Annotated in this window: 43 protein-coding genes, 1 pseudogene and 2 riboswitches; of the genes and pseudogenes, 25 read left to right on the top strand and 19 right to left on the bottom strand. The window is 42.1% G+C overall.

What is annotated here, in order from left to right:
* Positions 1–160, top strand: a pseudogene (locus tag G561_RS15345) (IS982 family transposase); the annotation flags it as partial.
* 38 nt (positions 161–198) lie between these two features.
* On the opposite strand, the gene G561_RS0109355 reads toward G561_RS15345, so the two are convergent.
* Positions 199–1,161: a hypothetical protein gene (locus G561_RS0109355; RefSeq protein ID WP_028859323.1), complete on the bottom strand. Its 963-nt coding sequence runs from the start codon at positions 1,159–1,161 to the stop codon at positions 199–201.
* A gap of 485 nt (positions 1,162–1,646) precedes the next feature.
* On the opposite strand from G561_RS0109355, the gene G561_RS0109350 reads away from it, so the two are divergent.
* From G561_RS0109350 to G561_RS0109325, 6 genes are all read left to right on the top strand, one after another.
* Entirely contained in the window at positions 1,647–2,882 is a 1,236-nt protein-coding gene (locus tag G561_RS0109350) for a lipoprotein-releasing ABC transporter permease subunit (protein ID WP_028859322.1), read from the top strand.
* 85 nt (positions 2,883–2,967) lie between these two features.
* Positions 2,968–3,654, top strand: a complete 687-nt coding sequence (gene lolD, locus G561_RS0109345; protein WP_028859321.1) for a lipoprotein-releasing ABC transporter ATP-binding protein LolD — start codon at positions 2,968–2,970, stop codon at positions 3,652–3,654.
* Positions 3,655–3,843: 189 nt separating this feature from the next.
* Complete coding sequence (locus tag G561_RS0109340; protein WP_028859320.1) at positions 3,844–6,663, top strand: ComEC/Rec2 family competence protein; 2,820 nt, start codon at positions 3,844–3,846, stop codon at positions 6,661–6,663.
* A 308-nt stretch (positions 6,664–6,971) separates the two neighbouring features.
* Entirely contained in the window at positions 6,972–8,045 is a 1,074-nt protein-coding gene (sppA, locus tag G561_RS0109335) for a signal peptide peptidase SppA (RefSeq protein ID WP_028859319.1), read from the top strand.
* Between the two features lie 30 nt (positions 8,046–8,075).
* On the top strand, positions 8,076–8,930 hold the full coding sequence (locus G561_RS0109330; RefSeq protein WP_051584484.1) for an alpha/beta fold hydrolase: 855 nt from the start codon (positions 8,076–8,078) through the stop codon (positions 8,928–8,930).
* Positions 8,931–9,016: 86 nt separating this feature from the next.
* A complete protein-coding gene (locus tag G561_RS0109325) occupies positions 9,017–9,862 on the top strand; it encodes a CPBP family intramembrane glutamic endopeptidase (RefSeq protein WP_028859317.1) in 846 nt (281 codons plus the stop codon).
* 131 nt (positions 9,863–9,993) lie between these two features.
* On the opposite strand, the gene dusA is transcribed toward G561_RS0109325, so the two are convergent.
* From dusA to G561_RS0109305, 4 genes are all read right to left on the bottom strand, one after another.
* A complete protein-coding gene (gene dusA / locus G561_RS0109320) occupies positions 9,994–10,995 on the bottom strand; it encodes a tRNA dihydrouridine(20/20a) synthase DusA (RefSeq protein WP_028859316.1) in 1,002 nt (333 codons plus the stop codon).
* Positions 10,996–11,037: 42 nt separating this feature from the next.
* Positions 11,038–12,345 (bottom strand): MFS transporter, encoded by a 1,308-nt coding sequence (locus tag G561_RS0109315; protein WP_028859315.1) that lies wholly within the window; start codon positions 12,343–12,345, stop codon positions 11,038–11,040.
* A gap of 89 nt (positions 12,346–12,434) precedes the next feature.
* Positions 12,435–14,072 (bottom strand): phospholipase D family protein, encoded by a 1,638-nt coding sequence (locus G561_RS0109310; protein WP_028859314.1) that lies wholly within the window; start codon positions 14,070–14,072, stop codon positions 12,435–12,437.
* Positions 14,073–14,488: 416 nt separating this feature from the next.
* Positions 14,489–15,436 (bottom strand): NAD(P)-dependent oxidoreductase, encoded by a 948-nt coding sequence (locus tag G561_RS0109305; RefSeq protein WP_081794428.1) that lies wholly within the window; start codon positions 15,434–15,436, stop codon positions 14,489–14,491.
* A gap of 207 nt (positions 15,437–15,643) precedes the next feature.
* On the opposite strand from G561_RS0109305, the gene G561_RS0109300 reads away from it, so the two are divergent.
* The 4 genes from G561_RS0109300 (at position 15,644) to G561_RS0109285 (ending at position 19,556) form a co-directional block, all read left to right on the top strand.
* On the top strand, positions 15,644–16,951 hold the full coding sequence (locus G561_RS0109300) for an O-succinylhomoserine sulfhydrylase (protein ID WP_081794427.1): 1,308 nt from the start codon (positions 15,644–15,646) through the stop codon (positions 16,949–16,951).
* Positions 16,952–17,058: 107 nt separating this feature from the next.
* Positions 17,059–17,391, top strand: a complete 333-nt coding sequence (locus G561_RS0109295) for a YbaB/EbfC family nucleoid-associated protein (RefSeq protein WP_007395367.1) — start codon at positions 17,059–17,061, stop codon at positions 17,389–17,391.
* A gap of 163 nt (positions 17,392–17,554) precedes the next feature.
* Positions 17,555–18,142, top strand: a complete 588-nt coding sequence (gene recR / locus G561_RS0109290) for a recombination mediator RecR (protein ID WP_028859311.1) — start codon at positions 17,555–17,557, stop codon at positions 18,140–18,142.
* Between the two features lie 115 nt (positions 18,143–18,257).
* The gene (locus tag G561_RS0109285; protein WP_051584478.1) at positions 18,258–19,556 is read left to right on the top strand and encodes a ribonuclease D; all 1,299 of its coding nucleotides are present in this window, start codon (positions 18,258–18,260) and stop codon (positions 19,554–19,556) included.
* A gap of 10 nt (positions 19,557–19,566) precedes the next feature.
* On the opposite strand, the gene G561_RS14380 is transcribed toward G561_RS0109285, so the two are convergent.
* The 7 genes from G561_RS14380 to G561_RS0109245 form a co-directional block, all read right to left on the bottom strand.
* Positions 19,567–20,295 carry an esterase/lipase family protein gene (locus tag G561_RS14380; protein WP_227674059.1) on the bottom strand — a complete coding sequence of 243 codons (729 nt, stop codon included), beginning with the start codon at positions 20,293–20,295 and terminating at the stop codon, positions 19,567–19,569.
* 259 nt (positions 20,296–20,554) lie between these two features.
* Positions 20,555–23,449 carry an aminomethyl-transferring glycine dehydrogenase gene (gene gcvP, locus G561_RS0109275; RefSeq protein WP_028859309.1) on the bottom strand — a complete coding sequence of 965 codons (2,895 nt, stop codon included), beginning with the start codon at positions 23,447–23,449 and terminating at the stop codon, positions 20,555–20,557.
* A 113-nt stretch (positions 23,450–23,562) separates the two neighbouring features.
* A complete protein-coding gene (locus G561_RS0109270; RefSeq protein WP_028859308.1) occupies positions 23,563–24,363 on the bottom strand; it encodes a nitroreductase family protein in 801 nt (266 codons plus the stop codon).
* Between the two features lie 86 nt (positions 24,364–24,449).
* Positions 24,450–25,244, bottom strand: a complete 795-nt coding sequence (locus G561_RS0109265) for a nitroreductase family protein (RefSeq protein WP_028859307.1) — start codon at positions 25,242–25,244, stop codon at positions 24,450–24,452.
* 109 nt (positions 25,245–25,353) lie between these two features.
* On the bottom strand, positions 25,354–25,734 hold the full coding sequence (gene gcvH / locus G561_RS0109260) for a glycine cleavage system protein GcvH (protein ID WP_028859306.1): 381 nt from the start codon (positions 25,732–25,734) through the stop codon (positions 25,354–25,356).
* A gap of 241 nt (positions 25,735–25,975) precedes the next feature.
* Positions 25,976–27,121, bottom strand: coding sequence for a glycine cleavage system aminomethyltransferase GcvT (gene gcvT / locus G561_RS0109255; protein WP_028859305.1), 1,146 nt, complete (start codon positions 27,119–27,121; stop codon positions 25,976–25,978).
* 208 nt (positions 27,122–27,329) lie between these two features.
* A riboswitch (glycine riboswitch) is annotated at positions 27,330–27,440 on the bottom strand.
* Between the two features lie 103 nt (positions 27,441–27,543).
* A riboswitch (glycine riboswitch) is annotated at positions 27,544–27,645 on the bottom strand.
* Positions 27,646–28,118: 473 nt separating this feature from the next.
* Positions 28,119–28,997, bottom strand: a complete 879-nt coding sequence (locus tag G561_RS0109245) for an IS982 family transposase (protein ID WP_028859304.1) — start codon at positions 28,995–28,997, stop codon at positions 28,119–28,121.
* 140 nt (positions 28,998–29,137) lie between these two features.
* Here G561_RS0109245 and G561_RS0109240 point away from each other — a divergent pair, with 140 nt between their 5' ends.
* From G561_RS0109240 to G561_RS0109205, 7 genes are all read left to right on the top strand, one after another.
* Positions 29,138–29,458, top strand: coding sequence for a YcgL domain-containing protein (locus G561_RS0109240; protein WP_028859303.1), 321 nt, complete (start codon positions 29,138–29,140; stop codon positions 29,456–29,458).
* A gap of 254 nt (positions 29,459–29,712) precedes the next feature.
* Complete coding sequence (locus G561_RS14375; protein WP_227674058.1) at positions 29,713–30,471, top strand: hypothetical protein; 759 nt, start codon at positions 29,713–29,715, stop codon at positions 30,469–30,471.
* Between the two features lie 297 nt (positions 30,472–30,768).
* On the top strand, positions 30,769–31,644 hold the full coding sequence (locus tag G561_RS0109230) for an AAA family ATPase (protein ID WP_037032095.1): 876 nt from the start codon (positions 30,769–30,771) through the stop codon (positions 31,642–31,644).
* Between the two features lie 100 nt (positions 31,645–31,744).
* A complete protein-coding gene (locus tag G561_RS0109225; protein WP_028859301.1) occupies positions 31,745–32,977 on the top strand; it encodes a vWA domain-containing protein in 1,233 nt (410 codons plus the stop codon).
* 13 nt (positions 32,978–32,990) lie between these two features.
* Entirely contained in the window at positions 32,991–33,512 is a 522-nt protein-coding gene (locus G561_RS0109220) for a septum formation family protein (protein ID WP_051584477.1), read from the top strand.
* A gap of 303 nt (positions 33,513–33,815) precedes the next feature.
* On the top strand, positions 33,816–34,955 hold the full coding sequence (gene nspC / locus G561_RS0109215; RefSeq protein WP_028859299.1) for a carboxynorspermidine decarboxylase: 1,140 nt from the start codon (positions 33,816–33,818) through the stop codon (positions 34,953–34,955).
* Between the two features lie 485 nt (positions 34,956–35,440).
* Positions 35,441–36,709: a saccharopine dehydrogenase family protein gene (locus G561_RS0109205; protein ID WP_028859298.1), complete on the top strand. Its 1,269-nt coding sequence runs from the start codon at positions 35,441–35,443 to the stop codon at positions 36,707–36,709.
* Positions 36,710–36,793: 84 nt separating this feature from the next.
* Here the strand turns inward: G561_RS0109205 and G561_RS15200 are convergent, their stop codons facing one another.
* On the bottom strand, positions 36,794–37,147 hold the full coding sequence (locus G561_RS15200) for a YajG family lipoprotein (protein ID WP_037032094.1): 354 nt from the start codon (positions 37,145–37,147) through the stop codon (positions 36,794–36,796).
* 401 nt (positions 37,148–37,548) lie between these two features.
* Between G561_RS15200 and G561_RS0109195 the strand changes: the two genes are divergently transcribed.
* Positions 37,549–38,085 (top strand): DUF302 domain-containing protein, encoded by a 537-nt coding sequence (locus G561_RS0109195; RefSeq protein WP_028859296.1) that lies wholly within the window; start codon positions 37,549–37,551, stop codon positions 38,083–38,085.
* A 180-nt stretch (positions 38,086–38,265) separates the two neighbouring features.
* Here G561_RS0109195 and G561_RS0109190 read toward each other — a convergent pair whose 3' ends face one another.
* The 5 genes from G561_RS0109190 to metG form a co-directional block, all read right to left on the bottom strand.
* Complete coding sequence (locus tag G561_RS0109190; RefSeq protein WP_028859295.1) at positions 38,266–39,060, bottom strand: ABC transporter ATP-binding protein; 795 nt, start codon at positions 39,058–39,060, stop codon at positions 38,266–38,268.
* A gap of 53 nt (positions 39,061–39,113) precedes the next feature.
* Positions 39,114–40,010, bottom strand: a complete 897-nt coding sequence (locus tag G561_RS0109185; RefSeq protein WP_028859294.1) for an ABC transporter permease — start codon at positions 40,008–40,010, stop codon at positions 39,114–39,116.
* 296 nt (positions 40,011–40,306) lie between these two features.
* Positions 40,307–41,335: an ABC transporter substrate-binding protein gene (locus G561_RS0109180; RefSeq protein ID WP_028859293.1), complete on the bottom strand. Its 1,029-nt coding sequence runs from the start codon at positions 41,333–41,335 to the stop codon at positions 40,307–40,309.
* Between the two features lie 69 nt (positions 41,336–41,404).
* Positions 41,405–42,421 carry an ABC transporter substrate-binding protein gene (locus G561_RS0109175; protein ID WP_028859292.1) on the bottom strand — a complete coding sequence of 339 codons (1,017 nt, stop codon included), beginning with the start codon at positions 42,419–42,421 and terminating at the stop codon, positions 41,405–41,407.
* Between the two features lie 282 nt (positions 42,422–42,703).
* Positions 42,704–44,797 (bottom strand): methionine--tRNA ligase, encoded by a 2,094-nt coding sequence (metG, locus tag G561_RS0109170; RefSeq protein ID WP_028859291.1) that lies wholly within the window; start codon positions 44,795–44,797, stop codon positions 42,704–42,706.
* A 553-nt stretch (positions 44,798–45,350) separates the two neighbouring features.
* Here metG and G561_RS0109165 point away from each other — a divergent pair.
* The 6 genes from G561_RS0109165 to dcd all read left to right on the top strand — a co-directional run bounded on the left by G561_RS0109165 (position 45,351) and on the right by dcd (position 51,961).
* Positions 45,351–46,052 (top strand): CoA transferase subunit A, encoded by a 702-nt coding sequence (locus tag G561_RS0109165; protein WP_028859290.1) that lies wholly within the window; start codon positions 45,351–45,353, stop codon positions 46,050–46,052.
* A gap of 74 nt (positions 46,053–46,126) precedes the next feature.
* Positions 46,127–46,756, top strand: a complete 630-nt coding sequence (locus G561_RS0109160; RefSeq protein ID WP_028859289.1) for a CoA transferase subunit B — start codon at positions 46,127–46,129, stop codon at positions 46,754–46,756.
* Positions 46,757–47,143: 387 nt separating this feature from the next.
* On the top strand, positions 47,144–48,481 hold the full coding sequence (gene mgtE / locus G561_RS0109155; protein ID WP_028859288.1) for a magnesium transporter: 1,338 nt from the start codon (positions 47,144–47,146) through the stop codon (positions 48,479–48,481).
* A 285-nt stretch (positions 48,482–48,766) separates the two neighbouring features.
* Positions 48,767–50,017 carry an iron-sulfur cluster carrier protein ApbC gene (apbC, locus tag G561_RS0109150; protein WP_028859287.1) on the top strand — a complete coding sequence of 417 codons (1,251 nt, stop codon included), beginning with the start codon at positions 48,767–48,769 and terminating at the stop codon, positions 50,015–50,017.
* Positions 50,017–51,117, top strand: coding sequence for a DUF2804 domain-containing protein (locus G561_RS0109145; RefSeq protein WP_028859286.1), 1,101 nt, complete (start codon positions 50,017–50,019; stop codon positions 51,115–51,117). Before apbC ends, G561_RS0109145 begins: the two co-directional genes overlap by 1 nt.
* Before the next feature lie 268 nt (positions 51,118–51,385).
* Positions 51,386–51,961: a dCTP deaminase gene (gene dcd, locus G561_RS0109140; RefSeq protein WP_028859285.1), complete on the top strand. Its 576-nt coding sequence runs from the start codon at positions 51,386–51,388 to the stop codon at positions 51,959–51,961.
* 30 nt (positions 51,962–51,991) lie between these two features.
* Here dcd and G561_RS0109135 read toward each other — a convergent pair.
* Positions 51,992–52,319 (bottom strand): transposase (locus tag G561_RS0109135; RefSeq protein ID WP_028859284.1); only part of this gene is annotated, 328 nt, incomplete at its 5' end.

Raw genomic sequence — 52,319 nt, 5'->3', positions numbered from 1 at the left:
ATTGTCTGACTGCTTTAATATACAGAAAGTACGTGCTAGAGATTTATGGCATTTGTCTCATCGTTTAACGCGTAAGATTCTGGCGCATAATTTCTTTTTTCTTTTAAATAAAAAACTTGGTACCCCGCCTCTTCAGTTTGAATTGCTAATAAAGTGTTGAGAGTGGGGTTTATATCTATAATTATGCTTATTTTTTAATTAATCGGTTTGGTTTTCATGGTAGATTGCAGCTTGCAGCCAAATATTAGCTTGGATATAGTCATTGACTTCGATTTTTTGTACCTCATCAGTGGTTGGAGTAGCGACACGCACCACAAAAGGATCCGCATCTGGCTCACGCAAGATAGCCACATCAAACACAGTTAGCTGACGGTCATATAAAGTTTGTTGCTGCTTGCCTAATACCTGACCTTGACACCAGGCTTCATCTTCTTGACCTAAAGTTTCACCAAATAAGTAAGCGCACATATTGCCTAGATTGATTTCAATAGGGGCCAGCTCTTCATCAGTATCTGCTTGCCACTGATCTATCTGCTTGTCTAAGTCGCTAGGAATAACACCATTATTTTTGGCCACAATATCATTATAGGCACGGTGATAGCGAATGGCTTCGGGATCTTCGACTAAAATAACTTCATCTTGATTACTAGGCTCGATGGCATAAGCCCAAGCGCTAAAATTAACAAAATACTGCTGATTTTGGCGATAAAGGGACTGGTTGACAGTATACATTTGGTCGAAGGCATAGATAACACTGCCATCTTCACTGATTAGACGTAACACCGCATCCTTAGTTGAAGGATTAGCGATAATACGGTCAATCTTGCAAACCAAGCCATAAGGGCTGTTAACACAAGGGAAGGCGTTAATGAAGTTCTGAGGTTTGCCATCTTTCATGGCTAGTACTTGGTTGATATGACACATCTCATTGCAAGATAACAGCAAATGAGCCAAAGAGTCTTTGGTTAAAGCAGGGTTTAGGCCAGCGGCAATGGTTGCATCATCAATAGAGTTTTGTAGCCAATTAGGCACATCGTTTTCGATGTTATCAGTTAGGATACGCCAGTGGTCGCCATGACCTGCCGTTTGTTCATCAGTTAAAGTAATAGTGATGGGGCGTATATCTGGATGCTGGCTATATTTATAAACTTGAGTTGTCATAATAAACTTATACTTTTGATGGTTGGTTTTAAGAGTGGCTACATTTGTAATTTGTTATAACCTGAAGCTGTAATCGTAAGCTATCGTTTTGATGTCGAAAGCTAAATGGTAAAAGGTTCATCAACGTAGCTAGAAGTTTTGCAACCCTCTGCTCTATTAACTAAATAGGGGCAAGTTATTTTAATACAAGATCAAACCCTTATTATCGTTGGTAAATTGTGGTTAATGCTTGAAACGACTGATGCTATAGGCAATGATTAATGCTATAAGCGGCTATTATTATGAGTAAATTAAGAGTTTTTGGTCAATAAAACAAGCCACAGATAGATATAATAAAATAATTGCATCAATCAAACATAGCCAAGTTAGTTGTGTTTGTGTCAAACTATGGGCTTTGCTATTTAGCATGACCCTTTAATTATCGTTTTAGTTATTATCTTATAGTTACTTATTAGTTAACTTCTAACCGGTTAAGAGCCTAAATTATGTTTCGTCCATTAGCCTTATTTTTAGGATTACGTTATACGCGTGCTGAGCGCAGTAACCGCTTTATCTCTTTGATATCACTGATCTCAATGGTGGGATTGACCCTAGGGGTTGCCGTGTTAATTACGGTTTTATCCGTGATGAATGGTTTTGACCGGGAGCTTAAGACTCGTATTTTAGGGATGGTGCCGCAAGCCACTGTCAGCTCAGGTGAGATTATTTCTGATTGGAAAGGTCTGGCCAATGAAATTGAGGAAGATCCTGAGGTAGTTGCGGTCGCTCCTTTCATTGAGTTACAAGGGATGCTGACCTCAAATGGTCAGGTCGCAGGTATCATGGTCACTGGTGTTGAACCTCAATATGAAAAAAACGTCTCTATTATTAATGAGCATATGGTCGAAGGCAGTATTGATACCTTAAAAGATGGCGACTTTAGTATTGTCTTAGGCGAAAGCATGGTAGAAGCGTTAGGGCTGCAAGTGGGTGATAAGGTAACTTTGGTGTTGCCTGAAGCCTCACCGTCACCTGCCGGAGTTATTCCTAGATTTAAGCGTTTTACGTTAACTGGGGTATTTAATATTAGCCGTGAAGTGGATAACTTAGTGGCATTCATTCCTATGGGTGATGCGGCAACATTACTGCGTTTGCCTCCTGGTGCTCAAGGGGTGCGTATGAAGCTTGACAATATCTTCTTAGCTCCGCAAGTGGCGCAGCGAGCGGCCAATCTTGAGCCAGGCTATCTATATCCTAATGACTGGACAAAGACTCATGGTAATTTGTTTGGTGCCATTCAAATGGAAAAAGCGATGGTGGGTTTATTGCTTTTCTTAATTATTATTGTCGCCGCTTTTAATATTGTCTCAAGTCTGGTTATGTTGGTGACAGATAAAAAAGCAGACATTGCTATTTTAAAAACTTTTGGGGCTTCACCGAAGCTGATTACCCAAGTATTTATGGTGCAAGGCTTAGTTATTGGCGTAATCGGTACAGTGGCGGGAACTATCCTAGGAGTGATTCTCGCGTTGACGGTAGGCGACTTGTTAGGCTGGATTAATCAGGTATTTAACTTACACTTATTTGATGCCTACTTTATTAACTATCTGCCAACAGAGCTGCGCTGGACGGATGTGTTGATTATTACCACCACTTCATTCTTATTAAGTTTCTTGGCAACTATATATCCGGCTCGCCGTGCAGCTAGTATTCAACCTGCGCAAACCTTACGTTATGAATAAGGCTGTGGGCTTGAGAGATACAAGAGTTTTAAAATAGAAGAGCTTTAACACAGTCATTTAGAATAATAGCCATTGAGAAAATAGTATGTCAGAGATTTTAGTCGCAAAAAACATCAATAAAATTTACGATGAAGGCAACATTCGCACTCAGGTTTTAACAGGTCTTAACTTAACGGTGAATGCAGGCGAGCGCATTGCTATTGTGGGGACCAGTGGCTCTGGTAAAAGTACCTTGTTGCATCTATTAGGTGGTCTTGATGTACCCACCTCTGGTGAGGTTTGGTTGCATGGTAAGTGCTTAAATAATATGAATGAGACTGAACGTGGCGAAATGCGTAATAAGCATTTGGGCTTCATTTATCAGTTTCACCATTTATTACCAGAGTTTACCGCCATTGAAAACGTGGCCATGCCTCTATTATTGCGTAAAGAGGTACCAATCAAAGAAGCTCGCCAGCAAGCGGTTGATTTGCTAGAAAGAGTGGGGTTGGGACATCGATTAGAACACCGTCCTGGTGAGTTATCAGGGGGAGAGAGACAACGGGTAGCGATTGCCCGTGCCCTAGTTACTAAGCCCTCACTGGTACTGGCTGATGAGCCAACAGGCAACTTAGATTATGACAACGCGCAAAGCATTTTTGCCTTATTGGCAGAGTTGCAAGATACCATGAAAACAGCTTTGTTGATGGTCACCCATGATAGAAGTCTAGCGGCTATGGCTGATCGTCAGATGCTCCTAAAAAATGGCAAATGGGAAAATTTTGACGATTAAACAGTTTGATACCAAGCGGTTGTTATCAAGCGGTTGTTATCAAGCGGTTGTTATCAAGCGATTGTTATTAAGTGATTTGTTTAATAAGACCTTATTAATAAGGCTGCAGTTATAAAAAATAATAAGCCCAGTACTCAGTTATTAGCTCAAATATTAAGGATGGTCTTAACCCACTACTAAGGATTTTATTTGATTTGGCTAGCAGGGATTTTAGCAATTGCATTAATGTTAGCCATTTTAGAGCTGGACCCGAGCCAGCTCTATGCTCTTAGTAATTTAGCACAACAAGTAGTCAGTGAGCGTTGGCAGGTAGCCGCTTATGTATTATTGGCATTAATGGCTTTGCTTTGCTCACTGTCTTACCTCGCTCCATTGTCCTTTAGAATCTTAAAAAGGAACACGTCTCCTTATTCAGCCTCATCCATTTCTATTATTCCTACTCAGATCTATCTAACGCCTTATACTCAGCTACGGCGGCAAGGGTTGTTTACACCCATCATTAAACTGGCTATTTTGTTACTGCTGCTACTTGCCGTCCTAAGCAATAGTGTCGCACAGCGCTTAGCCTTTATAGAATCTTCTCCCCAAAAGCCATTATATTTAGAAGCCATGGTTAGTCCAGTGGGCTTAAGTGATAAGCGTCTAGCAGTTGCAAAGGGCGAGGTGATTCAAGGCTATCGGCAATTGGTTCAGTTGTCCGCTATTCAACTGGACTCTTTACACAATAATAAATCAGCAACAGCACCGGATTTATCAGGATTAAGTAAGTTGCCAGCGACGATGCAGGTTATGCTGCAAAGCTATCAAAGTGAGGATAGCCAGCTTAATCAATTGGCTCCCAATCAACAGCTGAGGATGAAGCTGGTGTTACAGCCGCTTGAATTAAAGGACAAAACAAATGCTGATGAGTTTGATGAATACCGCTGGCTAAGTAGTCGCCATGCTACGGCAAAGGCTTTTATTGTGGAAGCATCTTATCTCTCTATAAAGCTTGCGACTGAGTTAACTCTGCAGCAAAAGATAGATGTGATGCGTTATAAGTTTCGTGAGCATTTTTTGAAGCTGATGCTTCAACGCTCACAGCAAACGGGTGAGGGGGCTTATCAAATCACAGACAGCCAGGATGAAGTTGCGGTAACCTTAAGTTTACTGACTGGTGATCGCAGCTTAATTAGCGATGATATGACGGCTTTATATCAGTTTGGGGGCATCTCTCACTTATTAGCCATCTCTGGTACTCATGTTTTATTTTTAAGTCTATTATGTGCAGCTTTGGCGATGGGTGTCATTAATCGTTTTAGACCCAGTATTTACCACTGGTTACCCCGCTGGCAATGCGCTTTTATTATTGCTGCCATAACTGCTTTTGGCTATGCGCTTTTTGCAGGGTTTGATGTGCCTGCATTACGAACGGCTTGTATGCTGCTATTGGTTGGGGTAGTGCGTTATTTTTTAGCAGTACCTGCTATTTTCAAAATGTTACTGGTGCTGGCGGTAGCTATGGCGTGGGCCGATGTATTTGTGCTGTGGCAGGCAGGGTTTTGGTTGTCTTTTGTGGCGGTAGCAGTATTAGTCGCTTATAGCCAGCGCTGGCAAAGAGTAGAAGGAGATAGGCGGTCAGCAAGCCTAGCAGATAAAGTTAAGCAGAGATTAATATCTTTAATGAAGCTTCAAATTTGGATGTCAGTCGCGTTATTGCCTATTAGCCTGTGGCTGTTCGGTAAAGTATCGCTCTGGGGCTTTGTGATTAATTTATTTGCCATAGGCTTGTTTGGCTCAATTATTGTGCCAATCAACCTATTGGCCAGTGTGTTGTTTGTTATGGTTCCGGCCAATGCTTTGTCTGCTGTTCTGTGGTCATTACTATTTTGGATACTAGCTCAGCTGCATACACTGCTGCAACTGTTACAGCAGACCTTTCAACAAAGTGGTTGGCTGTATAGCGAGATGAGTTTGCCGTTTATGGGGCTTTTACTGCTCACGGCACTGCCTTGGATATTACCTAAGTCTATGTTGAGTCGTGCGCTTTGTGCTGTACCAGTGCTGGCCATTACTGCAATGATATATGCCAGCGAGGATTTACCCAAAGACTCGGTGCATATCACAGTATTAAATCCAAAAAACTTTAATTATGCTGCCAATTTAATACAACATAAACAGCAAGCTTGGCTGTTACTTTCAAGCTATGAAAATCAGTATAAAACAGTAAGTGAGGACTTGGCTCTGAAACAGCAGGCACAACTCTCTCAAGATTTATATGATCAGTTAAAACAGCAAAATGTGGAGCAATTAACCGGAGTCATTGTCCAAACGGCGACGATTAATCTGGCACCAGTAGTAGCGAGCCTTAGTCAATATTTGCCTATCTCATACTATTGGCAAGCAGGGCTGTCAGCTCATAAGTTAACTATTGATAAGGCTTTAGCCGGCTCATCGCTACAAGCTCAAAGTTGTCAAGCGACCAAGCATTGGCCTGCATATTCAGAAGCTAGCCCACTAAATGCAGAGACAGAACTTGAGCAGCTATCAATAAGCGCGCTTACAGGTTGGGAGCAAGTAGAGGACAGTAGGGTTTGGGACTGTGCGATACAGATATCTAGCAGTCAAGCCATCTATCTTAGTGAGCAAGGTCAGACTGAGCAGCTATTTGTCGCTACTGAGCGAAGGGGTAAAACTAACATGACAAAAGGTAAAACTCACATAAAAAGCATAGATACCGATGTCCAAGAGCTTAATCTACTGAATAAAGCTGTGATTTATAGTAGTGCCAATCCGCAATTGGCTCAGCTTTGGCAATTAATGTGTGACGCTCGGCCACAACCACGCAGCAGCGGCTTTGAGTCGCTCAACATAGATAAGGGCGGTTACTGGTTAACCTCCTCACAATCCGTGGTAAAAAAATCAATGGTAGATAACTTTTTACCGCAGCAGTGGAGAATTATAGGAGAGGGTCAGGCCTCAGCCACACTACCGTTACAAGAAAGTCATTTGTATTGGCAGCAGCCTTAGGGGTACTTAAAGGGTTACTTAAGCAGCTTTATGTTGTTTTTTTGGTCATGCCCTAAACAATTGACTAAATAAAATTAAGATATGAATTAATATTTTACAGAATTACCGGTGACAAAGTATGACCAGGTCAGGTATGGTATTAAGCTTCTAATTGACTGAGACTTTAGGACTCAAGAGTAGGTCGAAAATTAGTTTAGTTTATGACTTAGCACTTGTCCTAAAGACTTGAATATTTTATCTAAAAGGCTTGAATATTAGGTCAATTAGTCAACAAATACATCAACCGATAAGTAGGATTCACATTTTATATGTCAAACTGGCCACCAGATCCCAATAAAACTCCCGAAAATAATCAGGCTCCAAATAATTCCAATAATAAATCACCACAAACACCACGCTCATTACCTGTAAGCTCTGGTGGCCGTGAGTGGCATTTACTAGAAAAAACGCTAATGGCCAGCATTGAAGAGCAGCGTCGTGCTCGTCGATGGCGTGTGATCTCTAAGGTACTTAGTTTAATTACTTTGCTACTGCTGTTTTTTATGCTCAGTCGTAGCTGTGCACCAACGGAAAGCATTAGCAGTGTAGATGTGACTAAGCCACACATTGCAGTAGTGGATATTAAAGGGGTTATCGGCCCTGATGATGTTGCTAATTCATACGATATCAGTGCTGCTTTAACAGAAGCTTTTAAGTCTAAGGGCTCGAAAGCAGTGGTTTTAAATATCAACTCTCCGGGTGGTTCGCCAGTTCAGTCTGATGAGATATGGCAAACTATGATGGAGCTGCGTAAAGAGTATCCAAAGAAAAAGCTATATGCGGTCATTGGCGATATGGGAGCTTCTGGCGCTTATTATATCGCTTCTGCTGCTGATGAGATCTATGTTAACCCCTCAAGCTTAGTGGGCTCTATTGGGGTTATCATGCCAGGCTATAATGTCGAAGGCCTTATGGACAAGTTAGGCGTTAAAGATACCACTTTGACAGCGGGCGAATATAAAGATATTTTAAGTGTAAGCCGTGAGTTAAGCGACTACGAACAACAACACGTCGAGGGTGTTTTGAATAATACTCATAAGCACTTTATTAATGCCGTTAAGCAAGGTCGTGGCGATAAGCTAAAAGACCCAGAGCAAAATAAACTTTTCACTGGTCTGTTTTGGACAGGTGAGCAAGCCATTGAACTAGGCTTAGCTGACAAAAAAGGAAGTTTAATGACGCTAGAAAAAGAGCTTAAATTAGATAATGTTGTTGATTATACCCCAATAGATCCAATGAGAATGTTCTTAAATAACTTCGCGCTGCAATTAGGGTCTGGTATTGGCTCATCAGTGGAATTGAAGCTATTACCAGAGGAACAGACTTCAGCTGAGATGAGATAAATGCTAACAACTTCAAATGTGTCATTAAATATGGACTTTTCAAGGCTGCCCGTTTCAAAAGTAACGGGTAAGCCGGTGATTCATTTTGCCCATGCTAACGGTATGCCAAGTCGAGTTTATCAGCCTATATTTGAAGTGCTACAACAGCACTTCACGGTTGAGTATATTCCAGTTTTAGGCTTTGATGAGCAGGGCCAGCCTACATACGCTATTGATAATCATTGGAAAAGCTTGACCAATCAAGTTATTGATAGTGTTCAACAATTGGTAAAAAAGCATAAGGTACCGGTAATAGGTTTGGGCCACTCCTTAGGAGCCTTATGTACCTTGCAGGCTATTTATCGTAAACCCAAACTGTTTGTACAAGCAGTGCTGATGGATCCGCCCCTTATTTACGGCAGAGACAACTTCTTCTGGCACACAGCCAAGCTATTGTCGCAAAAAGTAGCCGATAAAATGTCTCCTGCTGGCATTTCCAAAAATCGTCGAGATGTTTGGGACAGTCGAGAGCAAGCTCATGAGTTATTACGTCCAAAGAGTTTTTTCAAAAACTTTGATGAGCGTACCTTTGAGGGCTATTTGCAACACGGTTTGCGTGACCAACCAGATGGTACCGTCACTTTAACCATTCCTAAAGAAGCAGAAGTGGCCGTATTTCGTACCAATCCGTCCCTTTATTGGCTTAAGCCAAATAAACCTCCTAAGAAGCCGGTAACTTTGTTAATAGGTGATGGGAGTCGATTCTATGAAATGGACTTCCCGCATAAAGTCAGAAGACGCCTATCAATTCCTTTTAAGCTGCATGCAGGAGGGCATATGTTCCCTCTAGAATATCCTGATTCGGTGGCTCAGTTAATCTTAGCTACCATTGCTGAGCAGGCTTAACCTATTAAATAAAAGCCCATTAAATAAAGGCTCATTAAATAAAAGCTCATTAAATAAAAGCTCATTAAATAAAAGCTGCTTCAACTATGTTTAATAAATCTGCAACTAAGCCAGTCCCAGAAAACACTGAAGCAGTACAGCCTCATAAGCTATTTACTAAGCTTGGGGTTGTATTGCTCTTTGTTGGCATCATTGGGTTATTTTTGGCGCTGCAGCTTTTAGGCATCTATCTGTTTGCCCCTGTGGTTTTTAATGACTTTCCATTAACCTCAGCCCAACGATTTGGTATGGGCAGCTTCGATGGTACGGTAACCAGCTATGCCATGATATTTACTCTAGTAGTACTGCTTGTAATTATCTATGCGATAGTGAGGGGGCGTATTCATAGTGTCTCCTCTCAGTCATCTGTTATACCAGCTATGGATGATGGTGAAGCAACTTCTACTGGGGCCCGTTATGGTGTGGCTGATTATTTAGGGTTAAAGCCTTTTCCATTCAATATCGCCATGGGCTTTATTGGCTTATGGCTGCTATTTGTGATTAGCACAGAGACCTTAACCTATATTTTGGATAAAGACCCTACGGCCTTTGTTGATGTGCTATATGACAGTGCCAATCCAAAATGGCTGCTAATTGTCACCATGGTTATTGTGGCACCGATCTATGAAGAAGTGATGTTTCGCGGTATCTTGTGGAGTGCGGTACGTGAGCAGTTTGTGGGTAGCAAAGGGGCATGGGTAGCGACTATTAGTACCAGTATTTTATTTTCGATTATTCATTTGCAGTATGAATTTTATGAAATGAGCGTTATCTTCATACTGGCCATGTTATTAGGTTATGCTAGGTCTCGGTCAGGCTCTTTATATGTTCCCATCTTACTGCATATCATTAATAATGGGGTGGCTATGTGGATGTATCTTATAGTTAATTAGGCTACTCTTGAGCAAGCTTTTATTAGACTGTTCCTGAGTTAGTGTTAATGAGCTATTGCTAATAGTCTTGTATTTATAAAAAAGGTCCCATACTGATATCAGCATGGGACCTTTTTTTGGCTTTGCGGGCACTAATCTTGCTGTTTAGACTTTTCTATTAGCTGCAACGTAGTATCGCCGGCAGCTTTAATCTCAGCAACGGTTAATTGCTGCTTACCGCTTAATGCCTGTCGCCATTTACGTGCTCCTGGCAAGCCTTGGAATAGGCCTAATAAATGGCGCGCGATAGAGGTTAGAGGCTCTGAATTAGCCACTTGTTGTTCTAAGTAAGGATACAGCTGCTCTAAAATTTGCTCCCTGCTTGGGGCTTGCTCTCCCCATAACTGCATAGCCTCAGCCAATATATAAGGGTTGTGATAAGCGGCGCGGCCAATCATCACCCCATCTACTTGTTGCAAATGAGCTTTGATTTGCTCAATGCTATCGATACCGCCATTGATTTCAATTTGAAGCTCAGGCATTTCTTGCTTTAAGCGATACACATCTTCATATCTAAGCGGGGGAATCTCACGGTTTTCTTTTGGGCTCAGGCCTTGTAACCAAGCAATTCGTGCATGGACAATAAAACGCTGACAGCCGGCTTCGGCACTGGCTTCGACAAAGTCTTTCATAAACTGATAGCTGTCGTATTCATCAATACCGATACGGTGTTTTACCGTGACAGGAATGTCAACTTCAGCTTGCATATGACGTACTAAGCTTGCGACGGTATCAGGCTCCGCCATAAGACAGGCCCCAATTTTATTGTGCTGTACTCTATCAGAAGGGCAGCCGACATTGATATTTACTTCATCAAACCCGCGTTTTTGAGCCTCTATCGCACATTGGGTCATCTCAGAGATATCTGCTCCGCCCAATTGCAGTACTAAAGGATGTTCACTACTATCAAAGCGTAGCAGACGATCTGTATTGCCATGTAAGATAGCACCCGTTGAAATCATCTCGGTATAGAGATAGGTATGGGGGTTAAATAGACGAGCAAAAAAACGATAATCTGTAGTCGTCCAGTCAATCATTGGGGCGACTGAAAGGCGTTTATGGGTCATCATGTTTTGCAAAGCGGGTTGGCTCATATAAAAGATTAAGTCCTAAGTACACAAGTTAATAATAGCTGACTATAGTTTGATCGATTCATCTAAGTCTTTGAATTTCGGTAAGCGATAAATATAAAGCCCGATGATAAAGGTTACGAGACTGACAAAAGTAATGTATAGCGCAGGTGAAAAGCTAACCAAATTGGTGGCATATCCCAGACCGAAAGGTAAGGCAAGGCCAACTAGAGCGTACATCAAGTTATAGGTCAAAGACAAAGCGGTTACTCTAACCTCGGTAGGGAATAGCTGTACTAAAATCACTGAACCTAAGCTAATAATACCGGCACAAAAGCCCAAAATGGCGTACATAAATAAGATAAAGCTACCGCCCCCGTACTCTAAGTGATAAAAGAAAGCAAAAGCTTGTAGCATTAGAGCAATTGAGCCTATCATCAATGCTTTGCCAGTGCCACTTTTATCAGCAATTAACCCATAAAATACACAGCCAATCATCAAAAATAATAAGCCTAAGTTATTGGAGAATCTTAACATAGAGTCATCTATACTAAACTTCATAGAGACGAGATCAGGTAACAGCAGCGCAATTACCATAGTTAGACTAGCAATAATAAAGGTTATTATTAATGCCAAAAATATGGCATTAAAACGCTTAAGATAGGGGCCTAATTCAGAGAATTTAGGTACGAACGTTTGTTTGTTTTGTTGACGAGTAAAAATTGGCGTTTCATTGATGGTTTGTAACAGTAGTAGTACCACAAAGCTTAACAAGGCTGCCCAGACAAAGGGAATACGCCAGCCACTTTCAATCAACTGGTCCCTAGTATGAGTCGAGGTAATGATCTCAAAGAGTAAAATTGACCCCAGTTCACCCAACATAAAGCTGGCTGTGACGAAGCTCAAAAAAGTGGCTAAATTTCTTTTGTCAACATGTTCTGCGACATAGACCCAACCTAATGGGGTATGCGCCCCAAAGGCCATTCCTTGGAACAGTCGGGCGATAAAAAATAGAACTGGGGACAATATGCCAACTTGTGCATAAGTAGGCAGGCAAGCTGTAATCAGAGCCGTTAGGGCAATACATGACATACTGACTAATAAAGCTGGGCGGCGGCCTTTTACATCGGCATAGCGACCCAGTAGCATTGCACCGATAGGGCGGGTCAGATAGCCTGCAATAAATAAGCTTAGCACCTGCAACTTAGCTAAAATCGGATCATCATTGGCAGGGAAAAAAGTGCTACTGATAATGTCTGCCATAAACAGATAAATTAAAAAATCAAAGTAAGTAACGGCGTTACTGGCACATATGATCATTAACTGCTTTGGTGAAATTGAGCTTGATGAGTCGGATAAGGCAACAAATGGCATAATAGTCGTATCACGTAATAAATATTAATTGGGCGTATTAATTGGCAATCAAAACATACAACAGTTTTTATAGATTTACGGCTATTTTACTATAACAACCAGTCAATCGGCAGCGAGGACATAATGTTTATCCATAGCGAGTCTAGCAAATCAATATGAGGCTCTTTATTGTGATAAATCATTTGGCTGTTCTCCAAAGTCTGCCACTGTAGACGACCTTGGTCGGTCAATACAACTTTATAGGCTTGATTTAATAAGTCATCGCTGATGGCTTTATGCAGTTTCAGCGCCAACTCCTCATCTTCAATCACCACGCCCATCTCAGTATTAATATTGGCTGACCTAGGATCTACATTATACGAACCAATAAACACACTGTGATCATCTACAGCGAAAGCTTTGGCATGAAGACTGGTAGAGGACTGCGAGCGGGCACGCCATAGCTTATTTTCTCTATCTTCTTTCGAAGCTATGGCTTTTAGCTCATATATCTCTATGCCAGCTTGCAACAATGGCACGCGCCACTGTGCATATCCAGCGTGAACCGCAGACACATCAGTGGCATTAAAAGAGTTAGTCAGTATTCTAACCTTCACCCCTTGCTGTGCAAGTTTGATTAAAGTTCTAACTCCATCCTTTGTGGGTACAAAATAAGAAGAGACAATAGATAGGTTCTGTGTTGGAGTCCCTAATAAGTCTCTTAATTGAGCAACTAAATGTACTTTAGGGTGGGTGTTTTTTAACAGCTTCTCAACATCATCACTTAAGAAAGTTATCTTTGCCCAGCGAAAAGGCACTCGTTGATTAATTAAATCAGAGTCTATAGTTGATCTCTCTACAGCGCGATTATACACACTTAACCCTTCAGAGTTAGCCATTGATTTCTCAGGATAAATTTTATTTAGGCTAGCAATGAAGTTTTTTGTATTGGTCTCAGGATCATTTGAGGCATTGACGGGTAGCTTATGATCCTTTTGCTTGACCAAGGTTTCTATATCGTAGGAGATGGGTGAGCGCCAATATTGCTCAAAACTTTTATTGATATCTTGTACCACATCGCCTATCAGTAGCACATCTAAGTCGGCAAACTGACTGTTTGTGTTATTACTAAGATACTCATCTCCCACATTTCGGCCCCCTACAATACTTAGGTGACGGTCAAAGGTCATGCTTTTATTATGCATGCGATGATTGATGCGCCTTAAGTCTGTAAAATAGTTTAAGGTTTGAAACTTTCTAAAAGACATAGGATTAATCAGGCGCACTGCAATATTAGGGTGACTGGCAAAGCGTATTAGATGCTTATCTAGAGCAGCATTATTATTAAAATCATCCAATAAAAAACGAACCACCACTCCGCGGTCAGCGGCTTGCCATAACTGCTTTAATAACAGTTGACCTGCTTGGTCATTATGCCAAATATAATACTGTACATCGATACTTTCAGTGGCCAGATCAGTAAGTTCACTACGGGCGGCAAAAGCATCAGCTCCGGTCACAATGGGATGGTAGCCTGAAAGGTTTGGGTGGGAGTGTTTTTGCTGTGTAATAGATTCTACTAATTGGGCTTGTAGAGGCTCTAAGGAGCTCTGGTTCGATTTGTTATCATAGTGAGTATTAATAGACCTAGTTAGCTCAATACTTTTGGCAATATGAGGGGTCTTGGGTAAAGTACTACAAGCACTAAGAGCTAGAATAAACAGACCTGCCACAATTAGCCTAAGCATTGATAGTTTTTTATCAATTATGCACTGTAAATGACAAAAAGTAGCCCCCATACCTTGTTGGACCTTAACCAACGTGAAATGGCTCATAAAAGATGAGCTAGCTGAAATAGGGGTGTCAGGACTGTTAATAAAAAAAGGGCTCAAAGTTTTGTACCTTTATAAAAGCTCACTGTACCAGAAACTCACTGTCACTTGTTTTTTTAAGGCTAAATTTTCTAAAAGGCAGTAAAAATAACGCTATAAAATAAAAGTATTTTACCGCAGTCTAAAGCGTAATAAAGTTGCTAAAATGTTTAACCAACAATAACAATAAGGGGAGCTAAGGGGGAGCCGCTTATTGTAAGCCTCCCCCTACTGGTGCTGTGACGGATACGGTGTTTACGATTTTATAGAGCTATAAAAAGCTTGAATTAAGCCTATTTGTCATCTTCAATATCGAGGCCACTCATCATCTCATAAAATTTGGCAAATTCTGAGAAGTCCGCTGCACCAGGCTCATGCTGGTTACTAGCAGCTCGAACTAAACTTGCCACTTGGGCCATCACTGGTGTTGGAACTTGCTTCTGCGTTTGTAAGTCAATAGCGATACCACAATCTTTGGCCATTAAGTCTATGGTAAAGGTTTTAGGAAAAGCACGGTTTACGATTCGATCTGGGAAGGTGGCTAAGGTAGCAAAGCTCTGACCACTGGCTTTATTGATACAAGCCAAGGCATCTGAAGGGTTGACCCCATGTGCTTTGAGAACAGACAGCCCTTCGGCAGCAGCCCAGGCATTAATGGCAAATAAAGTATTGTTCACCGCTTTGACCGCAAAGCCAGCTCCAGAATCACCAACATGGACAATAAGACCAGCAAAGCACTCAATGGCTGGTCTAGCATAAGCCAGTGCTTCAGTAGCACCGCCGACCATCACCGTTAATGTACCGCTATCAGCTCCCGAGGTTTGACCAGAAACAGGTGCATCCAAAAATTCACAGCCAATCGCTTTTAGTTTCGCTTGACTGGCTTTTGCTTGATCAGGAACCCCGCTAGTACAGTCTACCCAGACACTATTGGCGGATAAATAGGGTAGGGCTTGCTCAATAACTTCATCTACCACATCACTGGTAGGTAGACATGAAAAAATAACATCTGCGGTTACTGCTTGTTGTAAGTTGACTGCTATGGTGCCAAACTCTTTTGCATGAGCCTCGGCTTTGGCAGAAGTTCGGTTCCAGACCATAACGGTGCCGAACTGGTCTACCAAATGCTTGGCCATATGGTGTCCCATAGCGCCAAGGCCCAGAAAGCTGACCGACTTGGGCGGATTAGCATTTGTGGCTGACTCTAAAACTGAGTGGGTAGATGAGTTATTTGTGCTCATAGCGGTACTCCCTAGCATGAATTGAATTTTTTGTTAATTTAAAAATAGAATAGCGTTAGCTTACAATGGAAATCCGAAAACGATAAAAAAACAGTGATATATTGCTAAAATACTTTTATTTTGATAAAGCTCTTAGTTAAGCCAATTTTTTAAAAGTTAAGCCAACTTTTCTTTCACCAATCTTTAATAACCATAATAGATAATACTATGACCCATGACAATCAAAACACCGCTCAAGCCTCTGCTGCCCCTCAAACTGCAACTCCTCAAAGCAATCAATTGGATGATAACTGGAGTAGTGATGCGTTAGACTTAAGCCAAGGCTATGCTATGCAGACCATTGCTGTACGGGCAGGACAGCATCGCAGTGACGAAGGCGAGCATAATGATCCTATTTATACCACCAGCTCTTATGTATATCAGTCGGCGGCTGATGCCGCTGCTCACTTCAATGGGTCAAAGACAGGTAACGTCTATTCACGTCATACCAACCCAACAGTACGCACTTTTGAGCGTCGATTGGCAGCCTTAGAGGGTGGGGAGCGTGCGGTAGCGACGGCTTCGGGTATGGGTGCTATCTTGACCATGTGCTTGGCTTATCTGAAGCAAGGTGATCATATTGTTGCTGCCAAACAGCTATTTGGTTCATCGGTCGGTCTGTTTAATAACTTTATGGGTAAGTTTGGTGTCAGTGTCACCTATGTGGACTGCTTTGATAATAAGGCTTGGGAACAAGCGGTGCAGTCTAATACCCGCTTATTTTTTTGTGAGACGCCCAGTAACCCATTAGGCCAGATTGCGGATATGAAAGCAATCAGTGCCATTGCCCATGCTCACGGTGCGTTATTTGTGGTAGATAACTGCTTTGCTACCCCTGCTATTCAGCGTCCTTTAGAGTTTGGAGCGGATGTGGTGATTCATTCAGCGACTAAGTACCTAGATGGTCAGGGTAGAGTCCTTGGCGGTGCATTGGTAGGTAATGAAGAGCTGATGCAGCAAGCTTTCGTCGTGATTCGCTCTGGTGGTATTAGCATGAGTCCATTTAATGCTTGGGTTTTTATCAAAGGCCTTGAGACCTTAAATCTGCGTATGCAGGCTCACTGTGATAATGCCAACAAAATTGCTGAGTTTCTGGTTAATCATCCTAATGTTGAAAAAGTACATTTCTCAGGTTTGCCAAGCCACCCGATGCATGAGCTAGCGAAACAGCAACACCATCGCAAAAACTGCTATGGGGCAATCATGGGCTTCGAGGTGAAAGCTGTGGGCAATCATACTCCGCAGTCGGCTGCTTGGCACGTTATTGATAGCACTAAGATGGTGTCCATTACCAATAACTTAGGGGACGCTAAGACCACTGTGACCCACCCTGCAACCACTACTCACTTTAGAGTTTCGGCACAAGCTCGTGCTGAAGCGGGAGTAACTGAGGCACTTATTCGACTCTCGGTGGGTTTAGAAGAGGTGGACGATATTATTAAAGATTTGGCGCGAGGGCTAGATAGCTTAAGCTAAGTCACAAGCTTAAAACATAACTTTTTAGACAGCCCCTTAAGTTATCAGTATAATGAGGCGTATAACAAGACTAATTCGAAATGTTTTAAAAATCTAATGAGGTAATCATGAATATTCAAGCCCTTATGCAGCAAGCTCAGGCGATGCAAAAGCAAGTTGAAGCCAATGTTGAAAAAGCAAAAAAAGAGCTGGCTGATAAAGAAGTTCAGGCAGAAGCTGGTAATGGTCTGGTTAAAGTAACCATGACTGGCCGTCATGTGGTTAAGCGTCTATCTATTGACCCAAGCTTATTGGAAGATGAGCCAGACTTAATCGAAGATTTAATTGCCGCAGCAATCAACGCTGCCGTAACCAAAGCTGATGAGCTATCAGAGACTACCTTAGCCAATGCCACTAGTGGTATGGGTTTACCACCAGGTATGCAAGGCCTATTTGGCTAGTCTAGTCTTAGCGGAAATTTATTACAAAATAGTTGTATTGAATGGGGTGGTAATGACTAAATTACCCCCCATTTTTTATTTAGTAGCTTGTGGTCGTGTCTGACTCTATAAGTTGCTAAAATATGTATTAGTAAAATATTTTGCATATAAAAAAGGTGATTGATTGTTAACCGAAAAATTTGATAATTTGGTTAAGCAGCTGCGGGTACTGCCGGGTGTGGGTCAGAAGACCGCCCAACGCATGGCCCTGCATTTGCTTAACGGCAAAAGGCCTCAAGGCTCGGCATTGGCGCAGGCTTTAGATATTGCCATGCATGGTATTATTGAATGCCAGCAATGCCATTCTTTTAGTGATGATGAGATTTGCCCCATTTGTTTAGACCCTAGACGCGATGACAAGATACTGTGCGTAGTAGAAACGGCTGCAGACGTAATGGCCATTGAACAATCTGGCGGATATCGTGGTCGATATTTTGTATTGGGTGGTCATCTATCGCCACTTGATGGTATCAATGCCGATGATCTTAATATTGATCAGTTGGTTAATCGAGTGAAGGTCTCGCCTGTAGAGGAGCTGATTTTGGCCACCAGTACTACGGTGGAGGGTCAGACTACGGCGCACTTTATCTCTGAAGCGGTTCGTCGTCATGTGGGTAAGGTCACTCGTATAGCCCAAGGTATCCCGATGGGCGGAGAGCTAGAGTATTTAGACAGCATGACTCTCTCTCAAGCCTTACAAAATCGCTCTTAGTAACCTCTTTTAATAATTAGTAAATTTTTTGGTTATAAACTCTATATAACCCAAACTTCAATATAACCCAAACTCTAATTTTTTATTTCTATTTATCACGGTAAAGAAGACTTCCATGACTCAGGTATCCACAGACAGCACCTCCACTCAAGAGTCGGCAGCAAAAACAGCGACTATTAATGACCCTAGTAAATTGCTTGATGTAGCAGCTATCAAACAAGATTTGGAGGCTTCTACCAATTTACCAGTACACTGGGTATCTGACTTTGATGCTCTAGAAGCCTGTCTTGACGATTTAGAAACCCGAGATAGAGTGGCTTTGGATACGGAGTTTATTAAGCGCAGCACTTATTTCCCGATACTAGCCTTAGTGCAGATCAATACCGGTGAGTGTATATACTTGATTGATGCCCCTAAGCTTGATTTGACTGAGTTTTGGGTAGTATTAGAAGAGATGCCATTGATGATTTGGCATGCTTGTGGCGAGGACTTGGGTATTTTTTATCTGTTATCAGAAAGCCCAGCTTTAACCAATGTCTTTGATACCCAGATAGCATTGTCTTATTTAACCGGTCAGTTGCAGATGGGCTATCAGCAGGCACTGAGTCAGGAGTTAGATATTCATGTTGAAAAAGGGGAGAGTCAATCAGACTGGTTGGCGCGGCCACTGACCCATGAGCAAGAGTGCTACGCTATTGATGATGTGCGCTACTTGCTTAATCTGTATGATATCTTACATCAGCAGCTTGTTAAACGAGACCTATTAGACAAGGTGATTGAAGACTGTCAGCTATATACCAAGGAATTGTACGAGGCGGCTAATGTTGAAGATGATGCCACTTATTTAGCAATGGCTGATTTTCGTTATACCGGTGAGCAATTGGCAGTGTTACAAGCCGTATCTAGCTGGCGAGAAGCTTTGGCCCGTGCCACCAATCAACCAAAAACCTTTATCTTGAAAAAACAAGCGGTACGCGATGTGGTGGTGGAATTTCCAAAAAGCGTTAAGCAACTGACCCAAAAAACCACCATGCATCGTAGTATGATTCATCTGTACGGTGAAGAGTTGATTGGTATTATTAATAAAGCACGCAATCTACCTGTTGATGAACAGCCTGCTCGAATATTACCTCCTTATCGCTCTAAAGATAAAACGGTCTCAAAAGCAGTAAATCAGGTTATAAAAGACTATGAAGCCGAGACTGGTGTTCCCGCCAACGTGCTTATGCGCAAAAAATGGCTGTCTCAGCTTTATGAGATTGTGGCTTATGATCTGCCTATCGAGGATATCCCAGAAGGGCTTAAAGGGTGGCGTAATCCTTGGGTGATGCAAACCTTAATTCCACTGCTTGAGACTTATAAACAGCAGTTGCAAGAAGGCATGCGTATGCAACAAGAAGATGATGAATCATAAGCGGATAGGCTTATGATTTTTTATTAACAGGCTTCTTTAAGACGGGTCTATTAAACATTCCATGATCCAAAAAATAAGCGGTTTGCTCTGCCACAGCCTGATTAATTAACATTCCAGTATGTGAGACAGGAAGAGTGATGTGATCAGTTGCTGTTTCAAGCTTGGTTTCATAGACATAAACCGTCCCATCATGCTCACACTGAGAGGGGCTAAACTTTGACTTTTGGTTGTGATAGTTAAGTACAATCTGCCCTAGACCATAAGGGGTATTACCAGCGATCACTCCTAAGCTAACGCCTTTTTTTAGTGGTGCATTTTGTCCATCTAATGCATTTTCATAAGCATTTCCCACTAAAGGTGACAGTAGTTTATTAGCATATTTAGCAGTGGTACTGCCCTTGTGCGGGGTGCCCAGTGTGACGCAGCGCCCAATCTTCCATTGTGGAAACCTTGCAATAAAATCTCTAATTATCAGTCCGCCTAAGCTATGACCGACCATGTTGATTGGTATAGAGGGGTCATGGTTGTTAAGCAACCAATTATTAAGGGCTGTGCTGTGCTTATCAATACTATCGCGTAGGCTGTAGTAGTTATGCTGATAGGTAGCAAAGCCATGACTTTGAAGTTGCTTTGCTAGTGGCTGCATAACCCAAGCTTTTTGATGTAGCCCATGTATTAATACCACGAAGGGCTTATGGGGAGCTTTAGATACTGCAATCGATGACTTAGATTTTGACAAAAGTAGTTCCTAATTAAGAGTATTTTAAGAGAATTCTCTAGTTATAGTTTAGTTTAATTATAAAGTTATTTAATAATAAGACATCATAATATTGATTATAAATAGAGAATTAGGGGCTATGGGTTAAAAAATGTCATTAAAGGTTAATTTGAGCTGTATAATCTAAACTTATAAATAAAAAAACCTTCAGGCTTTATACCTGAAGGTTTTTTTATTGTCACTATAAAGCTAACAGTCACTATAAGTTAGCAGCCGTTGATTACATATAGTTTTCGATGCTTGGGCAGCTACACATTAGATTCTTATCGCCGTACACATCATCGATACGACCGACGGTTGGCCAGAATTTATGCTGACGGATATAGTCTAATGGGAACGCAGCAGTATCACGGCTGTATGGATAGTTCCAATCATCGCTAGTGATAACGAACGCTGTATGAGGTGCGTTAACCAATGGGTTATTGTCAGCCGTCCAGCCATCAGTGCCTTCTTTCACTTTAAGCGCTTCTTGCTTAATAGATTTCAGCGCAGAGATAAAGCGGTCAAGCTCATGCTTAGCTTCTGACTCTGTTGGCTCAATCATTAGCGTACCCGCTACTGGGAAGCTCATAGTTGGCGCATGGAAACCATAGTCCATCAGACGCTTAGCGATGTCCGCTTCAGTGATGCCGGTCTCTTCTTTAAGCGGACGGATATCAATGATACATTCGTGCGCCACACGGCCGTTTTTACCGGTGTAAAGTACAGGGTAATCATCTTGTAGCTGGCTTGCTACATAGTTGGCGTTTAATAGCGCTGTCTTAGTGGCTTGTAGCAGACCATCACGGCCCATCATGGTGATGTACATCCATGAGATAGGTAAGATGCTGGCTGAACCATAAGGCGCCGCTGAGACCGCAGTGGTGTCTTGAGTCGCATTAAATACTGGGGCCACGCTATGGTTGGCTTTGAAAGGCGCTAAGTGAGCCTTCATACCGATAGGGCCCATGCCTGGACCACCGCCGCCGTGTGGGATACAGAAGGTTTTGTGCAGGTTCATGTGCAGTACGTCAGCACCGACTTCTGCAGGCTGCATGATGCCCACTTGAGCGTTCATGTTGGCGCCGTCCATATACACTTGACCACCATGGCTGTGAATTAAATCACAGATATCACGGATACCGGCTTCAAACACACCGTGTGTAGACGGATAGGTGATCATTAGCGCACCTAAGTTTTCGCTGTGCTCTTCACACTTCGCTTTTAGGTCTTCAACGTCAACGTTACCATTATCATCAGTGGCGATTACCACAACTTTCATACCCATCATCTGCGCGGTAGCTGGGTTGGTACCATGAGCGGATTTAGGAATTAAACACACATCACGGTTGGTTTGACCCAATGACTCATGGTAGCGGCGAATGGCTAGTAGACCTGCATATTCACCAGAAGCCCCAGAGTTTGGCTGCATTGAGATATCATCAAAGCCGGTGATGGCTTTTAATTGCTCTTGTAGGCTTTCAATCATGGCCAAGTAACCGGTTACTTGATCTTGGGGTGCAAAAGGATGCACGTTAGCAAACTCGTTCCAAGTAATCGGTAGCATTTCACTGGTAGCATTTAATTTCATAGTACAGCTGCCCAGTGAAATCATGCTGCGGTTCATGGCTAAGTCTTTGTCTTCAAGCTTTTTCAAGTAACGAAGCATCTCATGCTCAGTGTGGTGCGAGTTGAATACTGGATGAGTCAAGATCGCATCAGTACGCAGAACCGCGTCGTTTAAAGAGATTTTGGCTTCACTTGGTAATGGCTGTGCTTTGTTGGTGAACAGCTGAGTTAGGGTTTCAAAGTCGGCCTCATTACTGGTTTCAGAGAAAGAAACAGACAGTTTGCTGTCACCTTCACGCCATAAGTTATAGCCCACATTTTCTGCATTTTCATAGATTTGAGTGGCCAATCTTTCAGAACCGCAGTCGATCAATACTGTATCAAAGATTTGATCGTGAACCACTTTTAGCTCACTATTAGAAGCTTTAATCGCATCACTAAAGGCGGTGGCCATAGCATGAATACGGGTAGCAATGCGTTTTAGACCTTCAGGGCCATGATAGACCGCGTACATGCCCGCTAAGTTGGCTAGCAAGACTTGCGAAGTACAAATGTTTGAGTTGGCTTTCTCGCGGCGGATGTGTTGCTCACGAGTTTGTAGTGCCATACGTAGGGCAGTGTTGCCTTGAGCGTCTTTTGAAACCCCGATAATACGACCAGGGGCTGAACGTTTTGCTTTATCAGTAAAGGCAAAGTAGGCGGCGTGTGGACCACCAAAGCCCATTGGAATACCGAAGCGCTGAGTGCTCCCTAAAGCCACATCAGCACCCATAGCAGCTGGTGATTTTAATAACACCAAGCTCATGATGTCACTGACCACTAGGGCATAGGTTTTGTTCTCTTTAACCGCAGCGATTACCTCTGTTAAATCAACCACATCACCTTCACGACCTACGTATTGGAAGATGGCACCAAAGAAGTCGCCTGATTTGGCGGTTTCGAAGTCGCCGACAACCACTTCCCAACCAAAGTATTTGGCACGGGTGCGAATAACGTCTAAAGTTTGAGGATAAATACGCTCATCGACGAAGAATTGATTTGATTTACTTTTGCTAACACGCTTCGCCATCGCCATACCTTCAGCGGCAGCAGTGGCCTCATCCAGTAAGGAAGCGCCGGCCAATTCTAGGCCAGTAAGGTCGATACAAACTTGTTGGAAGTTCAATAACGCCTCTAGACGACCTTGTGAGATTTCAGCTTGGTAAGGGGTATAAGCGGTATACCAACCTGGATTTTCTAGGACGTTACGCTGAATAACAGCCGGCATACGTACTGGCGAGTAGCCTTGGCCAATATAGCTTTTGTTAACCGTGATGTCATCAGCCATGCCACGTAGTTTGGCCAGAGCATTATGCTCACTCATGGCTTTTGGTAGTTCTAGTTCGCGGTTCATGCGTACAGCTTCAGGCACGGTATCAGCGATAAAGCTGTCCATGTCATCATAGCCAACCGCTTTAAGCATTTCTGCTTGATCGTTAGCCCCTGAACCTAAGTGTCTGGCTACAAAACGTGCTTCGTCAAATAGACCGTCAAAAGATAGGTTAGAGTTTGTGTTTTGGGAGGTCATGGCAGTCCTTAATGGTTAAATCAAACATGTGGCTAGGTTTTACGGCAATAAGCGTGAAAACCGTAAACCCGGATTAAACTGGCAGTTGTCGTACCGGTTGTAAAACTTCTAAATTAAACGTGCTTAACAAATTGGTCGTAATCGAACCTAAATTGTTCGTGGTAAATACCGTTGTCGCTTCTTTCACCCGCACCAATCATCATGGCAATATGATGGTGACGGGTTAAGCCCAGTAGTTTTTTCATACCTGGCTCATCGAATCCACCCATAGGGCAGCTATCAAATCCGTATGCTCTTAGCGCCAACATTAAGTTCTCAGCTGCTAAAAACGTATTGCTAAGCGCCCATTTTACTTGGTCAGCCTGAGTGTAGTATGGCGTGACTACGGGGCCTTTAACTTTGCGATGTACGGTGGCAAATCCCCATTTGACCACAGCTAGTGCATTAATTGGATCTTGGGTATAAACCATTGGAATAAGTTTTTCGTAATATCTCTTAACCTTTGCTGGTACCGGCTGTTGTGGATATTCTTTAATAATTTGCTTGCTATGTTGTCGCCAATTATCAGTGCGAGCAACAACGGCTATCAATCTACTAGAGGTCTTGGCTGCGTTTTGTCCAAGGCAAAGCTTAACTGCTTTTTTCTTAACTTCCTCTGAATCAATAACATAAAATTCCCATTGCTGAAGATTACTAGCATTAGGCGCAAGCATTGCCATACGCAAACAATCTTTAAGAACCTCATCAGGGATAGGGGTATCGGTGAAACGTCTTACGGCTCGGCGTGACTCAATCACCTGTTTAAAAGCCTCTAGATGCGGTGCATTTAGGCTACTTGATTTTGGTTGATGGCTTTTTTGCCCCTCTGTTTTTTGGCTTTCTATATGAGGCTCATCATGCGACTGTTTTGTCATTTTTAGCATATCCTTTGCAAGTTAAATGTCATTGAATACTTTTAATATTCAGTAAGTGTCATTTCAATAAGTATGATTGAAAAACATCAAACCCGTTTAACGAACTTATCGTAATCAAAACGGAATTGGCTGTGATAGATACCTCTTTCGGCACGCTCACCAGCAGCAATCATCATAACCACATGGTGGTGGTCACTAAGATTAAGTAGCTTTTTTAATGCAGGCTCATCAAAGCCGCCCATAGCACAGCTATCAAAGCCGTGAGCACGAATGGCTAAAATCAAGTTTTCAGCAGCCAGTGCTGTGTTATACATGGCCCAGTTTTTGATGTCATCATAGGTATAACAAGGGGTTTTGATAGGGCCTTTAAATTGTCTTACCGCTTTAGTCATTCCCCATTTAACGGCAGAGAAAACTCCTGCAGGACCTCGTAGGAAATCCATGGGGACAATTTTTTCGTAGTAGTCGCGTACTTTTTTTGGGGCTTTGCCATCTGGAAAGTCACGAATATTTTGTTTGGCATGGTCGCGCCAAGTATCTGTTCTTGCAACGACAGCAATCAACTTATTAGCAGTTCTTGCTGCATTTTGGTTCATACAAATTTTACTGGCTTTGCTACGCTTGTCTGCCGTTTCAATAACATAAAACTCCCAAGGCTGTAAGTTGCTTGAGTTAGGGGCAAGCATGGCTAAGCGCAAGCAATCTTGCAAAACATCATCGGGAATAGGAGTGTCTGTAAATCGTCTTACTGAACGGCGAGACTCAACTACCTCTGTGAAGGCGGCTAAATTCTTTGACGATCTAATATCTTGCATAGCAACACCTTGGTCTGTTTTAGTCTCTATAATGGGGGTAGGACTTCCTTGGTCTTGTTGTGACATAACGTATTTATCCCTAAATAGTTAATGAGATGAGGGCGTAAATAAGTAAGCGTCGCCTCAAAGATGAAACAACGCCGTTCACGCCCTATTAAAGAGACGGGCCTGTTAATTATAGGTCAGCTTGATACTCTTCAGCTGATAGTAGTGAGTCAAAGTCGTCAGCATTATCAGGCTTAATGCGGTACATCCAGCCATCACCATACGGGTCGGTGTTGATAACTTCTGGGTCGTCTTCAAGTGCTTCGTTGATCGCCACAACTTCACCAGTGATAGGCGCATATACATCTGAAGCTGCTTTAACAGACTCTACAACGGCCACTTCATCATCTACTGCTACGGTATCGCCCACATCTGGAAGCTCAACATAAACGATATCACCAAGCGCATCTTGAGCATGGTCAGTAATACCGATAGTGATGGTGCCGTCATCTTCCATGCGTAACCATTCGTGGCTAGCAACATACTTTAATTCTGATGGAACATTACTCATAAATTTCTCCAAAAAGGTAGAGGGGTGGGTTAGTAAAAATTTCACGCTAAGTGATTGGGAGTAATCAAATTAGGTTTAGTACGGTTTGCTACAAAATAAACTGTATCGCTTCATCACTATAGCAAAGTATGGGGTGGTTTTTTAGTGTAAATAACCAGATCTGTCCTGTAACAAACCACCCTATAATGACTGCTATAAATGGCACTATAATGAAAGGCCAGTGTCAGCTAATGACGGAGTATTAGTCAAACTGCTTTTCGCCATTACGTACGAAAGGTAGCTTTAATACACGGACATCGACGAATTTACCTTTACCGCGCAAGTCTACTTGTACAGTGTCTTCATCAGTCACTGATTCTGGAATACGAGCGATGGCAATTGACTGCTTTAGGCTCGGCGAGAAAGTGCCACTGGTGATAATACCGGTAGTTTCTTGATCTGTGCCTTGATTGATAGTGACGGTCATGCCTTCACGCAGTACACCGCGGGTCTCTAATAATAGGCCCACTTGTTTCATTGAGCTGCCATCTTCTTTGGCTTGTTTGCGCTTAGCGGTTAAGGCTTCACGGCCAACGAAATCACGGTCATCTTTAAGCGCTAAAGTCCAGCCCATGTTGCACTCGTAAGGACTGGTGGTTTCATCCATATCGTGACCATATAGGTTCATACCGGCTTCCATACGCAAGGTATCGCGAGCGCCTAGGCCTGCAGGCTTAATACCCTGATCTAACATTAGCTGATAAAATTCTGCAGCACTATCACCGGGTAGGATAACCTCAACGCCGTCTTCACCGGTATAACCGGTACGGGCCACAAACCAGTCGGCCGCTTCAGTATCTGCTAAGTCGGCACCAACGAAAGGCTTAAGACCATCTAAGATATCAGACCAGCTTGGTTTGGCCTGCTTAAGCTTAGCCACCGCATTTGGTCCCTGAATGGCCAAAATAGCCAACTCAGGACGCTCGGTCAATGTAACCTCAAAGCCCTCAGCTACTTTGTTAAATTGAGCCAAATCTTTATCGCGAGTAGCAGCGTTTGAGATGATGCGGTACTGAGTCTCTGCTTCATTCATTAAATAAACGATTAAGTCATCAATAATACCGCCCTCAGCATTTAGCATGCCTGAATATAGAGCTTTACCTACGTTTTTGAGCTTAGCAACATCGTTGGCCAACAGCTTTTGTAACCAAGCTTTAGCTTCAGCGCCTTCAACATCGGTAATGACCATGTGCGACACATCAAACATACCAGCATCGGTACGCACCGCTTCGTGTTCATCAATTTGAGAGCCATAATGAATAGGCAACTCCCAGCCGGAGAAATCTACAATTTTACCGTTATTGTCCACATGTGACTGATAAAGAGGAGTACGTTGTAAAGTGGTCATGACAAATCCTTATGGTTAGTAAAAACAATTAACAAATTAGATGAGCTACTACTGTATCGTAAACGATTTACAGCAAAAATATTCAATTCAAAACAAGCTTAACTGTATTTGGTAAGCCAAGTGCAAAAAAGGGCATAAAAAAAGGCAAATAAGTCAACGAGTCAAATCCCTTATCAGTTAGTACCGATAAAGAGTCTCGAATTACTTATTTGCCCTATCTGTCCTTGTTACCTGAGATTTTCGATAGTGGCTTATCACCGCTATCTTTTCCCCTTCGGTGGGTACTTAATGCTAAGTACCACTCTCCAGATTTGTCATTGCTGTCCTAGCTTAGCTGTACTAAATATAAATTTGTAGTATATAAAGGCTAAGGCACAGACCCATCCCTACATGTACTTGATACTCTAGCATGTGGCGGGTGAATGAGTTATTCAGTCCGGTTACCTGAGCGATTGGCAGGGTGCTTACGCCTTCGGTGGCAGTCAAGTTTAATAACCAAGTGGGGGATCTACTGACTATTGCATCAATTAGCGTATCAATTATCAAGTCAATTGATACCATGTCAGCACCGCTGTTTATCTATGGTCAAAAAGCTACTGCGCTCTCCTGAAAAACGTCCTTATTATGAAAGGTGCGAACCTATTTTACAAGTCACAAATTCCAAGTAGTGCGCTATCCTTGATAAAACCATGCCAAAAACAGAGTTTGCGCTACCAAATAAAAGCGGCTGGCAGGCAGTTATCCGTGCTAATTTCAAATTTAGCCTAAGCAAATAAAATAAAACTAGATTTATGTTTCGTCATACATTGAGTTTGATAGCACATTGTTAGTACATTGGTTATCATAAGCATCTTTCATTGATATCCTACGGTATTATATAGCCCTATGTTATTTATATAAGCCCAAGCTATATAGGCCAATGTTATGCCTGAGCTATATAACCTGAGCCAGCCTCCCAAAGCGGGGCTAACTAGGAACTCATATATAAACTCCACTCTCAACACTTTAATAGTAAATCAAACTGCAAAGGTGGGTTACCAAGTTGTTTATTTATTAAAAAACAGAAGTTATGAGCCAGTATCTTACGAGTAAGACGATGGGACAAATGCCACCAATCCCGAGCTCTAACCTTCTGAATATTAAAGTTCTCAGTTAACTGACTGATGACTGTTTCAATATTACGCCGACAACGCATCAATCGGTTAACAGCAGACTTAGGTCTATCATCTTTCATATTACTTCTAAACGGCGTTTGAAAATCAATGCCGATAGACGCAAAGTACTGCTTTAGTTTAGGTCGAATATACCCTTTATCTGCTCCTAATAAGCCTTGAACGTTATGCGTAATCTCTGGTGCAACATCACGCTCATCAATAGATGCCGATGCAAAGGTAAACCCTTTGATCATACCAGATAAGTTGATTAGCAAATGACCTGCAAAGCCATAGTATTTCTCTTGTTTTGATGCACAGTAACTAAAAGAGGCATCTGCTTTAAAGGTTTTATGTCTGTAAGCGCGAGCATACTTGCATACAGGTATCGGAAAACCATCAATAAAATGGATGTTGTCTTCTTGAGTTTGCGCAACTTGCTGGTGTATATACTGTTTTACAAAACACAGGTTAGCACATTGTTTAGCAAAGTTAGGGTAAGAGCCAAGGTTTGGAAACCAAGACAGCCAGTGGTTTTTAAAATATTGCCAGATTTGTTTGTCTTGATCCATGCCTAGAAACTCACCGACAAGCTCCATGCAAATAATCTCGGTGTCGCTTAGTTTAGGAGCATAACCTCCTCTTCTTAAAGGCTTTTGAACGACTAAGTTGTAATATTGTTCTACCATTAGATAGATATTAATGATAAATTCGTCAAGTGGCATCTCATTGTCCTTTAGTCTTCTTGGTCGAAAACTTGTAGGATGGTGAGGTGCCCTTATTTTTTCAAGTCCCTAAAAGTGTTGAGAGTGGGGTATATAAATAAATTCATACACAACTAAAAAACAGCAAAAGGTAACCTGCAATGCATTGTGATATTTACAAATTCCCTAAACACAGCGAAATGTACGTATATATAGCAAGACCTGACTATCCCGATGACACTGATGAGATTAAGGATTGGCTAGGCGTATTGCCCAAAGATTTGCGTAAAAGTTTAGGGGAAGCTAAGTTTTTGATGCATCTGGATTTGGCAGAGACCAAAAAACTAGCTCGTGTTGATAAAAATGAAGTAATAGAAAAGCTAAACTCGCAAGGCTACTTTGTGCAAACCCCACCATCAGACGTTTTATTAGCTCAAGCGCAGGCTCGTATGAAAGATGCACAGGATAAGCGTTACGATTAATTGTCGAAATTTAGCTTTTTCAATTATTGTAGAAAACATTTAAAATAGATCTTAGCCGCTTACTATAAACATTGAGGGCTACGATAAAGAGGGGACGGTTGGCTCCTATTGCCAGCTCCGGTTTGGTTTATTATTAACCAAGTCGTGGTAGAATATGCCAACTTAAGCACGACCTATTACTGCTTGCTAATTGCCAAAAAAATTACAGCAGTAAGTTTAATTTAACTTTAATTGACTAGTAGACTGAGCATTGCATGGAATGGTTACGCAATATTGTTATTAATTTGCCGCTGGATGAAATCAGCGATTCAGTGAGCCGACTGACAATTTGGTGGAGTAACTTAGTGGCTGATGTGCCAGCAGATATGTTGCCAATATATGCCTATGTCGGATTCTCTGTCATTGTCCTTTTATTATGGTTATTTATCGTTAGGATTCTGCCCAGTCCGTTAGGTGGCATGAGCTGGCTAGCTTTATTCTCCATTTTATTGGCACCAGGCTCTGCTGCAGGTAATACTGGTGAAGTAGCTCCTGCCAGCATTGGCGTGGTCTACGGTATCTTAATGAAAGATCCGGGACTGGCACTGCGTAGTTTACTGCCCATCTTAGTGGTATTCGCTGTAGGATTAGTCCTGGGCTTTATTTGGCAAATGATTAGAAACATCATCGAAAAAAGCGCTGATGAGTCCCGTCAACAAGCTTTGATGGATGAAAAAGCGAATATGCAGTTGGCCTCAGCCAATTATGTTGAGCTGGTTCAAGGGGAGGCAGAAGTCGCTAGTGAGCCTAAGCTAACCAAGCAAAAACGTGAAGCAGCTGTGCAAAAGCAACAAATGCCAGTACAAAAGCGCGAAGTACCTGTACAGAAACGAGAAGTGCCAGTGGCTAAAGAGGTGACAACAGAAAACTCGTTACAAGCTAGCTCTGATACCCGATTAGATAAAAATAAAATAGACAATGACTCAACAAAGCCTTCTGCTGCCGCTTCTACGCTTGATAAAAAAGACATTTAGTAGGTTTTAGTGATTTTATATTGTCTAAATTTATCAACATAGAGGTCAGCAGTAGATACTGTTGGCCTCTAAAATTTATAACTCTCTCTTCTTCCTGCTCTCAAAAACAAAACCTGAACAAAGCTTGGACAAAACCTATCAGCTACGTAATAAAGTCATGTTATAAAAGTAGTTTGATATTTGTTCAGCTATCTAATATGTTAATAGCACAATTAGATAAATTACTTATCAAGCAAACTTCTGCTTACTGCCTATTTAACCCCTCCATACACAATAAATTTAACGAGACATATAGTTATGACGCAGTCCAATAATGATGCTCAGAATTTGAATAAACAATTTACCGGTACCCAAAGTTATATTGCTACTGATGACCTACAGTTAGCGGTTAATGCCGCCATTACTTTGCAAAAGCCATTACTTATTAAAGGCGAGCCTGGAACTGGTAAAACCTTGCTTGCAGAAGAAGTAGCTCAGAGCTTGGGCATGCCATTGATTACTTGGCATATTAAGTCCACTACCAAAGCTGAGCAGGGCTTGTACGAATACGATGCCGTATCGCGCCTGCGTGACTCACAATTGGGCGATGATAAAGTGTACGATATCAATAACTACATTAAGCCGGGTAAGTTGTGGGAAGCTTTTACCTCAGAGCAGCGCAGTGTGTTATTGATTGATGAAATTGACAAAGCCGATATCGAATTCCCAAACGACTTATTACATGAGCTGGATAAGATGTCGTTTTATGTTTATGAGACAGGCGAGACTATTACTGCAGATCAGCGTCCTGTGGTTATCATTACCTCAAACAATGAAAAAGAGCTGCCCGATGCTTTCTTGCGTCGCTGCTTCTTCCACTACATTGACTTCCCAGATGAGCAAACCATGCGTCAAATCGTCGATGTCCATTTCCCAAATATCCAAGAGAAATTAGTTAACGATGCGTTAGATATTTTCTACAAACTACGCAATCTGCAAGGTTTAAAGAAGCCGCCCTCAACGTCTGAGCTAGTCGATTGGTTAACTTTATTATTAGCGGATGATATGGCGCAGCAAGAGCTTGAGGAGAACTTACGCGGCGAGAAGTCGATCCCCCCTCTATATGGTGCCCTGCTAAAAAATGAAGCAGACATTACCTTGTTGCAGCGTTTTGCCAATATGATGCGTCGCTAGTTAACAGATAACTAAATAATCTGATGTTAATCAACGGTGATTTTGACCCAGCAATTGAACTTATCCTTCTGGGTCAGCCAAATCAAAAGGCTAGGCTGATATGTTTGTAAAACTGTTTTATACCTTGCGCACTTATGGGGTACCGGTGAGTACGCGTGAGCTGCTCGATTTAAATGCTGCGCTTGATAAGGGGTTGATGCGTCAGCCGCACCCTGACTTTCCTGAAGATAAAGATTTATGGTATTTCGCTAGCCGCGAGGATATGTATCGGCTGATTAAGCTGTGCATGGTCAAAGATGAGCGCCATTTTGATAAGTTTGACCGAGCGATGGCCGATTACTTCGACGGAGTAGATAGCTTAGACATCGATGAATTGATGGCGAAGCTAACTGACATCCCCAAAGAGTGGTTAGAGCTTAAGCTTGACCCCAAAAACTTAACCGAAGAGCAGCGCCGATTACTGAAGAAATACGGTTCGCTTGAGGAGCTGATGAAGGCGCTAGAGGAGCGTTTAAAAGAGCAAAAAGAGCGTCATCAAGGCGGCAGTAAATGGGTCGGTACTGGCGGTAGCTCTCCCTTTGGTGCCTATGGCGATCACCCTGAAGGGGTGCGTGTCGGCGGCGAATCACGCAAGCGTAGTGCAGTTAAAGTCTGGGAGCAGCGCAAATACCGTGACTTAGATGATGATAAGCAGCTAGGTACTCGCCAACTACAAATGGCGTTACGTAATCTGCGTCAATTTGCCCGTACCGGCAGTGCCGATGAGCTGGATATAAAAGAAACCATCAAGCGTACAGCACAAAAAGGGGTGCTTGATATTCACATGCAGCCTGAGCGTCGCAACCGAGTAAAGGTACTTATGTTATTCGATGTCGGTGGCAGTATGGACATTCACATCGAAGCGTTAGAGAAGCTTTTCTCCGCGGCCAAAAATGAATTTAAAACCTTAGAGTTCTATTATTTTCACAACTGTCTTTATGACTTTGTGTGGAAAAACAATCAGCGCCGTCATGCAGAGCGCACACCGACCATGGATCTTTTACAAAAGTATGGTCGTGAATACCGCGTTATTTTTGTCGGTGATGCTTCCATGTCGCCTTATGAGCTATTTTCAGTAGGCGGCAGTGTGGAATATATGAATGCTGAGCCGGGAGCTGTTTGGCTAAAAAGGGTGACTGATCATTTTGATAAAGTGGCTTGGTTGAACCCTGAAGATCCCGCTTATTGGAATTACACCCACACAATAGGCGAGATCAAAAAACTGATGGAGGGTCATATGTATCCTATGACTCTCCATGGCGTAGAAGAAATGACAGAATATTTGTCCAGATAATAAAGGAAATAAATTGATTAAGTTGAATACAGACAAGCATAAGCTATCTGTTATAGCCATTGTAGGCACGTTAATGATGGCCACTTTAAGCTCTGGATGTAGCCCAGCTGAAGAGGAAAGTAGCCAGTCTGTTTCGCAAGGCTATGATGAGGCGTTTGTGGGTATGTGCTTTAATGATGCCGGTCCTGAAGACACTCATATCGATGAGAGTTCAAATGCCGCCATTACCAACCTTGCTCTAGAACCCTTGTCGTGCCAAACCCCACATGATAATGAGGTTTATTATATCTATCCTTTGCCTGCCGAGGCTGAGACTAAGCTAGATACAGAAGCTTTCTTCGAGGATATGCTTGATATCTGTGAAGATGAGTTTGAAGACTATATTGGCAGCGACTATCGAGAGTCTTACTATGAAATGTCGGTTCTATTTCCCACTACTGAAAGCTGGAAGCTGGGACATAAGCAGGCGATCTGTTACGCATTTCATCCTGCAGCCAAAAAGCTAGACTTTGAATTAAAAGACATTGATAAATAGGATGGGTGAATAGGGAGCTTAGACCCTATTAAAAGTAATCACTGTTCATAAATTATTAACTAAATTATTCGCTAGACAGTTCACTAAATTTTTAGTTAAACCATTTGCTAAGTTGCGCCACTGTTCTTATAATTCGCTCCTTTTATAAGTTCAATGGCTTATGGCTACTGAAACTTGTGCTTAAACTGAGACTTAAAATCAGTTGCTTGAACTATTGTAATTGAGCAATGCTTACTATATAACTGTTGCCGTTTACTTCATATCAGCTACTTAATGTAGGACGCTCCTATGCAAAAACAACCTATGCTAAAAACCCCTTATTATCAAATCGATGTTGCTGCGCTTAAGCAAAACCTAGAAATTGTTAAACGCCTTTGTGACTTGTCAGGGGCAAAAGCTTTGTTGGCGCTTAAGTGCTTTGCCACGTGGGGGGTGTTTGATGAAATGAAGCCTTATTTACATGGCACCACCTCATCTTCATTAAATGAAGTACGCTTGGGTAAAGAAGAGTTTGGCGATGACAAAGAGACGCATGCTTATAGTGTCGCTTACAGCCAAGATGAGATTGATGAGGTATTAACTTATGCCGACAAAATCATCTTTAACTCATTTAATCAGCTGCATGCGTTCAAAGACAAGGCCAAAGCGCAAGGCATTCCTGTCGGTCTGCGAATTAATCCAAAGACCAGCAATTCCTCGTTTATCATTGCTGACCCAGCACGTCCTTTTAGCCGCTTAGGGGAGCACGATATCGACAAAATAAAACCAGTGCTTGATGACATTACTGGGGTTATGATTCACAATAATTGTGAAAACGACAGCTTCGAGGCTTTCAGTGCCAGCTTAGCTGATATTGAAGCTAAATTTGGTGAGATTTTTTATCAGCTTGAGTGGGTAAGCTTGGGTGGTGGAATTCACTTTATTGCCCCTGACTATCCGCTTGAAGCATTGGCCGAGCGCCTAAAAGCCTTTAGTGAAAAGTATGGGGTGCAAGTGTACTTAGAGCCAGGTGAAGCTTGTATTCATAATGCGGCTAAATTGGTGACGACTGTGCTAGACACGCTGCACAATGGCAAGCCTTTAGCTGTGGTGGATGCGTCGATTGAAGCGCATATGTTAGATCTTTTGATTTATCGCGAGACCGCCCCCTTAGTACAAATCAATGAGCAGCAGTGCCATATGACCTCCCAGCAGACCGATGACAGTACCATTATCTATGGTAAGTCGTGTTTGGCGGGTGACATCTTTGGTGAATATGCTCTAGATAAGCCACTAGCTATCGGCGATAAAGTAGCATTTGGTAATGCGGCGGGCTATACCATGGTCAAAAAGAACTGGTTTAATGGCGTGGCCATGCCTGCTATCGTGATTTGTAATGAGCAAGGTGAGCTAAAGGTTCAAAAAGCCTTTGGTTATGAAGACTTTAAAGCCAGCTTGTCTTAATACTTAAAAGCGGACAGTTAAACTGTGATAACTGTGATAACTGTGATAACTGTGATAACTGTGATAACTGGGCTGACTGTCCGTGATTAGAGCCTAATTCATTTGCTAATTGGGTTTTATTTTACCCAATCTATATTATCCATGGCATTATAGAAGGCAGTGGATAGGCTTTTTATAAAAAGCTTTTTATAAAAGCTTCTCATAAAAAAGATAAGTGGTAAGTGTTGGCGGCTAAAATCATCAAAAATAGCATAAATTGTGGTCGCATAAATATCAGTTTGACATTATAATGCTGCGTTTTTAGTGGCTAGGTTTTGCTGCGTTTTTTTGCCATTAACCACTAAAAAGTTGTGGTACTTTAAGACAGTTGTATAAACCATTTCGGGTGCGTGGGTTTTCCCAATTCTTCCTTTTTAACTCACGCACAACACTCACGGTGTCAATTCTATTTTGATTAAATTGACCCACTAAGGAGGATTTTCAGATTGACTACTAATGCTCAAACCCCTAAACGCAACGTCCTAATCATAGGTGCTGGTGGCGTAGCCCAAGTTGTGGCTCATAAATGTGCAATGAATAATGATGTGCTGGGTGAGTTACATATCGCCTCACGCACCATTGATAAGTGTGATGCCATTGCAGCAAGCGTTGAAGAAAAAGGCAGCTTTAAACAGCCAGCAGTGTTACATACGCACGCGGTTGATGCCATGGACTCTGAAGCTGTTGCTGAGCTAATCAAAGAGACAGGCACCCAGATCGTTATTAACGTGGGTTCTGCTTTCGTTAATATGACGGTACTAGAAGCTTGTATTAATACCGGTGCTGCTTATATCGATACGGCCATTCACGAAGATCCTCGTAAGATTTGTGAGACGCCGCCATGGTACGCAAACTATGAGTGGAAGCGTAAAGAGCGCTGTGCTGAAAACAATATCACTGCTATCTTAGGTGCAGGATTTGATCCAGGCGTAGTGAATGCTTATGCTCGTGTTGGCTATGACATGATGGATAAAGGCTCGGTCACGGATATTGATATTATTGATATCAACGCTGGTAGTCATGGTAAGTACTTCGCAACCAACTTTGACCCAGAGATTAACTTCCGTGAGTTTACCGGTACGGTTTACTCTTGGCAAAACAGCCAGTGGCAATCAAACAAAATGTTTGAAGTAAAACGTACTGATGATCTTCCCGTAGTGGGCGAGCAAAACAGTTATCTAAGTGGTCATGATGAAATCCACTCTTTATCTGCCAACTTAGATGTGCCAAACATCCGCTTCTGGATGGGCTTTGGTGATCATTACATCAACGTATTTACGGTACTAAAAAACCTAGGTCTATTGTCTGAGCAGCCTGTGGTTACTGCTGAGGGTCAAGAAGTTGTGCCTCTTAAAGTGGTAAAAGCAGTATTACCAGACCCAAGCTCATTGGCACCAAATTATACTGGTAAGACCTGTATTGGCGATAAAATCAAAGGTAAAATCAACGGCGTAGAGACAGAGATCTTTATCTACAACGTCTCTGATCATAAAGAAGCTTATAACGAAGTGGGCAGCCAAGGTATTTCTTATACTGCAGGTGTACCGCCAGTCGCTGCGGCGATGTTAGTCGCTACCGGTGAGTGGGACGTGGGCCATATGGCAAACGTTGAAGAGTTAGACGTTAAGCCATTCATTAACCTACTTAATGACATCGGTTTACCAACCCGTATCCAAGATGAAGAGGGTGACCGTCCTTTGCAGTTCGATATCTAAGCTTTTATAACTCTTAATTTATGACTAAAAAAAGAGCCTAACACTAAGTTAGGCTCTTTTTTATTGCCACTTGATGAACCGATGCTAATTGTACTCGGTACATTTAATATCTTTGTCTTGACAGAACATCTCATTGAACTGATTGAGACATTGTTTTTTTACATTTAAGCGGGCTTTGCCTCTATTGGTATTTTCGGCACGATACTGGCTGGTAAAGGCGCTGAGCGTACAAGCATAAATAGGCTTGTCTGCGTCATCTTCTTTGTTTTTATCCTTCTCGGCTTTCTCGTTTTTATCGGCTTTTATGTCAATGATAATAGGGACAGCAATAGGAACAGGCTGTGCAATAACCTCAACATCACCGGTGTTTGGTGAAACTGTACAGGCAGATAATAGGCTGGTTACAAGTGCAGTAGCAACAAGTAATGTTTTTTTCATTGAATAAGGCTCCAAATAAATCGCTAGGCAACTAGCTGGCAAGGTGGGGAGATAAGAAGGAAAATTAACAGAAGTGGGCAGGGTGAAAAATTTTTGTGCAATATACACATAACTAATTTTAAATTCAATAAAAAAATAAACTTATGTTGATGTTTGTCATTGTCATAAGGGGTAAATTAAAACAAAGGACTAGGTTATTGGTTATTGCTACACAACATGGCAAATAAATACTTTTACCCTATTGCATAGGCTCAATATCACAAGCACTTAACATTACAAATGCTGAACACAACGAGGAAGCAAATAGGTTATGTTGAAAGTAAGGTGGACTTAAAAATAGAGTATATAAACAATAAAATGTATATAAACCATAAAATTTAAAAAAGATAAAAGAGGGATTTATGAAAAAAGGATTATTGTTGTTTTGTTCTGGAGCGTTGGTTTCTTCAACTATGCTGTTAGCAGCCTGCCAAAGTACGGCGCTGTCTAGCAAATCAGCTCAATCAACAGCTACACAACCAAGTGAGAGTCAGTTACTGCAGCAAGATTCAGAGATGAAGAAAGTAACAACAGTCTCTAGTCATTATGACTTCGAAAAGACAGTAGAGCGCTTAAAACAAGCTATTGATAGCAAAGGCATGACCTTATTTGCAGAGATTGATCATAAGAAAGCTGCTAAAGAGGCTGGGCTGGACATGCAGCCAGCCACCGTACTGATTTTTGGTAATCCCAAAGCAGGCACTCCACTTATGAAGAAGGATCCGCTCTTTGCGTTACAGTTGCCATTAAAGGTATTGGTGACAGAAGTGGACAATCAAGTCGTGGTGAGCCTTAGTGATACCCGCGAATTAATCAGAGGCAGTGCTATTGAATACACTGATGTAGAAAACACCTTGGCTGGTGCAGAAAAACTGATTAGCAATACAGTGACAAAGTAGCCAGTGTATCAGAGGGCAGTGATAATATCGGTTAGATAAAATGCTTGAGATTAAGCCCTTGGTTTAGGTACCGCTCTACCACAAGTCTATTTTTAAGATGATTTTACGCTGATAATCATTAAAAAAGCCCACTTGTTAACAACTGGGCTTTTTGCATTCGCCAAGAAATATAATTGCTATCTAGCTTAAAATTAAGCTGTCATCTTCCACTTTCTCGCCACGAGTGGTTTCAAACATATCAAGCAAGTCATGTACGGTCATACCTTTACGCTTATCGCCTGCAACATCAAGTACCACTTGGCCTTGGTGTAACATTACTGTTCGATCACCATGAGTTAGGGCTTGCTGCATGGAGTGGGTTACCATCATAGTGGTCAGATTGTTATCAGTGACGATTTTATCGGTTAATTCTAATACGAAAGCGGCTGTTTTTGGGTCTAGTGCCGCGGTATGCTCATCAAGCAGTAAGATTTTAGAGGGTTGCAGTGAGGCCATTAATAGACTTACCGCTTGACGTTGACCGCCTGAAAGCAGTCCCATTCTATCGGTAAGACGGTTCTCTAATCCCAATTTCAGGATAGACAATTTCTCTTTGAACAGCTCACGGTTTTTATTATTTAGTGCAAAGCTTAGGCCTCGTTTACTGCCTCGTTTATAGGCTAAAGCAAGGTTTTCTTCAATGGTTAAGGCTTCACAGGTGCCGGCCATAGGGTCTTGGAAAACACGAGCTACCCAGTGTGCTCTTTGGTGAGCTGTCTTTTTGGTAACATCAATACCGTTTAATAAGATTGAGCCACTGTCTACACGAGTGGTGCCACTAATCGCATTCAAAAAAGTAGATTTACCCGCACCGTTGGTACCGATAACAGTCACAAACTCGCCTTCAGCAATATTTAAACTAATACCACGTAGAGCGGGGTTTTCGATTGGGGTGCCTCGGTTAAAAGTTAACCTAAGGTCATTGGCTTGCATCATAGGGCGATATCCTTATTGGTTCAGTGAAGCTAAAAGTAACAGTTGAGCAGCGGTTAAGTTCGACGACCTGATAACAGTTTTGACTTAATGGTTGGTAATTGTAGGGCAATTACAACCAATAAAGCGGTAATCAAGTTTAAGTCTTGTGAGCCAAAGCCGATGCTGCGTAGGGTGTTACTTGATAAAGCCACTTGAATAAATAGCTTATAAATTACCGCCCCTAAAATCACAGCGAAAGTAATTAACCAAATACGTTTGGCAGGAATGATGGTCTCACCAATAATAACCGCCGCCAAGCCAATAACGATGGTACCAATACCAATAGAGATATCTGCACCACCTTGGGTTTGCACAAACAGCGCACCTCCTAAGGCAACTAAGGCATTAGAGATTGCCATACCAATAATGGTCATCCAAGAGGTGTTAATACCCTGTGCTTGAGCCATGCGTAAGTTCGAGCCCGTCGCGCGCATCGATAGTCCTGCTTCGGTACTAAAAAATAAGTCCAGTGCTAATTTGGCAATCAACACCACTACGCCAATAATAACACAGCGCATCCAGTAGCCATTCTCATTGGTTACTAAGGTACTAAATACAGTCTCTTCACCCAGTAAAGGTAAGTTTGGGGCACCCATAATGCGTAAGTTTACGGAATACAAAGCCACCATGACCAAAATACTGGCCAATAGCTGCAAAATACCCAACTTTACATGTAAAAACGCAGTAACCATACCTGCTACCGCACCTGCCAACATGCCTAAGCCACAAGCAATCCAAGGGTCAATACCAGAAACAATAGAGATACCAGCAATAGCGCCACCCAACGGGAAACTTCCGTCAGCAGTTAAATCTGGAAAATCAAGAATTCGAAATGAGATAAGTACGCCTAGGGCCACTAAGGCATAAATAAGACCACTTTCAAGGGCACCAAAAAAAGCAATGAGAGACATAAGATATTTAGACACCGCTTTGAGTTTGACAGGCTGCTACACAACACAGTCTGGCAAAGTTTATTTAACAGATTAAGCAATCTGCACTTAGGGTAAACCAATGAGTATTATGATTGCGAAAACGAACAGCCGGTAGCATATCACCCACCAATATTAATTGACCATATCTTAGTATGCTTGATGTGGTCATAGAAAAATATTTATTTTAGCAAATATATTAAATTGCAAACAATATAAAAAGCACATGAGATTAACCATGTGCCTTTTATACGGCAAGTTCAAGTTAAATGATAACTTTAGTCTTGAACTTCTTTGGCTTTTGAAAGAAGATCTTGTGGTAGCTCAATTCCTTGTTCAGCTGCATGGCTCTTGCTGAGGAATAAGTCCAAAGATTCTGCTTTATAAACTGGGATAGTCCCTGGATTTTCGCCTTTTAGAATCTTAACCACAATCTTACCAGTCTCACGACCTAAGTCATGATAGTTTACGCCCAGTGCTGCAACTGCACCCCGTTCTACAGAGCCGGTATCAGAGGCAATTAAAGGTACTTTGCTTTCTTTTGCTACTTGATATAACGACTCATAAGCAGATACTACGTTATTGTCAGTAGAGCTATAGATAACATCAACTTTGTCAGCGATACTGCGCGCTGCCATAGCAATGTCATTACTCTTTTGTGCAGGTGCTGAATGGACAGTGATGCCCATTGGTTGTAACTTCTCTTCTAGATTTTTTAGCACAATAGTTGAGTTAACTTCACCTGGGCTGTAAACATAACCCACATTTTTTAGACTTGGGATAAGCTGTCTCATCAGCTCAATTTGTGGCTCATAAGGTAGGACGTCGGATGCGCCAGTGACGTTGGTGCCAGAACCTTCCCAGCTTTTTAGTAGCTTTGCCTCAACGGGATCTGTGACCGCAGAGAATACAATAGGAATTGAATTGGTAGCAGCAGCCACAGACTGCGCTGAAGGGGTGGCGATGGCCACGATGACATCTGGGTTATCTCCCACAAATTGCTTAGCAATCTGTCCCGCTGTAGCGGTATTACCTTGAGCGCTTTGGAAGTTAATCTCTAGATTTTTGCCTTCTTCATAACCTTCAGCGGCAAGCTCTTCGATGACACCTTGGCGAACCGCATCTAATGCAGGGTGCTCAACAATAGCGGTAATGGCTACTTTTTTTAATTCGGTGGCAGCAGGGGTATCTGCATTATTATCTGCTGCTGTAGCGTTATCGTTAGCAGGTTGATTACAGCCGGTTAAAACTGCTGCTGCAACGCCGCCCCACATTAGGGTTTTCATAAAGCGATTTTTATTATACATGGGTCAATCTCCTGGGGTGTTTTATACTCTTATAAATTTCCGTCTATAAGAGGTATGAGTTTACTGCTTTTATTTAGCCTCATTGCTTGGCTTGGTTTCATCCACATTAATGCCATCGGCTATAAGAGAAGAATCCAGAGTAACGCCTTGCTGCTTGGCATGTTTTGGACTGACATATAAAGTCAGCTTATTCATAACGTCAGGTTTAATATCAGTAATGGCCTCACCGTTTAATACTCGGTATACCATCTTGCCTGTGACACGGCCAAAGTCATAGTCGTTAACCCCTAATGCAGCAGTAGCTCCACGACGCACACTGAATTCATCTGAGGTAATCACTGGGATTTTCATCTCATTAGCTGCGCTTGCCATGGCTTCAAAGGCGCTAATGACGTTATTGTCTAAAGAGGTATAAATAACATCGGCACGGCCTTGTAAGCTGCGGGTTGCCATAGCCACATCGGTAGGGCGGTTGGCAGTTACTTCCAAGATTTTTAGCCCTCGTGCTGGAGCGGCTTCTTGTAGCTGTCTTAATACGGTAACTGAGTTGGCCTCACCTGGGCTATAAACATAGCCAATGGTCTTAGCATCAGGAACAATCTTTTGGATTAAATCTAAAGGCGGCTCAATAGGTAGTTGGCTCGATAGACCGGTAATATTAGCTTGAGTTGGGATGTTATTTTCATTAATTAATTTGGCCGCTAACGGATCTGAGATGGCGGTATAAATAATAGGAATAGTGGTTGTCGCTGCCGCAATAGTCTGTGCAGAAGGGGTGGAGATGGCAACGATAGCGTCTGGCATATCACCTGCAAATTGTTTAGCGATTTGTCCAGCGGTTGCGGTATTACCTTGCGCACTTTGGAAGTTAACCGTTAAGTTTTGACCTTCGACATAGTCGTTAGCCGCTAGCTCTTCAATAATACCGCGGCGTATCTCATCTAATGATGGGTGCTCAACGATTTGAGTGATTGCCACTGTCTTAGCTTCTTTGGTTGCCGCAGCGGCTTTATCAGTTTCTGCTGCCGGCTTATCAGTACAGCCACTTAATGCCGCTAAGCTAACCCCAAGCGTCACGGCCATCATACTGCGCCAAACAGTCTTACTTTTTACAGTTGAATTAACAAAAGAAGTTGGCTTGGCAGAGGAAAACAATGAGTGGGTATTTGACTGTTTTTGCATTTGATAATCCATTTAAGTTTAACAGTGTAAGTCTATATTACAATAATGTAACACAACTGAGAAATAAAAAAAGTGGTCAGTGACTACAAAGACCAATAAAAAAAGCCGATGTTAATAACATCGGCTTTTTAGCGAGTAATTGCAAGCTATTAATTAGTTTCAATAGTCTTTTATTACAGCTGGTTTTTAGGCCAACTTATCGCCTACTTGGCACTCATCCGGCAAAGTAATGACGACTAAGCCTGTTTTAGGGTCGCCAGAAGATAAAATCATACCTTCTGAAACCCCAAACTTCATCTTACGTGGTGCCAAGTTGGTCACACAGATGACTTTTTTATTGGCCAATTGCTCAGGCTCATAAAACTTACGAATGCCACTAAAGACATTAATTGGTTGGTCTTTACCGATATCTAGTGTGAACTGCAATAGCTTATCAGCACCTTCTACATAGTTACACTCAAGTACTTGAGCCACAGTCATCTCGACCTTCATGAAGTCATCAAACTCAATATAATCGCTTGCCGCAGTATCCGCTTTTTTATTTGAGGAAGATTTTTTGTCTGCAGCTTCAGGAACTGGTGCGGCTGCAGCTTGTAAATCTTGCTTAGAGTCTTCAATCATGGCATCAATCTGTGATTGTTCGATACGCTGCATTAGTGGCTTAAACTTATTGATTTTATGACCTAATAACAGCTCATGACGACTAGCAAAACTTAAGTCATTAATGTTTAAGAAGGCCTTAGCATTGTCAGTAAGCTCAGGTAATACCGGTGCTAGATACACCATCAGTTGACGGAAGATATTGATGGCCACACTACATACGTCTTGAACTTCTTGTTCACGGCCTTCTTCTTTGGCCATCGCCCAAGGTTTCTTGCTATCAATGTATTCGTTGGCTTTGTCCGCACACTGCATAATTAGGCGCATGGCTCGACTAAACTCACGGTTTTCATAAGCGGTTGCAATTTCTTCACCGGCACGAATAATCTCATTCAACAGCTCAGGCTCAGCGCAGTTTTCAGACAGCATACCGTCGTATTTCTTAACGATGAAGCCGGCACTGCGACTGGCGATATTGACTACTTTGCCGACCATATCAGAGTTTACTTTCTGTATGAAGTCAGCGAAGTCTAGGTTCATGTCCTCAACTTTATCTGAAAGCTTGGTGGCAAAATAATAACGCAGATACTCTGGGTGAAGGTGCTTAGCAAAGGTTTCAGCTTGAATGAATGTGCCGCGTGACTTACTCATTTTTTCACCGTTGACCATCAAGAAGCCGTGAGCGAATACGCCGGTAGGGGTGCGGTATTGAGCACCGGCCAACATAGCAGGCCAAAATAAAGCGTGGAAATAAACAATGTCTTTACCAATGAAATGATAAAGCTCAGTTTTATGTTGGTTTTCTTCTAGCCAATAGTCATCAAAGTTTAATGCTGGCTTAAGTGGGTCGGTAGAGTCTTTACGCTTTTTACATAAATTTTTGAAGCTCGCCATATAACCGATAGGCGCATCTAACCACACATAGAAGTATTTGTCAGGTTCATCCGCTGGAGTATCAGGAATCTTGAAACCAAAGTAGGGGGCATCACGAGAAATATCCCAGCTAGCTAGCCCGGCTTCAAACCACTCTTGCAACTTATTGACCACTGAAGGCTGTAGTCGACCTTTATCAGTAGTCCACTGCTGTAAGAACTGCTCAAACTCTGGCAAGTTAAAGAAGTAGTGCTTAGAGGTTTTTAGCACTGGCGTTGCTTTTGAAAGTGTTGAGTATGGATTTTTGAGTTCGGTAGCTTCATAGGTAGTACCACAAACCTCACAGTTATCACCATACTGATCTTGTGCAGCACACTCGGGGCATTCGCCTTTAACAAAACGGTCTGCTAAGAATAATTGCTTCTCTGGATCAAACAATTGCTCAACATCTTTGGTTGTAATATGACCTTCGCTATTTAAACGACGATAGATTAATTCTGAAAATTCTTTATTTTCTTCAGAATGAGTGGTGTGATAGTTGTCGTAGTTAATTAGAAATTTAGCAAAGTCTGCCTGATGCGAGCTTTTGACTTCTGAGATAAGCTGTTCTGGAGTAATGCCTTGTTGTTCTGCTTTAAGCATGATACTCGTACCATGTGCGTCATCGGCGCAAACATAAGTCACCTGATGACCTTGGGCTTTCATAGCGCGCACCCAGATATCAGTTTGAATATGTTCTAAAAGATGACCCAAGTGGATATTGCCATTGGCATAGGGAAGGGCACTGGTAACAAGAATTTGACGCACAAAATCACCTATAAAGTTTATTAATTTTTAAGAAGATTATCTGAATATAAAACGTGTGCCTATGATACCGCAAATGGCGTAAAAATGGGAATTAACCTCTGTTTAAATAGGTTGATTTAGAAAAAGTTAACTTAGGGATAAGGGGGTTATGAAGCTAAGTTAGCTGAAAGTAGCTAAAGAATTGTTAGAGTTAACTTGAGGGATTTTAAAAAACATAAGATTCAGCTAATATGAAGAGTTATAGCGAGTAATGTTTAAGGATTAAATATTTATTTTTAACAAGGATTTGTTATGTTTCAATTTCTCACCCCCGCCAGCGTACAGCTGGTCAATAGGTTTTTACCTTCCCCTTTTGTTTTCTCAATTAATTAGCGGCATTTTACCATTCCTTCTTCTCAATTGATGGAGGGATTAGGATGTTATGACCGGCATAAACACTTAATTTTGCTTTAGGTTTGAAACCAGTTAAACTGGGCTGGTTAACATCTGTACTTTTATTTCGAAAATTAGTACTAAGCTATATTCTTAAGTTGATTCAAACAGGGAGAGAATAATGAGTCAATCGAAACTTTATGAAAGCGCTGAGTCTGCTTTAAAGGACATTATCAAGGATGGGCAAACTTTGGCTATTGGCGGATTTGGACTGTGCGGTATTCCTGAAGCGCTTATCCTAGCCTTAAGGGACAGCGGGGCAAAAGAGCTGACCTGTATTAGTAATAATGCTGGGGTCGATGATTTTGGCTTAGGGCTGCTACTACAAACCCGACAAATCAAAAAAATGATCTCCTCTTATGTTGGCGAGAACAAAGAATTTGAGCGTCAATTCTTAGGGGGTGAGTTAGAGGTGGAGTTAACACCACAAGGCACTTTAGCAGAGAAGCTGCGTGCAGGGGGTGCAGGTATCCCAGCCTTTTATACGGCGACAGGTGTAGGCACCCAAGTGGCTGAGGGTAAAGAAACTCGTGAATTTGATGGTCGCACCTATATCTTAGAGAATTCACTCACCGCTGATGTGGCGTTAGTAAAGGCTCAGAAAGCGGATAAAGCGGGCAACCTTATATTTAATAAAACCGCACGTAACTTTAACCCAGACTGTGCTATGGCTGGCAAAATTACAGTGGCTGAAGTAGAAGAAATCGTTGAAATTGGTGAATTGGATGCTGATGAGATTCATCTACCAGGTATATTTGTACAGCGTTTGGTATTGAATAGCACTCCAGAAAAACGCATCGAAAAAATTACTGTAAAAAAATAAAGTCATAAAATTAAGGGTAATAGATAAGTAGCCCAATATTTTGTAAAAATAAAAAGTACACAAGGAGTATGAACATGGCATGGACTAGAGAGCAAATGGCTCAGCGCGCCGCTCAAGAATTAGAAGATGGTTTTTATGTGAATTTAGGAATTGGCTTACCAACAATGGTGGCAAACTATATTCCAGAGGGTGTGAACGTTTGGCTACAGTCAGAAAACGGCTTATTGGGTATTGGCGAATTTCCGACAGAAGATAACGTTGACCCAGACTTAATTAATGCCGGCAAGCAAACAGTAACTGCCAAGCCAGGTGCCAGCTTCTTTGGTAGCTCAGAATCCTTTGCAATGATTCGTGGTGGTCATGTAAACCTAGCTATTTTGGGGGCGATGGAAGTATCTGAACAGGGTGATTTAGCCAACTGGATGATTCCCGGAAAAATGGTAAAAGGGATGGGCGGCGCAATGGACTTAGTGGCTGGCGTGCAGCGAGTTATTGTGCTTATGGAGCAAATTAATAAGCACGGTGAGCCAAAAATATTGGCCGAGTGTCAGTTGCCGTTAACTGGCAAAAAAGTAGTGGACCGTATCATCACCGAGTTTGCAGTAATGGATGTGACTGACAATGGTCTTAAGTTGGTAGAGTTAGCAGATGGCGTAAGCTTTGAGGAGCTACAAAAGCATACTCCGGTCACCATTACTCAATAAAAAAAGTCGGCAGTTTAAATCTAGAAGTCGTTTTTTTAACAATCAGACCCTTGTTAAAAAAACGACAATCGCTTAGCATCTCCTTGAGTTATGTTTAAACCGTATTTACGGGCATCGAGCAGACACTATTGGATGCTTTTGATAACAGGCCAAACAACCCTATGAGCAGTTAAAAACTGGTGCCATTGCTAAACAAAACAAACTCTAAATTTATATATAAATGTTGTTATATGAATGACTTTTTGAAACTGCCACTTATTTCAACTGCCCTAATAAAGCTAGTATTTAGAGCCTAAATCAGGAGCCAATAAAATAACTATTGGCTCTTTTTTATTACTTATTTCTATGGTTACTTGCACAAAGACTGGGCTGCAAGGAGTACAAATTATGGATCATAAAGCGACTGCATTATTATTAAAAAATGCCATTGAAAATCAAGAATTTGACCAAGCCGTAGATCAATTGAAGGATTTGCGCCCGATCGACATTGCCGACATATTGGTTTTGTTAGATCCAGATATGTCGTGGAAATTACTAGAGAAGCTACCGGATAGGGCCACGGTCTTTTCTTATCTTGACCCAGAAGATCAAGTTGAGATGGCGTTCTTATTTCCGCGAGCCAGTCTTGCCAAATTAGTGGGCGAGATGCCATCGGATGAGCGAACCGACTTATATAAGCGTTTAGACCAAAATCAACGTGATGCTTTGTTACCGGCTTTGGCTCAGGCTGAGCGAGAAGATATTAGACGACTGTCTGCCTATGCTGAAAAAACAGCTGGGGCATTAATGACATCGGACTACGCTACCTTAAAGGCACAAATGACGGTAGCTGAAGCTTTGGCTGCTTTAAGATTAGAAGCCCCTGATGCTGAGACCATCTACCATGCTTATGTCATCGATGAACAGCGCAAGCTACAAGGGGTCGTCTCGTTAAGAACATTAATCTTAGCCTCACCCGATCAGTTGATTGGCGATATCATGCTGACCAAAGTTGTGGCAACCAATGTGCATGAAGACCAAGAAGATGTGGCAAAAACCATTGCCCGTTATGACTTAATTGCACTGCCTATTATTGACAATAACGGAGCGTTGGTCGGTATTGTGACCCACGATGACGCGATGGACGTAGCCAGTGATGAGGCCACAGACGACTTCCATAAGTCAGGGGGTGTTTCAACTTTGGTCGGCAGCTTCAAAGATACCAGCATTCGAATATTATATCGTAAACGTGTGTTTTGGCTGGTGTTTTTGGTATTTGGTAACCTAATTTCAGGCGTGGGGATTTCTCACTTTGAGGATGTAATTGCTGCTAACTTAGTACTGGTTTTCTTCCTACCTTTATTGGTAGATAGTGGCGGTAACGCCGGATCTCAGTCTGCAACCTTAATGGTACGTGCCCTAGCGACCGGGGAGGTGGTCATGCGTGACTGGTTCTCTTTATTAGGCCGTGAAGCTATGGTTGCATTATTGCTAGGTATCACCATGGCCGCGGCTATTTCGGTTATTGGTTATTTCCGCGGCGATGCGGTGGTAGCATTAGTACTCGCCTTGAGTATGATATCTGTGGTAATGATTGGCTGTGTGATTGGCATGAGCTTGCCGTTTGTACTAAACAAACTAGGCTTTGACCCTGCCAGCGCCAGCGCGCCTTTAATTACTTCGGTGTGTGATGCTTCAGGTGTCGCCATCTATCTGTTTATTGCCTCACAGTTTTTAACGCTGTAATCGCCAAAAATAACTAACAGTAGATAAGCAAGAATAGAGAGGTAAGCTTGCATTATCAGCCTAAAGAAAGGGATCATAGACAAGGCAATAGTCTTAAAGTTATTGTGGTTTTTTTCAGCGGTTAATTGAGCTAAACTGATTTGTTATATTAGAAGTTTGCTTGTTCGTAGGCTATAGATAGAAAGCTATATATTAAAGTGTAAGATATAAATAAACGCTACAACTTTGGTGTTAAGCTTAAACGTACTACAGTAGATAGCAGTGACAAGTTACTAAGGGGCAATAATGTTTGATTTTATAAAAAAAACGATTCAGAAAAATACCCTAAAAAATGAAGATTCTCAGCAAGCTACGCAGCTAGAAGCAGTGGCAAAAGAGGTAGTGGCTAATTATCCACAGGGCCGTGATAGAAACGAGTTAACTAAGTTTCAACATCATGGGGATACAGTGACTTTAGATTTACGCTTAGATGAAGAGGCAAATCCTGAAGAGGTGCAAAGACAGCTTGGGCTAAAGCTAAAGCCTCTTGGCATAGAAGAAGTTAACTTAAATATTGCCCTGCTACCCAAAGCCACTGGAGTCAATATCATGCCAGACAATAGTTCTATGCCTGTCAGCTCTACCAAAGGTAGCGCCAAGACTTTACCAAAAACTATTGATGCCGCTGCAAAACAGTCTACAGCAGCCGAGCCACCAATTACCAAACGTGCTCCAACTCAATCGAGTCTGCAGCCACATCCGCGTATTAAGCACATCTTAGTAGTGGCCTCAGGCAAAGGTGGTGTGGGTAAATCAACCACCACGGTCAATATTGCTTTGGCACTACAAAAGCTAGGTAATCGTGTTGGGGTGTTGGATGCGGATATCTACGGCCCATCTATGCCCAGTATGCTTGGGGTAGAAGGGGTAAAGCCTCAGCTAGAAAACGAGCAATTTGTGCCGGTAGAAGCCCATGGTTTAGCGATGTTATCTATTGGCAGTTTGCTTGATGGCGATAACACTCCTGTGGCTTGGCGTGGTCCTAAAGCTACCGGTGCGTTAATGCAACTGTTCAACCAAACCAACTGGCCGATGCTCGATTACCTAGTGATTGATATGCCACCGGGCACCGGTGATATTCAGTTGACATTGGCTCAGCGTATTCCAGTTACTGGTGCGGTTATTGTCACTACACCACAGCATATTGCATTGATGGATGCGCAAAAAGGTATCGAGATGTTCAATAAAACCAGCATTCCAGTGATAGGTGTGGTGGAGAATATGGCGCTACATACTTGTTCCAACTGTGGTCATACAGAAGCCATATTTGGGGCAGGCGGTGGAGAGTCAATTGCTAAAGAATATCAAGTGCCGTTGTTAGGTCAACTCCCCCTAGCCAGCGACATTCGAGCTCAAGCTGACAAAGGCGTGCCTAGTGTTATTGCTAATGAGGGACAGGGTGATGACTATGCACAGTTCTACCTTGATATCGCTACCAATATTGAAGTAAACATAGAAAGATTCGCTAAAAAACGTGATGATGGTCGTATATTCTAATGACAAATAAAAATGCTTATGACTTGCCCTCTATTGATAAACTCATAGAGCAAGGTCAACCTCAGTTTGGGGTGTTCTCCCAGGTAAATCAAATAAATTACTTGGATTATCATAGCCATTTAATTTCGCAAAAGCCTGTTGCTCAGTGGCGTAAGCAATTAAAAGCCAATCAATTTGCCTTTGTGCAGATAGTACATGGGCCTTACCGAATCTGCATGGCAGTTGCCACGATTAAGTTGGCGACGACGGCTTTTGCTTATATATATCATGAAGAAACTAAGCAGTTTGAGATAGTTGAGGCCTTACTGCCTTTAACTATCAATGCTCAGTTTAGTGGGGATCATCAAAACGGTGAGATGCTCTTTGAGCACGATAAGCTGACGCTAAAAATGAATTTTTCGCCAGAGTTTGTCAGTGTCAGACTAAATAGTAATGTATTTACTATAAACGCTGAATTACAGCGGGCACAGCAGCCCCTAGCCGTGTGCTCGCCATCAGGGAGACGAGGTTGGAGCTATACCCAAAAAGAACCTTTTGTTTCTACCTCTGGCGAGTTAATCCTACATAGCTTGTCCAAGCATTATCCTAAGACCAGTGACAGTAAAGAGGCTAACCACGCTCAGACTCGGTTTGAATTTGATGCCTTAACTGATGCCAATTTAGATTGGACTTTAGGTTTTATGCGTCATGAGACTAACTGGTTCTGGAGCTGTATTAATACTCAGCTTGAGGAGGGTCGGCAGTTTATGCTCAACCTATCTATGGGCGTTAATGAAACTGGGATCAGTGAGAATGCTTGCTGGCTGGACGGAGAAATTCATCACTTACCGCCAGTAATGTTTCGAAGAGACAGTCTAGAGGATAAAAAGAGCAATACTTGGAGCATCAGTCATCAAAATCTTGGCTGGAGCAAGGTTGATATTGAGTTGACCTTCACCCCAATCAAAGTCTATAAGAAAACCGACAACTATGCCTTAGTAGCCAGTATCTTTGAGCAGTGGATAGGCTATTACTCAGGTCACATTAGGCTTGCAAATGATGAGGTGATAGTTCTAGACCAAGTAATGGGACTGGCAGAAGATCATTTTGCCAAATGGTAAAGGGGGCATGTAGCCTCTTCAATTAAGATAAAACATCATAAAGTAAACATAAGCGGGTAGGGGTCGTTTACATTTTTAATGAGCAAATACTGCACAATATTAGCACAAAGTCATTAATGAGCGTAAAATAGCCCCACTTAATAGCCCGATTCGACCGCACAATCAGTAGTGCGGCTGTAAATAAAAAGTTGAATCTTATATAATTGAGCTTTTTTTATAATATCTTATTTAAATTAGTAGTTTTAAATCAATAGTTTGAGGGTGTAAAATGTCAATTAAATCTGACCGCTGGATTCGTAGAATGGCTGAAGAACATGGCATGATTGAGCCATATGAACCAGGCCAAGTCCGCTTTAATGACGCTGGCGATAAGCTGGTCAGTTATGGTACTTCTAGCTATGGCTATGATGTGCGCTGTGCCCGTGAGTTTAAGGTTTTTACCAATGTGCATTCGGCGATAGTAGATCCGAAAAACTTTGATGAAAACAGTTTTATCGATATCGTTGGTGATGAGTGTATCATTCCTCCCAACTCTTTTGCCTTAGCACGTACGGTAGAATACTTTAGAATTCCACGTGATGTTTTGACTATTTGCTTGGGTAAATCAACTTACGCTCGCTGTGGTATAATTGTCAACGTTACCCCACTTGAACCTGAGTGGGAAGGTCACGTTACTTTAGAATTTAGTAACACTACTACTTTACCAGCCCGTATTTATGCCGGTGAAGGGGTAGCACAAATGCTATTTTTCCAAAGTGATGCTGATGATGTTTGTGAAACCAGTTATAAAGACCGTGGGGGCAAATACCAAGGTCAGGTAGGGGTAACTCTACCTCGCACGTAGTCTTAAAAATTATTTAAGAACACCCCACTCTCAACACTTTATTAGCAATTCAAACTGAAGAGGCGGGTTACCAAGTTTTTTATTTAAAAGAAAACAGAAATTATGCGCCAGAATCTTACGCGTTAAACGATGAGACAAATGCCATAAATCTCTAGCACGTACTTTCTGTATATTAAAGCAGTCAGACAATTGACCAATAACAGTCTCAATATTACGTCGATAACGCATCAATCGATTAACATCAGACTTAGGTCTATTATCTGTCATATTGCGTCTTAGCGGTGTTTGCAAATCAATACCCTTTGATGCAAAGTGCTGTGTTAACTCAGGGCGGATATACCCTTTATCTGCACCTAAT

This window comes from Psychrobacter phenylpyruvicus DSM 7000 = NBRC 102152 (assembly GCF_000685805.1).
GTDB classification, from domain to species: Bacteria; Pseudomonadota; Gammaproteobacteria; order Pseudomonadales; family Moraxellaceae; genus Psychrobacter; species Psychrobacter phenylpyruvicus.
This window is presented reverse-complemented; position numbering and strand designations above follow the sequence as displayed.

Coding starts and splice junctions, on each gene's coding strand:
- G561_RS0109355 (WP_028859323.1), bottom strand. CDS start 1,161: ATGACAACTCAAGTTTATAAATATAGCCAGCATCCAGATATACGCCCC.
- G561_RS0109350 (WP_028859322.1), top strand. CDS start 1,647: ATGTTTCGTCCATTAGCCTTATTTTTAGGATTACGTTATACGCGTGCT.
- lolD (WP_028859321.1), top strand. CDS start 2,968: ATGTCAGAGATTTTAGTCGCAAAAAACATCAATAAAATTTACGATGAA.
- sppA (WP_028859319.1), top strand. CDS start 6,972: ATGTCAAACTGGCCACCAGATCCCAATAAAACTCCCGAAAATAATCAG.
- G561_RS0109330 (WP_051584484.1), top strand. CDS start 8,076: ATGGACTTTTCAAGGCTGCCCGTTTCAAAAGTAACGGGTAAGCCGGTG.
- G561_RS0109325 (WP_028859317.1), top strand. CDS start 9,017: ATGTTTAATAAATCTGCAACTAAGCCAGTCCCAGAAAACACTGAAGCA.
- dusA (WP_028859316.1), bottom strand. CDS start 10,995: ATGAGCCAACCCGCTTTGCAAAACATGATGACCCATAAACGCCTTTCA.
- G561_RS0109315 (WP_028859315.1), bottom strand. CDS start 12,345: ATGCCATTTGTTGCCTTATCCGACTCATCAAGCTCAATTTCACCAAAG.
- G561_RS0109310 (WP_028859314.1), bottom strand. CDS start 14,072: ATGCTTAGGCTAATTGTGGCAGGTCTGTTTATTCTAGCTCTTAGTGCT.
- G561_RS0109305 (WP_081794428.1), bottom strand. CDS start 15,436: ATGAGCACAAATAACTCATCTACCCACTCAGTTTTAGAGTCAGCCACA.
- G561_RS0109300 (WP_081794427.1), top strand. CDS start 15,644: ATGACCCATGACAATCAAAACACCGCTCAAGCCTCTGCTGCCCCTCAA.
- G561_RS0109295 (WP_007395367.1), top strand. CDS start 17,059: ATGAATATTCAAGCCCTTATGCAGCAAGCTCAGGCGATGCAAAAGCAA.
- G561_RS0109285 (WP_051584478.1), top strand. CDS start 18,258: ATGACTCAGGTATCCACAGACAGCACCTCCACTCAAGAGTCGGCAGCA.
- gcvP (WP_028859309.1), bottom strand. CDS start 23,449: ATGACCTCCCAAAACACAAACTCTAACCTATCTTTTGACGGTCTATTT.
- G561_RS0109270 (WP_028859308.1), bottom strand. CDS start 24,363: ATGACAAAACAGTCGCATGATGAGCCTCATATAGAAAGCCAAAAAACA.
- G561_RS0109265 (WP_028859307.1), bottom strand. CDS start 25,244: ATGTCACAACAAGACCAAGGAAGTCCTACCCCCATTATAGAGACTAAA.
- gcvH (WP_028859306.1), bottom strand. CDS start 25,734: ATGAGTAATGTTCCATCAGAATTAAAGTATGTTGCTAGCCACGAATGG.
- gcvT (WP_028859305.1), bottom strand. CDS start 27,121: ATGACCACTTTACAACGTACTCCTCTTTATCAGTCACATGTGGACAAT.
- G561_RS0109245 (WP_028859304.1), bottom strand. CDS start 28,997: ATGCCACTTGACGAATTTATCATTAATATCTATCTAATGGTAGAACAA.
- G561_RS0109240 (WP_028859303.1), top strand. CDS start 29,138: ATGCATTGTGATATTTACAAATTCCCTAAACACAGCGAAATGTACGTA.
- G561_RS14375 (WP_227674058.1), top strand. CDS start 29,713: ATGGAATGGTTACGCAATATTGTTATTAATTTGCCGCTGGATGAAATC.
- G561_RS0109230 (WP_037032095.1), top strand. CDS start 30,769: ATGACGCAGTCCAATAATGATGCTCAGAATTTGAATAAACAATTTACC.
- G561_RS0109225 (WP_028859301.1), top strand. CDS start 31,745: ATGTTTGTAAAACTGTTTTATACCTTGCGCACTTATGGGGTACCGGTG.
- nspC (WP_028859299.1), top strand. CDS start 33,816: ATGCTAAAAACCCCTTATTATCAAATCGATGTTGCTGCGCTTAAGCAA.
- G561_RS15200 (WP_037032094.1), bottom strand. CDS start 37,147: ATGAAAAAAACATTACTTGTTGCTACTGCACTTGTAACCAGCCTATTA.
- G561_RS0109195 (WP_028859296.1), top strand. CDS start 37,549: ATGAAAAAAGGATTATTGTTGTTTTGTTCTGGAGCGTTGGTTTCTTCA.
- G561_RS0109190 (WP_028859295.1), bottom strand. CDS start 39,060: ATGATGCAAGCCAATGACCTTAGGTTAACTTTTAACCGAGGCACCCCA.
- G561_RS0109185 (WP_028859294.1), bottom strand. CDS start 40,010: ATGTCTCTCATTGCTTTTTTTGGTGCCCTTGAAAGTGGTCTTATTTAT.
- G561_RS0109180 (WP_028859293.1), bottom strand. CDS start 41,335: ATGTATAATAAAAATCGCTTTATGAAAACCCTAATGTGGGGCGGCGTT.
- G561_RS0109175 (WP_028859292.1), bottom strand. CDS start 42,421: ATGATGGCCGTGACGCTTGGGGTTAGCTTAGCGGCATTAAGTGGCTGT.
- G561_RS0109165 (WP_028859290.1), top strand. CDS start 45,351: ATGAGTCAATCGAAACTTTATGAAAGCGCTGAGTCTGCTTTAAAGGAC.
- G561_RS0109160 (WP_028859289.1), top strand. CDS start 46,127: ATGGCATGGACTAGAGAGCAAATGGCTCAGCGCGCCGCTCAAGAATTA.
- mgtE (WP_028859288.1), top strand. CDS start 47,144: ATGGATCATAAAGCGACTGCATTATTATTAAAAAATGCCATTGAAAAT.
- apbC (WP_028859287.1), top strand. CDS start 48,767: ATGTTTGATTTTATAAAAAAAACGATTCAGAAAAATACCCTAAAAAAT.
- G561_RS0109145 (WP_028859286.1), top strand. CDS start 50,017: ATGACAAATAAAAATGCTTATGACTTGCCCTCTATTGATAAACTCATA.
- dcd (WP_028859285.1), top strand. CDS start 51,386: ATGTCAATTAAATCTGACCGCTGGATTCGTAGAATGGCTGAAGAACAT.